Annotated in this window: 47 protein-coding genes and 1 tRNA gene (2 of these 48 running past the window's edge); 33 read left to right on the top strand and 15 right to left on the bottom strand. The window is 55.4% G+C overall.

What is annotated here, in order from left to right; translation table 11 throughout:
* Positions 1–509 carry the beginning of a hypothetical protein gene (locus ACUN9X_RS16895; protein ID WP_445473828.1) on the bottom strand. Its footprint begins 1,549 nt before the window's first position, so only the first 509 of its 2,058 coding nucleotides appear in the window; the start codon lies at positions 507–509; its stop codon lies off the left edge, out of view.
* 208 nt (positions 510–717) lie between these two features.
* A complete protein-coding gene (locus tag ACUN9X_RS16890) occupies positions 718–1,743 on the bottom strand; it encodes an NAD(P)/FAD-dependent oxidoreductase (RefSeq protein ID WP_445473827.1) in 1,026 nt (341 codons plus the stop codon).
* A gap of 129 nt (positions 1,744–1,872) precedes the next feature.
* Between ACUN9X_RS16890 and ACUN9X_RS16885 the strand changes: the two genes are divergently transcribed.
* Positions 1,873–2,841, top strand: coding sequence for a pirin family protein (locus ACUN9X_RS16885; RefSeq protein ID WP_445473826.1), 969 nt, complete (start codon positions 1,873–1,875; stop codon positions 2,839–2,841).
* 46 nt (positions 2,842–2,887) lie between these two features.
* On the opposite strand, the gene ACUN9X_RS16880 is transcribed toward ACUN9X_RS16885, so the two are convergent.
* The gene (locus tag ACUN9X_RS16880) at positions 2,888–3,943 is read right to left on the bottom strand and encodes an NAD(P)-dependent alcohol dehydrogenase (RefSeq protein WP_445473825.1); all 1,056 of its coding nucleotides are present in this window, start codon (positions 3,941–3,943) and stop codon (positions 2,888–2,890) included.
* A 228-nt stretch (positions 3,944–4,171) separates the two neighbouring features.
* Between ACUN9X_RS16880 and ACUN9X_RS16875 the strand changes: the two genes are divergently transcribed.
* Positions 4,172–5,065 carry an AraC family transcriptional regulator gene (locus ACUN9X_RS16875; RefSeq protein WP_260034679.1) on the top strand — a complete coding sequence of 298 codons (894 nt, stop codon included), beginning with the start codon at positions 4,172–4,174 and terminating at the stop codon, positions 5,063–5,065.
* Between the two features lie 2 nt (positions 5,066–5,067).
* Here the strand turns inward: ACUN9X_RS16875 and ACUN9X_RS16870 are convergent, their stop codons facing one another.
* The 3 genes from ACUN9X_RS16870 to ACUN9X_RS16860 form a co-directional block, all read right to left on the bottom strand.
* Complete coding sequence (locus tag ACUN9X_RS16870) at positions 5,068–5,922, bottom strand: hypothetical protein (RefSeq protein WP_445473824.1); 855 nt, start codon at positions 5,920–5,922, stop codon at positions 5,068–5,070.
* A gap of 99 nt (positions 5,923–6,021) precedes the next feature.
* Positions 6,022–6,837: a PhzF family phenazine biosynthesis protein gene (locus tag ACUN9X_RS16865; RefSeq protein ID WP_445473823.1), complete on the bottom strand. Its 816-nt coding sequence runs from the start codon at positions 6,835–6,837 to the stop codon at positions 6,022–6,024.
* The gene (locus ACUN9X_RS16860; protein ID WP_445473822.1) at positions 6,834–7,184 is read right to left on the bottom strand and encodes a hypothetical protein; all 351 of its coding nucleotides are present in this window, start codon (positions 7,182–7,184) and stop codon (positions 6,834–6,836) included. The genes ACUN9X_RS16865 and ACUN9X_RS16860 overlap by 4 nt, the downstream gene beginning before the upstream one ends.
* Positions 7,185–7,463: 279 nt before the next feature.
* Here ACUN9X_RS16860 and ACUN9X_RS16855 point away from each other — a divergent pair, with 279 nt between their 5' ends.
* On the top strand, positions 7,464–8,933 hold the full coding sequence (locus tag ACUN9X_RS16855) for an aminotransferase-like domain-containing protein (protein ID WP_445473821.1): 1,470 nt from the start codon (positions 7,464–7,466) through the stop codon (positions 8,931–8,933).
* Here ACUN9X_RS16855 and ACUN9X_RS16850 read toward each other — a convergent pair whose 3' ends face one another.
* The gene (locus ACUN9X_RS16850; RefSeq protein WP_445473820.1) at positions 8,934–9,659 is read right to left on the bottom strand and encodes an SGNH/GDSL hydrolase family protein; all 726 of its coding nucleotides are present in this window, start codon (positions 9,657–9,659) and stop codon (positions 8,934–8,936) included.
* Positions 9,660–9,968: 309 nt separating this feature from the next.
* Here ACUN9X_RS16850 and ACUN9X_RS16845 point away from each other — a divergent pair, with 309 nt between their 5' ends.
* From ACUN9X_RS16845 to ACUN9X_RS16830, 4 genes are all read left to right on the top strand, one after another.
* Positions 9,969–10,811: a metal-dependent hydrolase gene (locus ACUN9X_RS16845; RefSeq protein WP_260034686.1), complete on the top strand. Its 843-nt coding sequence runs from the start codon at positions 9,969–9,971 to the stop codon at positions 10,809–10,811.
* A 135-nt stretch (positions 10,812–10,946) separates the two neighbouring features.
* Positions 10,947–11,897, top strand: a complete 951-nt coding sequence (locus ACUN9X_RS16840) for a DegV family protein (RefSeq protein ID WP_445473819.1) — start codon at positions 10,947–10,949, stop codon at positions 11,895–11,897.
* A 201-nt stretch (positions 11,898–12,098) separates the two neighbouring features.
* Positions 12,099–13,127, top strand: a complete 1,029-nt coding sequence (locus tag ACUN9X_RS16835) for a hypothetical protein (protein ID WP_445473818.1) — start codon at positions 12,099–12,101, stop codon at positions 13,125–13,127.
* Between the two features lie 12 nt (positions 13,128–13,139).
* On the top strand, positions 13,140–13,796 hold the full coding sequence (locus ACUN9X_RS16830; protein ID WP_445473817.1) for a LysE family translocator: 657 nt from the start codon (positions 13,140–13,142) through the stop codon (positions 13,794–13,796).
* Positions 13,797–13,889: 93 nt separating this feature from the next.
* Here ACUN9X_RS16830 and fdxA read toward each other — a convergent pair whose 3' ends face one another.
* Together fdxA and mutS are read right to left on the bottom strand one after the other, a co-directional pair.
* A complete protein-coding gene (fdxA, locus tag ACUN9X_RS16825) occupies positions 13,890–14,213 on the bottom strand; it encodes a ferredoxin FdxA (RefSeq protein ID WP_260034692.1) in 324 nt (107 codons plus the stop codon).
* 255 nt (positions 14,214–14,468) lie between these two features.
* Positions 14,469–17,075 carry a DNA mismatch repair protein MutS gene (gene mutS, locus ACUN9X_RS16820; protein ID WP_445473816.1) on the bottom strand — a complete coding sequence of 869 codons (2,607 nt, stop codon included), beginning with the start codon at positions 17,073–17,075 and terminating at the stop codon, positions 14,469–14,471.
* A 424-nt stretch (positions 17,076–17,499) separates the two neighbouring features.
* On the opposite strand from mutS, the gene ACUN9X_RS16815 reads away from it, so the two are divergent.
* The 7 genes from ACUN9X_RS16815 (at position 17,500) to ACUN9X_RS16785 (ending at position 25,801) form a co-directional block, all read left to right on the top strand.
* Complete coding sequence (locus tag ACUN9X_RS16815) at positions 17,500–18,954, top strand: circularly permuted type 2 ATP-grasp protein (RefSeq protein ID WP_445473815.1); 1,455 nt, start codon at positions 17,500–17,502, stop codon at positions 18,952–18,954.
* Between the two features lie 2 nt (positions 18,955–18,956).
* Positions 18,957–19,889, top strand: a complete 933-nt coding sequence (locus tag ACUN9X_RS16810; RefSeq protein WP_260034697.1) for an alpha-E domain-containing protein — start codon at positions 18,957–18,959, stop codon at positions 19,887–19,889.
* 19 nt (positions 19,890–19,908) lie between these two features.
* Entirely contained in the window at positions 19,909–22,383 is a 2,475-nt protein-coding gene (locus tag ACUN9X_RS16805; protein ID WP_445473814.1) for a circularly permuted type 2 ATP-grasp protein, read from the top strand.
* 27 nt (positions 22,384–22,410) lie between these two features.
* Positions 22,411–23,310, top strand: coding sequence for a transglutaminase family protein (locus tag ACUN9X_RS16800; RefSeq protein WP_445473813.1), 900 nt, complete (start codon positions 22,411–22,413; stop codon positions 23,308–23,310).
* A gap of 66 nt (positions 23,311–23,376) precedes the next feature.
* Positions 23,377–23,868, top strand: a complete 492-nt coding sequence (locus ACUN9X_RS16795; RefSeq protein ID WP_445473812.1) for a CinA family protein — start codon at positions 23,377–23,379, stop codon at positions 23,866–23,868.
* Positions 23,869–24,043: 175 nt separating this feature from the next.
* Complete coding sequence (gene recA, locus ACUN9X_RS16790) at positions 24,044–25,096, top strand: recombinase RecA (RefSeq protein ID WP_260034702.1); 1,053 nt, start codon at positions 24,044–24,046, stop codon at positions 25,094–25,096.
* Positions 25,097–25,327: 231 nt separating this feature from the next.
* Complete coding sequence (locus tag ACUN9X_RS16785) at positions 25,328–25,801, top strand: flavodoxin family protein (RefSeq protein WP_260034704.1); 474 nt, start codon at positions 25,328–25,330, stop codon at positions 25,799–25,801.
* Between the two features lie 43 nt (positions 25,802–25,844).
* Here ACUN9X_RS16785 and ACUN9X_RS16780 read toward each other — a convergent pair whose 3' ends face one another.
* Together ACUN9X_RS16780 and ACUN9X_RS16775 are read right to left on the bottom strand one after the other, a co-directional pair.
* The gene (locus ACUN9X_RS16780) at positions 25,845–26,222 is read right to left on the bottom strand and encodes a PilZ domain-containing protein (RefSeq protein ID WP_445473811.1); all 378 of its coding nucleotides are present in this window, start codon (positions 26,220–26,222) and stop codon (positions 25,845–25,847) included.
* A gap of 158 nt (positions 26,223–26,380) precedes the next feature.
* Positions 26,381–26,665, bottom strand: coding sequence for a hypothetical protein (locus tag ACUN9X_RS16775; protein ID WP_260034707.1), 285 nt, complete (start codon positions 26,663–26,665; stop codon positions 26,381–26,383).
* Positions 26,666–27,038: 373 nt separating this feature from the next.
* On the opposite strand from ACUN9X_RS16775, the gene ACUN9X_RS16770 reads away from it, so the two are divergent.
* Positions 27,039–29,450 carry a Lon protease family protein gene (locus ACUN9X_RS16770; RefSeq protein WP_260034710.1) on the top strand — a complete coding sequence of 804 codons (2,412 nt, stop codon included), beginning with the start codon at positions 27,039–27,041 and terminating at the stop codon, positions 29,448–29,450.
* On the opposite strand, the gene ACUN9X_RS16765 is transcribed toward ACUN9X_RS16770, so the two are convergent.
* Positions 29,447–30,055, bottom strand: a complete 609-nt coding sequence (locus ACUN9X_RS16765) for an alpha-ketoglutarate-dependent dioxygenase AlkB family protein (RefSeq protein WP_445473810.1) — start codon at positions 30,053–30,055, stop codon at positions 29,447–29,449. The two genes, ACUN9X_RS16770 and ACUN9X_RS16765, sit on opposite strands and share 4 nt — an antisense overlap.
* An 80-nt stretch (positions 30,056–30,135) precedes the next feature.
* Between ACUN9X_RS16765 and ACUN9X_RS16760 the strand changes: the two genes are divergently transcribed.
* The 3 genes from ACUN9X_RS16760 (at position 30,136) to ACUN9X_RS16750 (ending at position 33,351) form a co-directional block, all read left to right on the top strand.
* Entirely contained in the window at positions 30,136–30,996 is an 861-nt protein-coding gene (locus ACUN9X_RS16760) for a M23 family metallopeptidase (RefSeq protein ID WP_445473809.1), read from the top strand.
* 84 nt (positions 30,997–31,080) lie between these two features.
* Positions 31,081–31,707 carry a response regulator FixJ gene (fixJ, locus tag ACUN9X_RS16755; protein ID WP_260034715.1) on the top strand — a complete coding sequence of 209 codons (627 nt, stop codon included), beginning with the start codon at positions 31,081–31,083 and terminating at the stop codon, positions 31,705–31,707.
* A 45-nt stretch (positions 31,708–31,752) separates the two neighbouring features.
* Positions 31,753–33,351, top strand: coding sequence for an ATP-binding response regulator (locus tag ACUN9X_RS16750; RefSeq protein WP_445473808.1), 1,599 nt, complete (start codon positions 31,753–31,755; stop codon positions 33,349–33,351).
* Between the two features lie 25 nt (positions 33,352–33,376).
* Here ACUN9X_RS16750 and ACUN9X_RS16745 read toward each other — a convergent pair whose 3' ends face one another.
* Entirely contained in the window at positions 33,377–34,258 is an 882-nt protein-coding gene (locus tag ACUN9X_RS16745) for a MaoC/PaaZ C-terminal domain-containing protein (RefSeq protein ID WP_445473807.1), read from the bottom strand.
* A 327-nt stretch (positions 34,259–34,585) separates the two neighbouring features.
* On the opposite strand from ACUN9X_RS16745, the gene ACUN9X_RS16740 reads away from it, so the two are divergent.
* Together ACUN9X_RS16740 and ACUN9X_RS16735 are read left to right on the top strand one after the other, a co-directional pair.
* Entirely contained in the window at positions 34,586–35,623 is a 1,038-nt protein-coding gene (locus ACUN9X_RS16740) for an AraC family transcriptional regulator (RefSeq protein WP_260034720.1), read from the top strand.
* Positions 35,624–35,720: 97 nt separating this feature from the next.
* Positions 35,721–35,797: transfer RNA gene (locus ACUN9X_RS16735), tRNA-Asp, on the top strand.
* Between the two features lie 208 nt (positions 35,798–36,005).
* On the opposite strand, the gene ACUN9X_RS16730 is transcribed toward ACUN9X_RS16735, so the two are convergent.
* Positions 36,006–37,058, bottom strand: a complete 1,053-nt coding sequence (locus tag ACUN9X_RS16730) for an AraC family transcriptional regulator (protein ID WP_445473806.1) — start codon at positions 37,056–37,058, stop codon at positions 36,006–36,008.
* Between the two features lie 132 nt (positions 37,059–37,190).
* Between ACUN9X_RS16730 and ACUN9X_RS16725 the strand changes: the two genes are divergently transcribed.
* Positions 37,191–39,263, top strand: coding sequence for an oxidoreductase (locus ACUN9X_RS16725; protein WP_445473805.1), 2,073 nt, complete (start codon positions 37,191–37,193; stop codon positions 39,261–39,263).
* 269 nt (positions 39,264–39,532) lie between these two features.
* Entirely contained in the window at positions 39,533–40,792 is a 1,260-nt protein-coding gene (locus tag ACUN9X_RS16720) for a DNA repair protein (RefSeq protein ID WP_445473804.1), read from the top strand.
* A 30-nt stretch (positions 40,793–40,822) separates the two neighbouring features.
* Here ACUN9X_RS16720 and ACUN9X_RS16715 read toward each other — a convergent pair whose 3' ends face one another.
* Positions 40,823–41,695 (bottom strand): DUF1853 family protein, encoded by an 873-nt coding sequence (locus ACUN9X_RS16715; RefSeq protein WP_445473858.1) that lies wholly within the window; start codon positions 41,693–41,695, stop codon positions 40,823–40,825.
* 178 nt (positions 41,696–41,873) lie between these two features.
* On the opposite strand from ACUN9X_RS16715, the gene ACUN9X_RS16710 reads away from it, so the two are divergent.
* The 11 genes from ACUN9X_RS16710 to ACUN9X_RS16660 form a co-directional block, all read left to right on the top strand.
* On the top strand, positions 41,874–42,758 hold the full coding sequence (locus ACUN9X_RS16710; protein ID WP_260034731.1) for an NAD(+) kinase: 885 nt from the start codon (positions 41,874–41,876) through the stop codon (positions 42,756–42,758).
* A 2-nt stretch (positions 42,759–42,760) separates the two neighbouring features.
* Entirely contained in the window at positions 42,761–43,771 is a 1,011-nt protein-coding gene (locus ACUN9X_RS16705) for a metallophosphoesterase (protein ID WP_260034733.1), read from the top strand.
* A 4-nt stretch (positions 43,772–43,775) separates the two neighbouring features.
* Complete coding sequence (locus ACUN9X_RS16700; RefSeq protein WP_445473803.1) at positions 43,776–44,639, top strand: rhomboid family intramembrane serine protease; 864 nt, start codon at positions 43,776–43,778, stop codon at positions 44,637–44,639.
* A 315-nt stretch (positions 44,640–44,954) separates the two neighbouring features.
* Complete coding sequence (locus tag ACUN9X_RS16695; RefSeq protein WP_445473857.1) at positions 44,955–45,206, top strand: YeaC family protein; 252 nt, start codon at positions 44,955–44,957, stop codon at positions 45,204–45,206.
* An 11-nt stretch (positions 45,207–45,217) separates the two neighbouring features.
* The gene (locus ACUN9X_RS16690; RefSeq protein ID WP_445473802.1) at positions 45,218–46,090 is read left to right on the top strand and encodes a DUF2797 domain-containing protein; all 873 of its coding nucleotides are present in this window, start codon (positions 45,218–45,220) and stop codon (positions 46,088–46,090) included.
* A 75-nt stretch (positions 46,091–46,165) separates the two neighbouring features.
* Positions 46,166–48,805: an aminopeptidase N gene (gene pepN, locus ACUN9X_RS16685; RefSeq protein ID WP_445473801.1), complete on the top strand. Its 2,640-nt coding sequence runs from the start codon at positions 46,166–46,168 to the stop codon at positions 48,803–48,805.
* A 335-nt stretch (positions 48,806–49,140) separates the two neighbouring features.
* The gene (locus ACUN9X_RS16680; RefSeq protein ID WP_445473800.1) at positions 49,141–50,529 is read left to right on the top strand and encodes a DUF1329 domain-containing protein; all 1,389 of its coding nucleotides are present in this window, start codon (positions 49,141–49,143) and stop codon (positions 50,527–50,529) included.
* Between the two features lie 203 nt (positions 50,530–50,732).
* The gene (locus ACUN9X_RS16675) at positions 50,733–51,875 is read left to right on the top strand and encodes a WD40/YVTN/BNR-like repeat-containing protein (RefSeq protein WP_445473799.1); all 1,143 of its coding nucleotides are present in this window, start codon (positions 50,733–50,735) and stop codon (positions 51,873–51,875) included.
* 46 nt (positions 51,876–51,921) lie between these two features.
* Positions 51,922–54,309, top strand: a complete 2,388-nt coding sequence (locus tag ACUN9X_RS16670; protein WP_260034744.1) for an efflux RND transporter permease subunit — start codon at positions 51,922–51,924, stop codon at positions 54,307–54,309.
* A gap of 190 nt (positions 54,310–54,499) precedes the next feature.
* Complete coding sequence (locus ACUN9X_RS16665; protein WP_260034746.1) at positions 54,500–55,483, top strand: TAXI family TRAP transporter solute-binding subunit; 984 nt, start codon at positions 54,500–54,502, stop codon at positions 55,481–55,483.
* 232 nt (positions 55,484–55,715) lie between these two features.
* Positions 55,716–57,671 carry the 5' portion of a TRAP transporter permease gene (locus ACUN9X_RS16660; RefSeq protein WP_445473856.1) on the top strand. 552 nt of this gene lie beyond the right edge of the window, so the window shows 1,956 of its 2,508 coding nt (coding positions 1–1,956); the start codon lies at positions 55,716–55,718; its stop codon lies beyond the right edge, outside the window.

The following is a 57,671-nucleotide window of genomic DNA, read 5'->3' as shown; positions in this document are numbered from 1 at the left end:
TCAAGTTGGTCTTTATTATTAACTTTGTATGCCGATTTTTCGCCAATTATGCTTACATTGAAGCTGGATTTTCTTTGGACTTGATTGACCTGCTTCATTGAGGGAATGAGAACTGAAATGGGTATCTGGTCTCGGTCTTGCAGGTACACCAAAAATGGGAGAAGATTTTTATTCCAAATAGCCACCCGTGTAGTAATGCTTGATTTAATTTCAGGCGTGATCAATGTCGTCAGGTATAGATTTTTGATTAGCGTCGACCAATCGTCGGCTTGCCTCGGAAAAGCTTTCATCTCAGAGTCAGTAATAGTAGGTCGCAACACGCTATTTAAGCGACTCCACCAGCTCTTTATTGTGATTGGTTTCTTCCCCGTGCAGTAATTAACTGCATGCTGTGCGAAAGTTTCCCAGCCTTTGACATGAGACAGATAGTGGATATTGATGTAGCTATAAGCCCCAGCTTCGGATTGTATTCTTAACTGATGCTCGCCATTTTTTAGGGTGACTTTCACTATATCTCTACTTCCGTTAACTGTCGTTCTCGTTTAAATCAATGGCGCCCGCATTTCAAGAACAGCATCTGCATGATCCGGCCTTAGCTCAGGTGAGATCTCTACCAAAAATTTGTCAAAAAATGTCTCTCAAAAATTGTAGCTGTCAGATCATGTAGGTCATTGCAGTGTAGGCGAAAAATGGGCGGGTTGGGCTTTTTTTGACAATTTAATGCGTTCGGAAAAGTGAAGTGCGGTAGCCTTCGGTGCCGGCCGGTTTGAGTGTCCAGCGGTTCAGGGCCGTGGCGGTCTGTTCGATATCAGTGTTTTTTAAGGCCTGTAGTGGGCCTTGCCACTGGTTCATGTCATTGAGGGCCTGGGCGAAGCGGCGGGGAAAGTGCTTGTTCAGGTACTGCAGCATCGTGGACTGGGGCTTTGTCTGTCGCAATGCGGTCAACGCGGCCTGGGCGTCTTGCCCGGGTAACAGATCAATCGTCAGTGCATCGCCGGGTTGCCAGAAGCTGGATATCTGCAGCATGGACGGGCCACTCAAGCCGCGATGGGTGATCAGCATCGGCTCGCGGAAGTGTTCGCCATTGCAGTGCACGTCTACGTCGCAGCTCACGCCGGATAAAGGCGCCAGTTGGTCTTTCAGTTCCGGATGCAGGGTAAAGGGGACCAGTCCGGCCCTTGTAGGTAACACATTAAGCCCGAACTGGCGGGCTATTTCGTAGCCAAGACCCGTCGCGCCCATGGTGGGAATCGACAAACCGCCGCACGCCACGACCAGTGCTTCACTGTTCAGAATGCCCCCGTTGGTTTTGACCTGAAAGCCGACGCTGGTCTCGCTTACGCCGGTGATCTCGGTTTTTAGCTGAATGGTGGCTCCCGACCATTCGCATTCTGTCAGCAGCATGTTGAGTATGTCCTTACTGCTGTCTTTGCAGAACAGTTGGCCGGCGGCTTTCTCTTCGTGCTCTATACCGTGACGTTCCACCAGATCGAGAAAATGCTGGGGGGTATAGCGTTTCAGCGCTGAAATACAGAAATGGGGATTGGACGACAGGAAGTTTGCAGGCGTACTGTTGAGGTTAGTGAAGTTGCAGCGACCGCCGCCTGACATCAGTATTTTCTTGCCCGGCTTGTTCGCATGATCTATTACCAGCACCTTGCGCCCACGGTATGCCGCGGTGGCTGCGCACATCAGTCCGGCGGCACCAGCGCCGATGATAATGACGTCGTAATCGTTGGCCATGAAGTTCCCGGGCAGATTGGGTTGCAGGTTGAATGTGGCCGGCAGTATACGTTTTCAGGCTGCTGACGTCTTTGTTCGGAAACGCTGTCTATAATTCAGGCAGATACCTCTACTGAGCGAGTGCCCGATATGACGAACACCGAGTACGATCCGGAATTATCGCCGTCCCGTGATGCCCCGGCAATTGATGGCAAGCAGGTTATTCACAGGCTCGTCGCCCGCATGGCGGATGTCGGGGGCATCCCTGTGGCCCGGTCTCTGCCATCCCGGCAACGCCGGACGATTGGTGCCTGGTGTTTTCTTGATCATGCCGGCCCGGCTGTTTTCAAAGGCGATTCACGGGGGCTTCATGTGGGGCCACATCCGCATATCGGCTTGCAGACATTTACCTGGATGCTGGAGGGTGAAGTGCTGCACCGGGACAGTCTCGGCAGCGAGCAGGTGATTCGTCCGGGCCAGGTCAATCTCATGACGGCAGGTTCTGGCATCAGTCACACTGAGGAATCCGTTGCAGGCGAAACCAGGCTTCACGCTGCGCAGCTGTGGATTGCCTTACCCTACAACGATCGCAAAACCGCACCTCGGTTTGATCATTACCCCTATTTGCCTCAGTGGGAGGAGCAGGGCGCAAAGATGACCCTGCTGGTGGGGCGCTTTCGAGACCATAATGCCCAGACCTTGGCGTTCTCGCCCCTGGTTGGGGTGGATCTGCAACTTGAAGCCGGTGGCAAAGTAACGCTTCCGCTTCGGGATGACTATGAATATGGCGTGCTACCTCTGGAGGGAGAGATTCGGTTCGATGACGAGGTGTTTGGCGTCGACGAGCTGGCGTACCTGGGGGCTGGCCGTGGGGAAGTGGCGTTTACTGCGCACCCCGGCTCACGGGCGTTACTGGTGGGCGGGGAGCCGCTTCGCGAAGATATTCTGATCTGGTGGAATTTTGTTGGCCACAACAAGAGTGAAATCGCCGAGGCTCAGGCGGATTGGGAATCCGGCGATGCCAGATTCGGGCGGATAACCGGGTTTGATGGTCCCAGTCTGGTTGCACCCCCGCTGCCCTGGAGCGTGTTGATGGGGGACGAACCGAAAACAGACTAGTCGCGCCCGTCACCGGGCACGACTCGTGTCACCAATCAGCAATTGATCAGGCGTTTTTAAGCGACGCCATATCAATCACAAAGCGGTATTTGACGTCACCTTTCTTCATGCGCTCGTATGCGTCGTTGATGTTCTGGATGTCCAGCATCTCGATATCGCAGGTAATGTCGTGCTCGGCGCAGAAATCCAGCACTTCCTGGGTTTCCGGCATACCGCCAATCAGTGAACCTGCCAGTACCCGACGTTTGCCGACCAAAGCACCAGCCTCTACCGGCGGCTCGATGGGCTGCAGCAAGCCGACCAGAATATGGGTGCCATCAAACTTCAAGGCATTCAGGTACGGGTTCAGGTCGTGAGGCACCGGTACGGTGTCGAGCATGAAATCGAAGCTTTGGGCGGCATCTTCCATCTGCTTTTCATCAGTGGAGATGATGACGTGATCCGCGCCTTGCTTCTTCGCTTCGCTGACCTTGCTTTCAGAACGGGTGAAGATGGTGACTTCCGCACCCAGCGCTTTGGCGAATTTAACGCCCATGTGGCCAAGACCACCCATACCGATAATGCCCACCTTGTCACCGGCTTTAACACCATAATGCCGCAGTGGTGAGTAGGTGGTGATACCTGCGCAGAGAATGGGGGCAGCCGCAGCGGGGTCCAGCTTTTCGGGTACTTTCACCACAAACCGTTCGCTGACCACCACCTTGTCTGAATAGCCGCCGAACGTCATGGAGTGGTCGTGACGATCTTCGCCGTTGTAGGTGCCGGTCATGCCTTCAAGGCAATACTGCTCCAGTCCTGATTCACATGCAGAGCAGGTGCGGCACGAGTCCACCATGCAGCCTACACCGACAACATCGCCGACCTTGTGGCGGGTGACGTCACTGCCAACGGCGGTGACACGACCGATTATTTCGTGACCGGGTACTACCGGAAATACCGAATTGCCCCAGTCGTTCTGGGTAAAGTGAATATCGGTGTGGCAGACACCGCAATAATCGATCTCGATTGAGACATCATCGGGACGGGGTTCGCGGCGATCGAAACTGAAGGGTGCCAGCTTCGATGTTTCCGACTGTGCTGCATAAGCTTTGGTGTTGCTCATAGCGTGTTGTCCTCATGATCTGGAGCGTTTGGGTTCTGACCCATGAATACCTCACCATTGTGCGATTTGCTGGTGCTTGCGGCTATCATCATTCCTGCAGCATTTTTGCCTGTTTCTCCGAAAAGGCAGAGCGGCCGGTCACTTTGGTCATCCGGAGTGGCATAATAATTCGTAAGAAAAGTTTAACCTTGAAGCCCTGTTTGCAAGGGCAAGCGAAGGGAGTGCGATATGGCGCATGCAATGCCGGCAATGACCGAACTAATCGAACCGCTGGTAAAATGTGACGGATTCTCCGACACGGCTTTACCGTTGGTGCGACTTGTTGCGTCAAAACATCGTATTGACCGGTCGCCTATCCTGTATGAACCGAGTCTGATGATCATCGCTCAGGGGCGAAAGATCGGTTATCTGGGGGACCGTGAAATTCACTACAACCCCGGTCACTACCTGGTTCAAACCCTGCCGTTGCCATTTGAGTGCGAGACGTTCGCCACCGACGACGAGCCTTTGTATGGGTTGTCTGTCCGGATTGACCCCGCTGTGTTGGGGGAGTTGGTGCTGGAGACCGGGGTTGATCATCAACTGGTTGCGCGGGAAACACCGCAGCCGATGGCATCGGTCGCCATGACACAAGGCATGCATGAAGCGGTTATCCGCTTGCTTCGGGCGCTGCATGATCCGCTGGACGCTCAAGTCATGGGAAATGCCCGTATTCGAGAAGTGGTATTTGAAGCCTTGAAGGGCGAGCAGGGGCCGGCGTTGCGGGCGCTGATTCTGAATCAGGGGCATTATGCGCGCATTGTGCAGGTGCTCACTCAGATGCACAGCAATCTGACCGGTGACATCTCGGTTGAGGCGCTGGCAAAACAGGTCAACATGAGCGTCTCGACGTTCCATCATCATTTCAGGCAGGTGACCCGCTCGTCGCCCTTGCAGTATCTGAAACGGTTGCGGTTGATCAAGGCCCGGTTGCTGTTAAGTCATGACGAGTTGAATGTGAACCAGACTGCCCACGCAGTGGGATACCAGAGCGTGCCGCAGTTCAGCCGCGACTATAAACGGTACTTTGGAGCCAGTCCGGTGAAAGACCGGAACCACGAATCCGTTCAGGTCGGGAGCTGACGCTAATCACCTGTCCTGTCTTTGGGGTCGAGACTGAAGTACCAGCTTTTGCCTGCGTAATGTTCAGGATCATCAATGTACAGCTCCTCTAAATGATAGTGCTTCATCAGAGCCTTCCACTGAGGAGATGACGCCAATGTTTCGGCCAAGGTGTCGATCAGTGGACTCAAGGTGGGTGAACTGGCCGGCCCCATAATGCTGCGGGTGAATCGGCTGTGAGGTGTGGCTGCGATGAATACGTTATCTTGAAGCTGGAGTTGGGTCCGGTAATAGCGCGCAGCCAGCATCGGTAGGATAGTGAAATCGACGTGGGGGCGATAAGCAACCATGAGCAGCAGACTGTCCCATCCCGGCGCATCCTCCTTGCTGATCATGCCGGACTCGATCATCTCGTCGATACCCTGATAGCTGTGTTCACGCAACCCCAGCATCTGCATCGAGTGCAGCGATAGCGGCCCGGAATAATCAAAATCCGGATCACGGGTTACCAATACATTGGCATCTTCAAAGATGGGGGCACTCCAGGCATAGGTGGTCATGTCCCTGTCTTTGAACCACGCCGGGTTGGCCCACAGCACCAGCCACTCCGGTTGCCGCCGCAACTCCCTGTTCAGCCGGGCGCGTGGGTGGATCGCCAGTGTGAAATCAATGCCGGGAATTTTCAGCTCGTTGAGAATGTCGACAATGTCGAAGCTCAGCCCCTGACGGGTTTTCTCATCGACGACAAAAGGTGGAAAGTTGTGATAGGTGAGCACCTGAACTGTTCGGGCATTTACCGCAGTACTGAGGATGGTCAGTAACACGGCCAGCAGGCAGCAGCCCCATAGACGGCGAAGGACGCGGGAGCCGGACGGCACTCTTTCATTCCGGCAGGGCAGGTGCGCCGTGTAAATTTCAAGTTGCATCACATAGGTTTAGCACAGCCTGATGGCTGCGCCAAACCCTGCGGCTGCCTTTTAACCGTCCGCCAGATGCAGAGTGCCTTCCATATAGAATGCTGCCTGCCCGGCGATATGCACCCGATCACCGTGCAGCTCACATTTAAGGGTGCCGCCTCTTGCCGATAACTGTCTGGCCTGCAGCTTCGACTTGCCCAGCCGTTCTCCCCAGTAGGGCGCCAGCACACTGTGAATCGAGCCTGTTACCGGGTCTTCGTCGATACCATCTCCCGGGGCAAAGTAGCGACTGACGAAATCACAGGTATCGCCTGGCGCGGTCACAATCAGGCCGCCGGGCCTGAGCGTCTTCAGCGGAGCCAGTTCGGGGGTGAGATTGCGAACAGCGGCTTCATTATCCAGCACAATCATGTAGTTGCTGTCGTTGTCGATGCGAAACGCCGACGCCGGTGCACCTTTGATGCCCTGTTGAACCGCCTCGGGGGTCGGCGTGGGTTTAAAAGGCAGGTTCGGGAAGTCCAGCTCCAGCCAGCCATCGTCAAGACGCCGCACACCGAGCGGGCCGCTTTTGGACTTGAGGCGGATGACCGGCTCTTGCCAGTCCAGCCGGTTAAACAGGACCCATGCTGACGCCAGAGTGGCATGCCCGCATAGCGGAACTTCAATTCCCGGCGTAAACCAGCGGATGTGGAAGTCGCAGTCGCTTCCTGCTGGCTCCCGTACGAAGAACGCGGTTTCCGAGAGGTTATTTTCCTGCGCGATCTGCTGCATCAGCTCGTCAGGCAGCCACTGCTCCAGCGGCACAATCGCGGCGGGGTTGCCGGAAAACGGTTTGTCGGCAAATGCATCAACCTGGTAAATCGGCAAGCGGATCATGTGGGTTCCTTTACGTTGCAGTGATTGTCCTTCAAGACTGAAGGTTTTGCTTGATGTTGACTCCGCTGCCACTGGCGGTGGCCCGTATACCGGGCGAGTTCCTGTTCGCCATACAGGTGAAGCAGGCTGCTACTGCCAGGCGGTGTCAGCACCCAGTGATCAGGCGCAACAGCATTGACTCGGAACCCCCAGTTTAGCAACTGATTCAGGTGCATCTGGCGTGTTGCCGGTGCAGGGGTATCATCAATGCCGCAGCGGTTGTAAAGGTCGAACAGGTCGTTTCTGGCCCTGGTGCTGGCCAATGCCTTGGGGTACTTCAAAGCGTGTCTGTGGGGTGTCGGTCGCATGGGGAATCTCCTTCTCCGTTAAGCGTTTGACTATTGTTCTCCGAAGCCCGCATCCGTCACAGAATCAGTCGGCTGGAAATTGAACCGGTACAGTGCCAAATTGAACTAGACTGTGATGGTCGGATTACGCTGTATCTGTGCTGCTCCAGTGAGCGGGTTTTCTGGGACGATGGGGTGTACCCCGGGCAGGCGCGGGCTTTGAGGCAACACTTTGATCCAGAAGGGAACACGACAGCCGGTCCGAAGGGGCTTAGGGCGAACAGGGTAAGGAGAGCAGAGATGACAATTCTGTATGCACAGTTGGCCGACCAGATCGAGCAGCTGATCAACGACGGGGTTTACCAGGAAGGTGAGCGCCTGCCCGGAGTACGTGTGCTGAGCCGCCAGTTTGGAGTCAGTATTTCTACGGTTTTGCAGGCGCACCAGACTCTCGAAAGCCGAGGCTATCTGGAGGCGCGCGAGCGCAGTGGCTATTTTGCCAGACTGCCACGCAAGGATACGCCGGTGCCGACGATGCAGAAGCCCCGTGTCCGCCCCGCTCCTGTGACCGCCCGTGATATGGCGCTGGATCTGTGCTCGGTTGAGCTGAAGCAGATGGTGGCTTTTGGTCCCGCAGTGCCCCATGCGGATTTCCTGCCGTTGCGACAGATTCAGCAGGCGACAATCTGGGCTGCCCGCCAGGGTATGGCGACCCTGGACTATGCCTTTCCCGGTAAAGAGGTGTTCCGGCGCCAGATCGCCCAGCGAATGACGTCTCTGGGCGTTGTCACAACACCTGAAGACATCGTCGCAACTAACGGTGCCCAGGAAGCGATAATTCTGGCGTTGCGGGCGGTGACCCAGCCCGGTGACATTGTGGCGGTCGAGTCGCCGTCTTTCCCCGGCATTCTTCAGGCGCTTGAAGTGGTGGGATTGAGAGCCCTTGAGATTCCTACTCATCCACTTGAAGGGCTCAGTCTGGAGGGGCTGGAGTTGGCACTGGCGCAGTGGCCCATCAAAGCGTGCGTGGTGGTGCCGAACCATAGCAACCCGCTAGGCGTGAGGATGCCGGATGATAAAAAGAAGCGATTGGTGACTTTGCTGGATGATGCCGGCGTGGTGCTGATCGAGGATGATATCTACGGCGACCTGCCACACGAAGGTGAGCGTCCCCGACCCGCGAAATCCTTTGATAGCAGTGGCAACGTGATTTACTGCAGCTCGTTCTCGAAAACCATTTCCCCTGGGCTGCGACTGGGCTGGATCGTACCCGGGAAGTATTTTAACGAGGTGTCCCAGCAAAAATATTTCAGCAATCTGGCGACTGCGAGTATCCCTCAATTGGCAGTGGCGCACTTTCTGGAGCAGGGCGGTTACGATCGTTACCTCCGTACAGCGCGACAGCGTTATCGCGAGGCAACCGAGCGCATGCGCGCAGTGATAGGCCGGGAGTTTCCCGAAGGTACGGCGGTCAGTCGCCCCATGGGTGGATTTGTGGTGTGGGTGCAATTACCTGATCGTGTATCCGGTACCCGTGTTTTTCACCGCGCCCGTGAAGTTGGCATCAACGTGGCGCCGGGTCGCATGTTCTCGACTACCAACAAGTACGAAGACTACGTCCGCATCAATTGCGCCAATCCATGGAGCGAGCGGATCGACAAAGCCATTCGGCAGCTGGGTATCCTCGTCTCTGAAGAGCAGGAAGTGCAAGGCGCCACTTCGGATTCACCGGATGGCGTGAATCATGATATGGCTGCGGCCGGTTCCTGATTATGCTGGCGGTCCGATATGGGCCGCCAGTGTTTCTGCCCACATCCGATAACCGCCAGGTCCCGGGTGGAAACCGTCAGTTGCCATGACGTCAGGACCGTTTTCAAACTGGACACCGATCAGATCGACATTCGGATACCCGCCGACACGTCGGGCCAGACCCATGTTGAATGCGCGTGCCCGCTCACCAAGATAACGCCGCAAGGGTTGTGGCAAAACCGGGAAACGCTCCATCGGAGGTACCGCAGTAAACAGTATCCTGTCCGGCGCATACTGCTGGTTGATACCGGCTATCAGCCGATCGACCTGCTTTAGCCAGCCCGAAACGGAGCATTTTGACGTCACATCGTTCACCCCCAGCGACACCACCACAATGTCGGCGTCGCATGATGGCAAGCGGCTGGCCGCTGTCTCCGTTGTGGCGTCAGGCGGGGGAAGATAGTCGGCCACCTTGCGACCGGTCAGCGCTTCGAGGGTCCAGTGAACCTGGTAATGCTGACTGAGCCTGTCGACCAACTGTCCGCTCAAGGCAATGGACTGATCTTTCGCCCCCACACCTGCCGCTGCGGAATCACCTAAAATTAAAAGATGGAGTGATGGGCCTTTGCCGGCCTGACCGGCACGAGGCCCGCTTGCCTCCGGAAGCCTGGGCGTTGTCGCTCGGACGCGCTTGCCTTGATAAAGCAGCGCAGGGGCAAGCGTCAGTAACATGATGTTGTGCAGCACGATGTTTCCCTCAGGGTATTCAGCTTCTATTCCCCGCAGCGTGAGGGCTGGCGCCTTCGCTGTACAGGGCGGGGAGCTCCTTAGATGTCTAGATTAGGACTTTCTACTGCAAAAAAGCAGCAAAATTGGCCCTTTTTGACAGGTTGTGGTGTCGCTCCCGATAGGAAACCCTGCGTGTCTCGGTTATGCTGGCTTTAATTGAAGCGTTTGCTTTAATTAAGGCATCAGCCCACAGTTTGCGATGACCAGTGACGGGTCAACGACAATAACAATAGAACCATTCACCACAGTGATGAAATGGAGGCAGTTATGTCCGTCAGCTCTACACCCGAAGGGGTCGAAATAGCGCCACGCCATGTCAGTTTCGAACTCGATGATGAACTGAAAACCCTTTGGCATAGCAACAATGTGTTCCGAACTGCATTCTTTAACGCCCTGTCGTTACAGTTTCCTGATGGCGAGCAGCAATTCATCAACGCGGTTCGCCTCTATCGGGACAAAATCAAAGACCCCAAGCTTGCGGCGGAAGTCCGTGGGTTTATTGGTCAGGAAGCCCTGCACGGACGGGAGCATCGGCGATACAACGAAGCCCTGAAGTCCAGAGGTTATGACGTGGATGCGATTGATGCGCGCTTTCGCAAGCATATGGACTGGGTCGAGAAACTGCCGCCCAACCGGCAGTTGGCGGGCACTTGCGGCGCGGAGCACTACACGGCGGTGCTGGCCAATGCGATTTTGTCTGATCCCGAGTGGATGCAGAGCGTGTCCCCCAAAATGCGTGAACTCTGGCGCTGGCATGCCATCGAAGAGACCGAGCATAAGGCGGTCGCCTTTGACGTGTATCGTCAGTGCGTGGGTAATGAGCGATTGCGGAAGATTGTATTCCTGTTCGTCACTTACAATTTCACCAAATATACCTTCCTCAACACCTGCAGCATGCTGCGTCACGAGGGTAAGTTGTGGAGCCTGCGCACCTGGCTCGACGGCATCAACTTCCTTTGGGGTAAGCCTGGCATTGTTCGTAAATGCCTGCCTGAATTCATGGCTTATCTTAAAACCGGCTTTCATCCCTGGGAGCAGGACAATCGTGCCCTGTTGGAGAAAAGTCTGGATGAGCTGAGCGAGCGCTATCCTGAAGCCAAAAGCGCCTGACAGGTATCCGTTAAATCGCGTGAAATTGCTGATAATGCCGGCAAACTGTGTTAAATCTGTCGCCACTTACAAAAATAAACATAATAGCGCCCGGTGCCTGATCATCCGGTACCGGAGTGGCGAACGGAGATAGCTATGCGAGTCGGTCTGATCATTGATTCAGCCTGTGACCTTCCCCACGAATTTTCCCGCAGGCACAACCTTTCCATCCTGCCGGTTACCGCTGTGATCGATGGCCAAACCTATATTGATGATCACGACCCGGTTAAAACCCAGGAATTCTATGAAAGCGGATTACTGCAGAAAGGCCATCATGCTGAAACTGAGGCCTTTTCAGCCCAGCAGATCCACGATCTTTTTCTGAGCGATATCGTCACCGAGTACGACGTTGCAATCTGTGAGACGGTGACACGCTCACGCAGTCTTATATACCAGAATGCCACCGAAGCGATGAACTCAGTGATGTCCCACTACCGGAAGGCTCGCGAAGCCGCAGGTGTATCGGGAAACTTCTCAATGCGCGTTGTCGACAGCAAACAGCTGTTTGCAGGGCAGGGATTGCTGGCAGCGCATACGCTGGATCTGATTGAAAAGAAGCTGTCCAAGAATGAACTGCGGCAGCAGATTGAATCCTTCACTGATCGCATCTACACCTGCGTCATTCCTCGGGATCTCCATTACATCCGCGAGCGCGCCCGTCGTCGTGGTGACAAAAGTGTATCCGCCGTCGCCGCGTTTTTGGGTAAGGCCCTGAGTATCACACCGGTTATCTTTGGCAAAGGTGCAGAAGGTGAGCCTGTCGCCAAAACCCGCAGCTTTGATGATGCGGTTTCGAAAGTCATGGCCTATGCTGCCGAGCGTGTTAAGTCCGGCTTGCTCACACCTTACGTGTGCATGTCATGCGGTTTGTCCTGGGAGGAGATTAACGCGCTGCCGGGGCTGGATAACCTGCGTGAGGTCTGTAAGGAAGAAGGTGTTGAATTGCTGCTTTCCCAGATGGGTATCACCAGTAGTATATACGTCGGACCCGGCAGTCTCTGTTTGGCGCTGGGAGCTGAGGATCACGCGTTTTCCGATTTCCAATAGCCTCCCGGTTTGCCCGAACCGCATTTCCCAACGGCCTGCATGGCGAATCCTGCAGGCCGTTTTGCGTGATAACCTGCCTTTGCTTTCGGTGGTCAGTGTGTTGCAACGGCACGCACTGCTCAGGTGTTATTGGTGCCGCTACTCTTTTGAGCGTATCAATACCTTTCAAAATGCATCGCACAGCCAGATGGATGAATAAGCATGGCAAAGGACTCAGTTGAACCCGCAGCACAGCTCCTGGAACTTCACATCAAACACGAACTGGCAGCGCTGAAGGGAGCCAAGTGCCGCAAGTTTCTCCACACGGAAGTGCAGGAACTCTATGGCCTGGCAAGCCGTGTCACCCTGCGCCAGGCGGTGACAGAAGAACAGATCATGGGCGTGATCCGGCGTCTGGTTGTCAATATGGAACTGGATGGCGGCATTCCTGAACTGGCCGGCGAGATGGCGGCAAAAGTGGCGGCAGCGCCTGTGCAGTCGACCACTCGCCTGGGTGATGTGCTGAGCCGTGAGCAACTGACGGGGTTTGTCGAAGAGATTCTGGTACTGCGCGAGCATCGCGAACGGCTGATAAGCGAGGTGATGGCACACCCGGTCTATCAGGAGCTGGTGTCGAATATCGTGTACCACGGCATCATCAATTACATCTACGAAGACAACCTGATTTCCCGCAGTGTGCCGGGTGTCGGTTCGATGATGAAATTCGGCAAGCGGATGGCGACCAAAGCGGTGCCGGGGATCGATGAAACCTTCGAACGCCGCATCAAAAGCTATTTGAGCGATAGTCTGCCGGGCCTGATTGGCCGCAGTGAGCAGTTCCTCAATAAGGCTCTCTCTGATAGCGAGCTTCATGACAGCATTATGGCCATCTGGAAGGGTGTGGAAGATCGCACTCTGGAAGAACTCCAGGTGGGGCTGGGCGAGATTGAGCTGCAGGAATTTGTAGTGCTGGGTTATGGCTTCTGGCTGGAATTCCGCCAGACCGCCTATTTTGACGGCTGCTGCGAGGCGGTTGTGAAGCATTTGTTTGATAAATATGGCGACCAGCCGTTGACCGAACTGTTGGGTGATGTAGGTGTGACAGAAGAGGTTATCCAGACTGAAGTGGATACCTTCGCACAACCCGTACTCGATCTGCTGCGGGAAGAGGGGTATCTTGAGGCTCTGTTGCGCCGCCGTCTGACGCCTTTTTACTCGTCTGCAGCGGTTAAAAAAATACTCGCTGACTGACGTGAGGTGGATGTGCCGAGTACCGAACTGTTCTGGACGTTCCTGATCGCTATATCGCTGCTGACGATAACCCCCGGGGTGGATACGCTGCTGGTGATGCGCAATACTGCCAGAGGCGGTCTTAAAGACGGCGTGATGAGCAGTTTCGGTATCTGCAGCGGTTTGTTCGTGCACGCGACCTTGTCAGCGGTCGGCATATCACTGATTCTGCTGCAGACCGCATGGGCGTTCGCACTTCTGAAATGGGTGGGCGCGGCGTATCTGGTGTGGCTGGGTATTGCCAGCTTGCGCCAGGCTTTTAGCAAGAAAGCCGATCACACACCTGTCCGTAATGAACCTGCAACCGCTTTGCCGGCAGCCGGCGACTACCGCCCATGGCGCTCGTTCCGTGAAGGGCTTCTGTCCAATGTACTGAATCCCAAAACCGCGCTTTTCTACATGGCGTTTCTGCCCCAGTTTATTGACCCGCAGGGCGCTGCTTTCAGCCAGTCGATTGCGTTGGCTGCGGTGCACTTTGTACTGGCAATGGTCTGGCAAACTGTGGTGGCTGGAATGGTTCTGCACTCCCGTCGCTGGGTGGCGCGGCCGGGCCTGAAACGGCTGATGCATGGGTTGACGGGTGGCGTCTTCGTAGCGCTGGGCGCCAGGCTGGCTGCAACGCAGCCGTAGTTTATCCCGTGCCGGGGGTTGAATTCCGGCCATAAAAAAACGGGAAGACACCTCAGGGTGCTTCCCGTTTTTTATACGGTCGCTGGTCGCGGCTTACCGTTCCAGATACTGGAGTTTGTCGGTCTTGCCGTCCCACTCAGCCGCGTCAGGCAGGGGATCTTTCTTTTCAGTGATGTTGGGCCACTTGCCAGCCAGATCCGCGTTGATTTCGACATAGGCTTCCTGGTCTGCGGGCAGCTCGTCTTCGGAGAAAATGGCCTCCGCAGGGCATTCTGGCTCGCAAAGCGCGCAATCGATGCACTCGTCCGGGTCGATGACCAGGAAGTTTGGACCTTCATAGAAACAGTCTACCGGGCAGACTTCCACACAGTCGGTGTATTTGCACTTGATGCAGTTATCTGTAACGACGAATGCCATGTTTGGGTTCCTGCTTTTCCGATCAATCTCATCAGTCAGCGTCAATTAAGTCTGCGGCAAAAATCCGGCATCCGGGATGCGTGGCCGCGCTTACTGCGCATTATTAATTTTCGAGCGGTATTGTAGGGAGCGGTCCACCAAGTAGCAAGCTTGGTGCCGCGCAACTTTAAGGCTCTTTTATTATAACGATATAGAAGCAGCGGTTTACGCCCCCTCTCGGGGGCCGAACTTGCAAACGACGCTGCAGGCGTTGAATTAAAGCTGGTTTTTAAGCTCGTAAAGCTGGTTTAGCGCCTCCCGCGGCGACAGGCTATCCAGATCAAGCGACGCCAGCGCCTTTTCGACAACGCTGGGGCCGGCACTGGCAAACATGTCGGCCTGATGGCTGGTGTCGCGGGCGCTGGCTTTTCGTGTGGCTGGTGCCGGGGTTACCGGCGTCGCACTGCCTTCCAACCGCTTGAGCTGTTGTTTGGCGTTGGTGATGACGCTCTGGGGAACACCGGCCAGCTTGGCAACCTGAAGCCCGTAGCTCTGGCTCGCCGGACCTTCATGGACATTGTGGAGAAAGACAATGCTGTCGTCATGCTCGGTCGCGGTCAGATGCACGTTAACCGCCAGCGGCAACTGGTCGGCCAGTTGGGTCAACTCAAAATAGTGAGTCGCAAACAGCGTATAGCAGCGCACGTCTTCGGCGAGCTGTTCGGCTGTGGCCCAGGCCAGGGACAGGCCATCAAAGGTGCTGGTGCCGCGGCCGACTTCGTCCATCAGAACAAGACTGTTTTCTGTGGCGTTGTGCAGGATGTTGGCGGTTTCGGTCATTTCCACCATGAATGTTGAGCGGCCACCGGCGATATCGTCAGAAGAGCCCATCCGGGTAAAGATGCGATCAACCGGTCCGACAATAGCCCTGTCCGCCGGGACAAAACTGCCGGTATAGGCAAGCAGCGCGATAAGGGCGACCTGGCGCATATAGGTCGACTTACCGCCCATGTTCGGGCCGGTAATCACCAGCATGCGGCGTTCGTTGTCGATCAGCAGATCGTTCGGCACGAACGGTTCATCGAGCAGCTGTTCGACAACCAGATGCCGGCCGGCTTCAATGTCCATGCCGGGCGCGTCGGAAAATTCAGGCGCGGCCAGTCGCAGGCTGGTGGCCCGTTCGGCAAAGTTGCTCAGTACGTCCAGCTCGGCCAATGCCTGGGCGGTTTCCTGGAGCGGGGCCAGTTCCGAGGCCAGCGTTTCGAGCACCTCTTCATAGAGTGCTTTCTCCCGGGCGAGGGCTCGGCTTTTGGCGCTGAGGGCCTTGTCTTCAAACGTCTTGAGTTCGGGCGTGATGAAGCGCTCGGCGTTTTTCAGGGTCTGACGCCGGATATAGTCGACCGGCGCCTGATCAGACTGGGCGCGGCTGATTTCGATGTAATAGCCATGAACGCGGTTGTAGCCGACTTTCAGTGAGCTGAGGCCCGTGCGCTCTTTTTCTCTGGTTTCGACATCAAGCAAGTACTGGCCCGCGTTCTCGCTGATGTTGCGAAGTTCGTCCAGCTCCTCGTCGAAGCCCTCGCTGATAACCCCGCCGTCCCGGATCACAACAGGCGGGTTTTCGATGATGGAGCGGGATAGCAGATCAGCCAGCTCCGGGTAGGTACTCGCGGCATCCCGCAAGGTGTGGACTCGCGGTGAATCGACGGCTGTCAGTGCGGTCTGCAGATCGGGTAGCAAAGCAAATGCGTCACGCAGTCGGGCAAGATCCCGTGGCCGTGCCGAGCGCAGTGCCACGCGAGACAGAATCCGCTCGATATCGCCGACGGATTTCAGCAAATCATGCACCGGTTCGTAATGAAAGCCATCAAGCAGAGCGCCAACTGCCTGCTGGCGTTCGAGCACGGTGGTTGTGTCGCGCAGCGGACGGTTAAGCCAGCGTCGAATCAGGCGGCCACCCATGGCGGTCGCGGTGCGATCCATCACCCAGGCCAGGGTGTACTGCTGGCCGCCGGTGAGGTTGGTGTCGATTTCGAGATTGCGTCGGCTGGCGGCATCCAGAATCACCGCATCTTCCCGGCGCTCGCGGGAGAGTTTACGGATATGCGGCAGTGCCGTGCGCTGGGTTTCGCGTGCGTACTGCAGCAGGCAACCGGCAGCTGACAGCGCCTGTGTCAGATCCTCGCAGCCAAAACCAGTCAGATCGCGAACCTGCAATTGTTGGGTGATCACCCGTTGGGCTGTGTCCCGCTCGAATAACCAGGGCCCTTGACGGCGTACACCGGTGAAACCTTCCAGAATGTCTGCGAACGGAAAATCTTCGCTGATCAGAATTTCAGCAGGGCGCAGGCGTTGCAATTCACCCTGCAAGGATTCGACGCCGCTGAATTCGGACACGCAGAACCGGCCACTGGAAATATCGAGCGATGCCAAACCAAAGTCTTCCCGATGACTGGCAATGGCAACCAGCAGATTGTCGCGGCGGTCTTCCAGAAAGGCCTCATCGCTCAGTGTGCCTGGCGTGACAATGCGTACAACCTGACGTTCGACCGGCCCCTTGCTGGTTGACGGGTCACCAATCTGCTCACAAATGGCGATGGACTGCCCCTGGCGCACCAGCCTTGCGATATAACCTTCCGCCGCATGATAAGGCACACCCGCCATAGGAATCGGCTGACCGCCGGATTGCCCGCGTGCGGTGAGCGTGATGTCCAGCAACTCTGCCGCCTTTTTGGCGTCGTCATAGAACAGCTCGTAAAAATCACCCATCCGGTAGAACACCATTTCATTGATGTGCTCGGTTTTGATTTTCAGATACTGCTTCATCATTGGCGTGTGCTGGGACAGGTCGGTGGGGGCTCTGTCCTTCAGGACTTCCGTCATTCTCGCTCCGGTTCTGGGGCTGGCTGGGTGTGCGTTGGTGCGGGGCATGGCACTGTCAGCATAGGTCTGTGCAGCCTGTGAAAGCTGGGATATGGCCCGCGTCAAATGCGCCCAATGTTAACACGGGCGATTGGGCTGCAACATGCAAAAAGAAACGGGTCTGTCGCGAGCGAACTCGCATAACAGCGGGTAGCAGCTACGCTTGATAATAAAGAGGCCGAGCGTTTCGAGGTGCGACCTGCGTTGGCGCAACGCAGGTGTTACCGGGAAAAACACCGTTTGCTTCGATTGTGATGATGCGCGAATGGCGGATGCTGTTATGGGGGGGATGGCATCCCCTTTGCTGGATGTCCAGAGACGACGCCCTTGCCGAACTCCTTCATGGAGCTAAAGCGCACATCAATCCCAATGCGGGGAATGCACTATGAACGAACCCATCGTACTCAATGCCTACCGTCCTTACCCCGGGTGTTATGACGAACTGGTGGATGACGGCTGCCAGGCACGATCACAAGCCACGGCCGTCGCGCGGTTCATCGCGCACAATGGCGCTGATGAACTGGTACGCCGGCAAGCACAGCTGGATTCGACGATAGCAGCTATGGGCATATCATTTACCGTCTATTCCGACAGCCAGAATATTGATCGAGCCTGGCCGCTGGATGTGGTGCCCCGGGTTATTTCCGCAGCGGACTGGGAGAAAACCAGCAATGGCCTGAAGCAGCGTCTGCAGGCACTGAATATGTTTATCAATGATTTATACAACGACCAGAAAGTCATCAAAGACAAGATTATTCCTGGCGAGCTGGTTCTGAAATCGAAGAATTTCCTTGCGCCCTGTCAGGGCATCAAACCGGCGCACGGCGTCTGGGCGCACATCTGCGGCACTGATCTGGTGCGCGATGAAATAGGGCGGTTTCTGGTGTTAGAGGATAACCTGCGGGTGCCTTCCGGTGTCTCCTACATGCTGGAGAACCGGACGGTCATGAAGCGGGTGTTCCCCGAACTGTTTGCCGAATCAACGATTGGTCCGGTCGACAACTACCCGTCACGGCTCTGGGAGATGCTGGCCTCATTATCGCCACGCCAGGACCTCACGCCGGTAGTGGTGGTACTGACGCCAGGCATTTACAACTCGGCCTATTTCGAACACAGCTTTCTGGCGCAGCAGATGGGCTGCCAGCTGGTGGAAAATGTCGACCTCTACGTCGATAACGACATCGTGTATATGCGCACACTGCAGGGGCCACAACGCGTCGATGTCATCTACCGGCGGGTAGACGATGTATTCATTGATCCGGAGGTTTTTCGCAAGGATTCGACGCTGGGGATTCCCGGCGTTATCCGTGCCTGGCGGGCCGGAAATGTGGCCATTGCCAATGCACCGGGTTCGGGTGTGGCGGATGACAAGGCGGTCTACGCATTTGTGCCGGATATCATTCGTTACTACCTGAGCGAAGAGCCGCTGATTGAGAACGTTCCGACCTATCTGTGTATGGATGAAAAACAGCGTGAGTATGTGCTCGCCAATCTCGACAAGCTGGTGGTCAAGCCGGCTAACGAGTCCGGCGGTTACGGTATTCTTATTGGCCCCCGGGCAAATGACGAAGAGCGAGCTCAGTTCGCCACTGCAATTCGTGAAAATCCCCGTAATTTTATTGCGCAACCGACACTTAATCTTTCGACTGCTCCCACCTTGTGTGACGAGATACTCGAGCCACGCCATCTGGATCTGCGGCCGTTTATCCTGCAGGGCGAAAGCGTTTATTGCACCACTGGAGGGTTGAGCCGGGTTGCATTGCGGCGTGGCTCGCTGGTGGTCAACTCCTCCCAGGGGGGCGGTAGTAAAGATACCTGGATCGTGGCGGGGGAGGGCTGATCATGCTGGCAAGAACCGCAGAAAACATGTATTGGATGGGCCGCTACCTTGAGCGAATGGAAGGCACAGCACGGCTGATTAATGCGACCACACACATGCTGATTGATTCGCATCAGGACGCCCGCATCAGCTGGCCGGTGCTGATCGACGTGCTGGGCGAAGATCCTCAGGGATTCATTCAGGAAGGCAGCTCAAGCGAGCTGGGGGTTATGCATTACCTGATTGAAGCAGAAGACAGTCCGGCATCCATTCGCAATTCGTGCAATCAGCTCAGAACCAACGCACGCTGCGTGCGCGAGGTGATTCCCCGGGATTTCTGGGAGGAAATCAACTCTCTCAACCTGTTTATGCAGACCGAATGCACACTGGCCTCCAGCCGGGTGCGCCGTTACAGCTTGATGGTGGAGGTCGTGAGGCGTTGCCAGATGGTCGTTGGGGTCATGGACGGTACCATGCTGCGGGATGATGCATTCTGCGTATTCAACATCGGTCGCCATCTCGAACGGGCTGACATGACGACGCGGATTATGGATACCCTGATTCTGCAACAGCTGACACCTACCGAAGGCCATTCTTCCCGGCGCCAGTTTCAATGGACATCATTACTCAATGCCCTCGGTGGAACAGAACCCTACCGGCGTTATTTTGCGCAGGAAGAGGGAGAAACTGACGTTATCGACTTCCTGATGAGCTATCCTGAGTTTCCAAGGTCGATTTGTTTCTGCCTGCAGAAAATTGAAAGTGCAGTGAAGCGCTTGCCCCGCTCGGACGGTGTGTTGGCCGCCATAGCCCGACTGCGTGGCGGCGTTGACTCAGAGCCGCTGGCATCGCTTTCGACAGAGCGGTTGCACCTGCTGATCGACCAGATACAGGCGCGGTTCATTGACCTTCACTCCGCCCTGACGGAAGAGTCGTTTAAAGCACCTGATACCTGATAAATCACAAGGTTCCTCGATGGACTCGAATGATCAGCCCCTGACACTGGATTCACTGGTTGAGGCGTACCAGCGACGAAGCAAGGGTGTCGACGAATGGATCGCAGCGGGGGCGGAAGGGTCTGACTGGTCCCGGATTATTGGCTGGCTTATGGGCCAGGGCCCTGAAGCGCTGGCGAGCCTGACATCGGATCTTCAGCATCAGTTGCGGGAGCACGGTGCTACCTTTGACCCCCAAAGGCAGCAAAACCGGACACTGGACATCATCCCATGGGTGATCGAAACGTCAGAGTGGGCTCAGGTAGAGGCCGGGCTTATCCAGCGCCGCAAGTTGCTGTCGGCAGTGCTGGACGATCTCTACGGCGATCAGTTGTTGCTCAAGGACGCGACGCTCCCGGCGGATCTGATTTACCGCAATGCCGAGTACCTGATCCCTTGTCATAACCTGTTACCTGAAGGCCGCGACTGGCTGATGTTGTTGGGGTGTGATCTGGGGCGCGATGAGAGTGGCCGCCTCACGGCTTATGGCGATTGCTCACAGGCGCCGGGTGGCATGGGCTACGTGCTGGAGAACAGGATAGCTCTGAACCAGGTATTGCCCGAGCTCAGCCAGCAGTTCCAGAAAAAGCAGCTATCGCAGTTTTTTCAGGAACTTCAGAAATCTCTTGTGCCGCACATCCCTTATAGCAGTGAGCCCTTGATCGGTTTGCTGACGCGCCATCACCGGGACGGCCAGTACTTTGAACATGCCTTTCTCGCGAATTATCTCAATCTCGCGCTGGTCCATGGTGAGGACCTGATGTTCAAGGATGGCCGAATGTGGCTGAAAACGCTCAGTGGGCTTCAGCCGTTGGACGCGCTGGTCCGGTATTTGCCGGACATGCTCAGCGATCCGCTGGAACTGGATTCGGGTATCACCGGCAGCCCCGGGTTACTTCAAAGCATTCGGCAGGACAACCTGCTGTGTTGCAATCCACCCGGGGCTGCACTGATCGACAGTGGTGCCTTGCTGCCTTACATGGAGCGGTTATGCCAGCGAGTGCTTGGTGAGTCGCTGAAACTGCCATCGGTGGACGCCTATTGGTGTGGAGACGACATTCAGCGACAGCAGGTGATGGCAGATCTTTCGGACATGATCATTCATGATCTTGAACAGCCCGGTCAGTGGCTGTCATTTGCCAATTCAAGTCGTCAGCAGCGGCAGGAGCTTTCGGCCCGTATAGATAGCGACCCGCAACGTTACCTGGCGCGCCAGGTACTGCCGTTAAGCACGGTGCCGGTATGGCGGAGTCGGGAACTGCAATCGCGCAGCGTGACTTTGCGCAGTTTTGTTTTGAAGCACGAGGAGGGCGATCGGCTGATGCCGGGCGGACTGGCCCGCTGTCACGAATATCCCCTGCAACTTCAGCTCGGGCTGAAAACAAGTTTTATGGCCAAGGATGTCTGGCTGAGTAGTGATGTGGGCGCGTCTATCAGTCTGTTGCATAGCGCATTGACCAGCGTGCGGTTATCCCGAAAAGCCGGTTTGCTGCCCAGTCGGGTAGCGGATCATCTGTTCTGGATGGGGCGTTACAGTGAGCGCCTGAATTTGGCATGTCGCGCGATGCGAGCGACTCTGCCTCTGGCCAGCACCGTCGAGAAAGAGGACGAGCTGGCCACCCTGACACCGTTGGTGGCCTTCGCGTGCAAAATAAACGGTGGTCGGTTCCACCCTACCAATTCTGCGGCTGAACTCACCGAACAACTGAGCAGCCTGTTTGTGCGCAACCGCAAGGACGGCCTGCTATCGGTGCTCCAGGCCTTGATCACCAACGCCCAATCCGTGCGGGAGTATTTCTCTGAAGATACCTGGTATGTGCTGGAGCGACTGCAAAACGCATTGAATCAATTCCCCACGCAAGGCTCGACCTCACGGATGGATCGGGCGCTGGATGAGATTATTCTTCTGCAATCCGCAATCTACGGTCTGAACAACGAGACCATGAGCCGCACACAGGCCCTGCGCTTCATGGATATTGGCAAACATATCGAGCGTGGCTTACAGACGACATCGCTGCTCACCAACGTCTTTGTGCAATCTACCAATCCGCCGGGCGTTCTCATGGAGGCGGTGCTGCGAATGGCGGACACGCTGATGACCTACCGTCGACGCTACCGTGCCGAGTTGCACCCGCTCGCGATTATTGATCTGTTGCTGCTTGACGAGAGCACGCCACGATCGGTGGGGTACCAGTGCCAGCGGCTGAAAAGACAGGTAAATCAATTGCCCGCCAGGGATTCAAAGCTACCGCGACTGAATGCAGAGCAGAGGCTGATGGTTGAACTGGTTACCTTGCTGCAATTGGTCGACCTCGAAGCCTTGATGAGCGAGAGCGGGGAGCCATCACCTCAGTTGGGGGAACTGCTGCATCATGTCCATATCATGCTGAACCAGTTGTCAGAGGCGATTACGCTGGCGTACTTCAATCACACCGATATTCCGCGGCCGATTTAGCGGTAAAGCAGGGCAGGGCCTGGTCATATGAAATATCAGATCACCCATAGAACGCAGTATCGCTATCAGCAGGATACGGCTAACTGCTACAACCTGGCCTGCATGCTGCCTCGGACAATGTCCTACCAGAAGGTGGAGTCGAGCAGGCTTCAGGTCAACCCGGCACCCTCCAGCCAGTATCAGCGCCGGGACTTTTTCGGCAATCAGCAGACCTTCTTCCATATCGGTGCGCTCCACAGCCAACTAGAGGTGACGGTAGTCAGCAAGGTTGAGGCCATGCGCCGTTATGTCGCGGGGCCATTGGAGTCGTCGATGCCCTGGGACGACCTGACCCGGCACCTGGCACAATCAACCTATGACGCCGCTCTCGATGCCCGCCTGTTTTCCCACGGCACGCGCATGACGCCCTGCGATCCTTTACTGGCAGAGTTTGCCCGCCAGGATTTCAAGCCCGGTGTACCGGTGCTTGAGGCAGCGCGACGACTCGCTCATCGCATATTTGAGGAGTTTACCTTCGAACCGGGCTTTACCACACTGGCAACACCGGTGCGTACCGTGCTTGAAACAAGACGCGGCGTTTGCCAGGACTTCGCGCAATTGGCGATCAGCGCCCTGCGCTCGCTCGGACTGCCGGTGCGTTACGTCAGCGGATATCTCGAAACCCTACCGCCGCCAGGGCAAGCGCGTCTTGTGGGAGCCGATGCGTCCCACGCCTGGTTCAGTGTATTTGATCCCGTGCTGGGTTGGATTGATTTTGATCCCACCAATGACATGATGCCGGATGAGCGCCATATCACAGTGGCTTTCGGTCGGGATTATGCCGATGTGGTGCCTCTAAAAGGCCTTATGAGCGGCGGCGGGGAGCATCAACTCAAAGTGGAAGTCGATGTTATGCCGCTGGGGCTGGATGGCGCCCCCCTTTCCTGAAGTCTCGCTGTTGCAAGATGTCAGCGCCTTTGATGCAATGTTGGACACAGAGATGAGAGGCGCAGCATGTCCTATTCCGATGACCGATTACTTGAAGCGGCTATAGCGCTGGGTGATACCTTGCGCAGTCAGCAATTGATGATCGCCACAGCCGAAAGCTGCACCGGCGGCTGGGTGGCCAAGGCTCTCACGGATCTGCCCGGAAGCTCGGACTACATAGGCTGCGGGATTGTCAGCTATTCCAACGAGGCCAAGCAGCAGTTGCTGGGCGTTAGCACTCAATCCCTGCGAGATCATGGCGCAGTCAGCGAACCGGTTGTACGTGAAATGGTCGCGGGTGCTCTGGCGGTGACCGGAGCGCAAGTGGCTGTGGCCATCAGCGGAGTGGCAGGTCCAGGGGGGGGAAGCGAGGACAAGCCGGTCGGAACCGTATGGTTTGCCTGGGGGCGAACACCCGCAGATACGCAGTGTGTATTTGAGCATTTCAACGGTGATCGGGACAGCGTGCGACGCCAGGCTGTGCTCTATGCCCTGGATGGCGTGCGTGCCTTTCTTTAGTCTGAACCGGAGCCGGCACGTTATTCAGACCATAAAAGTCCTGCCTGAAAAATCGACACTTGGCCCATCAGATCTGTTGTGTTTTAATACTGTTCAAATATACAGGGCATGACCAGTCGTCGGTCCGAAAAGATATCACCGCATTCCGGCAAATCAATACGAGGCTTTGGCAATAATGGAAGACAACCGCAAAAAAGCGTTGGGCGCAGCACTGAGCCAGATCGAACGCCAGTTTGGTAAAGGCGCCGTCATGAAAATGGGCGACCAGCCGCGGGAAGCCATGCCGGCTGTCTCCACCGGTTCACTCGGGCTGGATATTGCACTGGGTATTGGCGGCCTGCCTTACGGGCGGATCGTTGAAATCTACGGGCCAGAAAGCTCTGGTAAAACCACGCTCACGCTGCAGGTGATTGCCGAAGCTCAGAAAGCCGGTAAAACCTGTGCCTTCGTGGACGCCGAGCATGCGCTGGACCCGGTCTATGCTGAAAAGCTGGGTGTTGATGTTGACGAACTGCTGGTGTCTCAACCGGATACCGGCGAACAGGCGCTTGAAATTGCTGACATGCTGGTTCGCTCCAATGCGGTTGATGTCATCATCGTTGACTCGGTTGCAGCGTTGACGCCAAAGGCGGAAATTGAAGGCGAGATGGGCGACTCCCACGTTGGTCTGCAGGCACGTCTGATGTCACAGGCACTGCGTAAGCTGACCGGTAACGTCAAGCATGCTAATTGCCTGATGGTTTTCATTAACCAGATCCGTATGAAAATCGGCGTTATGTTCGGTTCGCCGGAAACCACCACCGGTGGTAACGCGTTGAAGTTCTATTCATCGGTGCGCCTTGATATTCGCCGCATCGGTGCAGTGAAAGAAGGCGACGAGGTCGTGGGCAATGAGACTCGCGTCAAAGTGGTTAAAAACAAGGTATCGCCGCCGTTCCGCCAAGCGGAGTTCCAGATCATGTACGGCAAGGGTATTTATCACATGGCCGAAGTGGTCGACCTGGGCGTCAAGGAAGGCTTTGTCGATAAGGCCGGCGCCTGGTACAGCTATAACGGCGACAAGATAGGGCAAGGCAAAGCCAATGCCTGCAAGTTCCTGGAAGAGCACATGGATATTGCCCAGGAAATCGAAACCAAGATTCGCGAAAAGGCGATGCCGAAGCCGGAAGCTAAAGATGCGAAGGAACCCGCAGCCGTTAGCGAAGAGGCGAATGGCGAGCTGATCTGACCGGTTACGGGTTCGGATTGAGAGACTTAGCGTAATAGCAGTGTGTAAAGCCGACATCGTCATGGTGTCGGCTTTTTTGTTTTGGCGCCGCCCGCGCTTTGAATGGCTGCCACAGGTACTAATTGCCAAAGTATTGGGTGGGCAGGCAATCCAGATCGCATCCGGCGAGTGGGTGGCGTTACACTGAGTGGGGCGGTAAACGAAAGTTGATGTCAGGCATGGAGGCAGCCAGTGGCTGAACAGCGAAAGAAATTACTGGTCGTGGCTCACGCGCCATCCCCCAATACGCGCACTCTCAGAGACGCCATTGCGCGTGGCGCGTCCAACAGCGAGATCGAAACTGTTGATGTCACTGTGCTCGCGCCGCTGGATGCAGGGCCGGACGATGTGCTTGCCTGCGATGCCATTATCCTGGGTACCACGGAAAATTTGGGCTACATGAGCGGGGCGCTGAAGGACTTTTTCGACCGCAGCTACTATCCGTGTCTCGAGAAAACCCAGGGCCTGCCCTTTGCCTTTTATATCCGTGCCGGCCATGACGGTACTGGCACGCAGCGGGCTATCGAGTCCATTACCACCGGATTGCGCTGGCGTTTGATGCACGAGCCCTTGCTCTGTCGTGGTGAATATCAGGAAAAATTCGAGACGCAGTGCGAGGAGTTGGGGCTATATCTGGCTGCCAGCCTCGATGCGGGCCTGATCTGACGAGAGGTGGGGTTTGCGGGCTTTTTCCTGATATGGGAAATTGTTATCCCGCCAGGCGGTTATAAAAACCCTCGATTCTGGAAAGCGCGTTGTCCACCGCACGCGAGTAACTGCTTCGGCTTTCGCAATAGCTGAACTGGATGCCTAGCCGATAACCTGTTTGATACGGATAACTGCTGACCACGCGAGCCGAAACCCGGGATTCGGAGATATATTTGCCGGCGAAGTCGAGCAGCAACCGACACCCGTTTTCGAGTGGGCGAGGGGACAGAACGGCGACGCCATAGCGATTGATGTCCAGGCACAAGACGTCAGCTTGTGATTTCTCTCGCCCGAGAAATCCTTTTTCTCTCAGCTGAACCTGCAAACACTGGGCTTCGTAACGCGTCTTTATTCTGCGGTCTCCAGAGCTTATTCCCATACACCGGTTTCCACTTCATTGTCATTGTTGTTTTCGAGCTGCCCGGAACACATTTGCGTGGCCCGGGTCTTCATTTTAGATGACCCGGGCTGGATAAAAAACGTTCAAGTCTGTGACTGTGACCCCGGTCTCAAATGGGGTGCAAGCATCGTTCGAGTTCAGGCTGACGTGTCCAGCAGCTTGCCACGCCTGTCTTCTGCTGCAACTGGCGTCGCACTGCGGTGGTGAAGCAGAGAGGGGCTGCGTCGGGAAGAACGCTTGCGGCGGTCTTCTCCCTTGAACTCGGCCTGCCGTTTTCGGCGATCAGGACGGAGTCTTCGGTCTGAGGACTGGCGTCTTGGCACTGGTGGTGCTTCCGGTGCCACCGGAATGCGTGGTCCGCCACTGGTTTTTTTCTGATCCAGTGTACTGAGGCTGTAAGGCGACGAGCGTGGAATATCCATGGTAATAAAACCCTCACGAATGATGGCCGGCCGCCGCCGGTTCATCATCAATTCACAAGTTATCGTTGCTGGTCTGCGTTCTTTTTATGGAGCTGATATTAACCAATAACGGCAGGGTTGAGCAAAACTTGAACACCGTTGCATTCTCGTGATCCATATCGGTATGGATTTGAGGGTGTGTCTAAACGAATGCGCGTGGACGAGCGGGGTTTCACAACGCTCGTTGCAGGTCTGACTTCTGTGGATGCCGCCGCCAATTGCAGAATAGAGAAGCCTTGGATGGCGACAGAGCAGCACACACCTTCTACAATGGCCCCTTATATTTTCTATGCTTTGTTATTCACTCTGAATTTTCCGATAACAGGACGGCGCCTTGAAGTCATTGCCACTGAATCAGCTTTACAAGAACTGCGTCATCAAGGATTTTCCTTTTAAATCGACCCGTCAGCTGGAGCCATTGGAAGAAATCGTTGGCCAGAACCGGGCCCAGGAAGCGGTAAGGTTCGCGCTTGCGATGCCTCATGGCGGTTACAACGTGTATGCAGTTGGTCGTGACGGGCTGGGTAAGCGCACCATGATGCTGCGCTATCTGGAACACCATGCCGACAGGGATACCGAAAGCTTTGACTGGTGCTACGTTGCAAATTTCGAAGATCCGCGCGTGCCCAGAGTGTTGCGTTTGCCGGCGGGTGAGGGGCAGACGTTAAAGCAGGACATGGAAAAGCTGATGACGCGCCTCACCAAGGTGATTCCGCAGACTTTCGAAGGCGACAATTTTTTGGAGCGCGCAGAGCAGCTCAAAACCGACTTCAGTAAAAAGCAGGATGACCAGCTAGAAAAGGTGGCGCTGCAGGCGAAGCGCAAAAAAGTCAGTTTGTCGGTGACCACTCCCGGCGGTTACCGGCTAGTGGCGATGAATGGGACCGAGCCGCATACCCAGGAAACCTTTGCCGAACTTACCGAAGCCCAGCGCGATAAGTTCGAAGATACGATCAACAAGCTCGAGAAAAAGCTGCGGGCAGCCTTGCGTGCTATCGCGGAGCTGGAGCAGGAATATACCGACAGTCAGCAGGCACTGAACGAGGAAACGCTTGAAGGCATTGCCGGTCATCAGTTGGAAGCCCTGATCGCTCGCTACAAAGGGTATGATGAGGTCGTGAGTTATCTGCAGGACGTGCGCAAGGATCTGTCCGATAATCTCGAAATTTTCCTCGAAGAGAGCGAAGAGCAGACAGCGATTGCCTATGCTTCGCTCGATCGTAAAATGCCGCGTCGCTACCAGATCAACTTGCTGGTCCATCACAAAGATCAGAGTGTTCCGGTCATCGTTGAGGATAATCCGACTTACCACAACATGTTCGGTTACGTTGAAAATGTCACCTTCAAAGGCACGGTGTTCACTGATTTCTCACTGATTCGCCCCGGTAGCCTGCACAAGGCCAATGGTGGCTATCTGCTGATGGATGCGAACAAGGTGCTGGAGCAGCCGTTCGTCTGGGATGGCCTGAAACGCGCGCTTCGGGCCCGCAGCCTGCACATCAATTCGCTCGAAAGAGAACTGACCCTGTCCGGCACAATATCGCTTGAGCCTCAGGAAATTCCGCTGAACGTCAAGATCGTGCTGTTCGGTGACCGTGAAACCTGGATGCTGCTGCAGGAGTACGATCCTGAGTTCTCGGAACTGTTCCGGATTACGGCGGATTTCGAGAACGAAATGCACCGCACGTCGGAAACCCAGCTTCAGTACGCGAAATTTATCGCCAGTGTGGTAGTGGACAAGAAGTTGTTGCATTGCGAGCGCAAAGCGGTGGCGCGGGTCATTGAGTACAGTTCGCGGATTGCCGAGCATCAGGATCGCCTGTCTCTGCATGCGGCTGATATAGCCAACCTGCTGCGTGAGTCTGATTACTGGGCGCGGCAGGCCGGCGCGCGGATGATTCAGGCCACTCACGTCGAGCAGGCGCTGGCCAGCGCCCGATATCGCAGTAGCCGTATCCGTGACCAGTACTTTGATTCGATTATCGACGGCTCCACGCTGGTGACGACCGAAGGCACCCGGGTCGGGCAGGTTAATGCACTATCCGTCCTGTCTGCCGGTGGATATGAGTTCGGGATGCCCAACCGGATTACAGCGACCTCCTATTACGGCGATGGCGATGTGATGGATATTGAGCGTGACGTCAAACTCGGCGGCAATATTCACTCCAAGGGCGTCATGATTCTGACGTCCTGGCTGTCATCCCGCTTTGCCACCACCGAGCCCATGCATTTGTCGGCCAGCCTGACGTTCGAACAGAACTACGGAGAGGTTGATGGTGACAGTGCATCACTTGCCGAGTTGTGCGCGCTGGTGTCGTCGTTGTCCGGTATTCCGGTAAGACAGGATCTGGCGATTACCGGCTCGGTAAACCAGTTTGGTGAAGTGCAGCCTGTTGGCGGGGTGAATGAGAAAATTGAAGGCTTTTTTGAAACCTGCAGAATAAAAGGTTTCACGGGTACGCAAGGCGTGATTCTGCCTGCGACTAACGTGCAGAACCTGATGCTGGACAGCGCAATTGTTGAAGCTGTGCGGGAAGGCAATTTTGCAGTCTACCCGGCCACAACCGCTGAAGAGGCGATCGCTCTGCTTCTGGATTATCCCGCTGGCAAGGCCAACGCGAAGGGACGGTACACGGTTCGAAGCGTATTCGGCGCGATCCAGAAGCGGCTTGATACCATCCGTGATAGTGATCGTCATGAAGGTGAAGCCGAAAAGCGTACACCTGCGGAAGAAACCAAGCATTAAGCTTTGTGGGGCGATGGTGTCGGGATTGAACGGAATGTCAGGTTGAACCGGTCGCCGATGACCTTACGGGTTTTCGGCAACTGGTGTTGATAGTGTGTTTGCAAGCCTGGAGGCATGATCAGCAGGCTATTGTGAGGCAGAGTGAACGAGGCGAACGTCCGCGTTTTACCGACCGGCCGGAAATGAAAGGTGCGGGGTTGGCCCAGCGAAAGCGAGGCGATCAGTGGCGCCGGCCCGAGCTCCGGTTCGTTGTCGCTGTGCCAGCCCATGCTGTCACTGCCGTTGCGATACCAGTTGCACAGAACAGAGTTAAAGTGAGTACTGCTGGCGGACTCGACCATGCGCTTGACGTCTGTCAGCCACTGCGGCCAAGGCTCCGGTTCAAGGTCAAGGCCTGAGTACCGATATCGCGCCGATGCATCGCCTATCCAGCACTGCAGGCGAGGCGACCAGACCCAGCGTCCATAAAGGTGCAGGCGAGCCTGATACCAGGGTAGTAGCGACAACTGTTGCGACGCCAGCCGGTCAGCCTGTGTCTCTGGCAGCAGGTCGTGTATGAGCTGGGCCTTGAAGGGCGGCAGGTCGATTAGCGATGCGTTGGACATGGCGGCTGGCCTCCGTGTTGGCTCAATACGTTCAGTCTTCAGAGGTTTGTGTTATCAGGACAATCGCAGCAGGACAGGCTATGGTTATACGATACAGCATCAAAATGCATCTGATAGCGCTACTGGCCGCTTTCGCTGCACTGGTTTCGGTGGCGGTCAGTGCCGAGACGACGCCGACGCTAACATTGAGCACCGGGCTTCAGCCCGGCACTTTGGCTTATGGCTCCACAGAGCCCGGCGCAAAGGTGTGGTTGAATGATGCGCCAGTGCGGGTGACGCCGGAGGGGCGGTTCGTGCTCGGGTTTGAGCGGGATGCAGAGCTGCATCAACAGATCCGGGTAAGGTTGCCCGGCGGCGAGGAGCTTGATCGAACAGTCGAACTTGCGCCCCGCGATTATGATATCCAGCGGGTGGAAGGCGTGCCTTCACGCACAGTAACGCCGTCACAGAAAAGTCTGGACCGGATTCGCGCTGAAGCGGCCAGAGTGAAAGAGGCCCGTACAGCTGATACCGATGAAATGGCTTTTCTCGGACCGTTCATCTGGCCGGCAAAAGGCCGGATTTCGGGCGTGTATGGCAGTCAGCGTGTTTATAACGGCGAGCCGCGTAGCCCCCATTATGGTGTTGATGTGGCCGCGCCTGAAGGGGCTCCAGTGTTGGCGCCTGCTGAGGGCAAGGTGACGCTGGCAGAGCCGGATCTGTTTTATTCCGGCGGCACCCTGATTATTGACCATGGTTATGGTGTCAGCTCTACCTTTTTGCATATGAGCAAGGTGGAGGTGAGTGTGGACCAGCAGGTTCGCCAGGGAGAGTTGATAGGCAAGGTCGGCAGTACCGGGCGTGCTACCGGGCCGCACCTTGACTGGCGGATGAACTGGTATGATGTGCGGGTTGACCCTGTGTCTGTCGCGCCGCCGCTGAAGGACGGGCATACTCCCTGAGCAGGCCTGCATGCTGCTTAATGGGATACAGAACTGAATAATCTCGAGCGAACGAACAAAGAAGCCAACGGAAAGGGACAGTACATGACTGAAAATAACGAAACAGTGTACGTAGTTGAAGATGACGAAGCTGTGCGCGATTCTCTCGAGCTGCTTCTGAAGTCGGCTGACCACGACGTCAGCACCTATCCCACGGCGAATGCATTCCTCGAGAAATACAGTGAAGAGATGGCCGGCTGTATTGTGCTGGATATTCGCATGCCGGGTATGGATGGGATGGAGCTTCAGCGTCGGCTGAATCAGAAGAACTCGATATTGCCGATCATCTTTGTGACGGGGCACGGTGATGTGCCAATGGCGGTTGATGCCATGAAACAGGGCGCGGTGGACTTCATCCAGAAGCCTTATCGCGAAGAAGACCTGCTGAAAAAAATTGAACAGGCGCTCGAGCAGGATCGCGACCAGCGCAAAACCCTGGGCCAGAAACAGGAAATTCAGCGTCGTATTGATATGCTCACGCCCCGCGAGAGCGAAATCATGGATCGCATGATTGCCGGTCAGGCAAACAAGGTGATCGCGATTGAGCTGGAGATCAGCCAACGCACGGTCGAGATCCACCGTTCGCGGGTCATGCACAAAATGGGTACGCACTCACTGGCACATCTGGTCCGCATGGTGATGTCCGTAAAGGACCGTATCGACGCGTCGTGAAGTGCGAGCCATTATGGTCCTCCATTCTGAGTCGGCACGGACTATATGACTGAACACGCCAGTGAACACGACGAAGCTACCATTCTGCTGGTCGACGATAACCCCCAGAACCTCAAAGTGCTCTACGAGACGCTGAAGGACCGGGGTTATCGTCTGTTGATCGCGAATGAAGGCGATAAGGCGCTGACACTGGCTGAGCGCCACCATCCGGAAGTTATCCTCCTCGATATCATGATGCCCGGCATGGATGGTTACGAAGTCTGTGAGCGGCTCAAGCATAATCCCGCCACTGCCGATGGCGCCGTTGTTTTTCTCTCTGCCCTTGATGATGTGGATGCCAAAGTAAAAGGCTTCTCCCTCGGGGGCGTCGACTTTATCTCCAAGCCATTCCAGGCTCAGGAGGTCATTGCCCGGGTTGCCACTCATGCCCGCGTTATCCAGCTTGAGCGTGCCCTGCAAGAGCGTAATCGGCAACTCAAGGGCGACCAGACCCGCATTCTGAATGCAATCAGCGAAGGCATATACGGCCTCAAGCCTGACGGCACCATCATCTTCGCCAATCCTGCTGCAGCCACGATGATTGGTGCACCGGTGGGTGAACTGGTAGGTAAAAACTTTTTTACCCTTCATTTCGGATCTGATGTGGCTGGTCAGGAAATTGTTCCGGCGATGCCTACCTGCCTCCGGGGGGTATCGGAGCATCGGCGCGATGTGATGCTCCGGCGTCCGGATGGCACACGTTTTCCGGTTGAATACCGTGCAACGCCCAAATTGGCTGGTGCCCCCGAAGACCCGGACGATGAGCGCGAAGTGCTGGGCGCGGTTGTTGTGTTTCGTGATATTTCGACTGAACTGGAGCAGGAAGTCGCGTTGGCCGAGGCGCACCAGTTGGTGCAGGAGCAGCGTGACCAGCTGGCGCATGCGTCCCGGCTTTCCACGATGGGTGAGATGGCTGCCGGCTTTGCCCACGAGGTGAATCAGCCGCTAACCGCCATCTCAAACTATGTGCGGGTGGCGTTGCGCATGCTGGCGGCAGAGTCGTTTGACCGCAGCGCCGTAGAGCAGACGCTACAGAAAATTGAAGCCCAGTCCCATCGCGCCAGCGAGGTTATCCGTCGTATCCGCAGTTTCGTCAAGAAGCCCGCTTCAGGCAAAGAGGCGATATCGATATACGACCTGCTCGAGGAGGCCCGGCAATTCGCTGAAGTCGATGCCAGGAACAATCAGGGCGGTATTGAATTGATTGTCGGTGACGCCATTCCCGACGTTGTAGCCGATCCAATCCAGGTGCAGCAGGTTGCACTTAACCTGATCCGCAATGCCCTGGAATCCACTCACGCGGCCGGCAGTGCGGCACCGGTTCGGGTTCGGGCAGTGCGGGATGGAGCACAAGGGGTGCGTGTTGAAGTGTCCGATCAGGGTGAAGGGCTACCCGACGATGCGGAAGAAAAGCTGTTTCACCCCTTTTTTACCACCAAAAGTGATGGAATGGGTATCGGCCTCGCCCTGTGCCGTAGCCTGATGCAGGCACAGGGCGGTGAGATCGGCTTTGAGCGTCCGGAGTCGGGCGGTGCCCGGTTCTACTTTACGTTGCCGCTGGCGCCATCTGAGGCGCGATCTGCTGAAGATGTGCCAGTAGCCTGAGCAGCCGATACAAGATGAGGGCCGGTTATTCCTTCACGATAGTGCCGGTCAGGTGAGGGGCGTCTCCCTTGCGATTGACCAGTTGAAAATCCAGTTGCTCTGTTCTGCTGGCAGATACCTCCCAATCGAGCCGGGCCTTGCCTGGCAGGAAAAGCGGCTTCTTGAAGTTTGCCGATACGGTCATCGCACCATCACCCCAGCCTTCGTTTTCCAGCAAGGCGATACAATGGGCCTTGCTCCACATTCCGTGTGCGATAGCACGCGGAAATCCGAAAAGCCGTGCCGAGAGCGCATGCATGTGGATTGGATTCAAATCCCCCGATACCTTTCCGTAATGCCGGCCCAGTGATTCGGGGGCGCTGACATCGAGCGTATGCGCCAGTCGCGCGAGCGCAGGCGGCCTGGATTTGGCGTTTGAGTTGCCACCGGATTTATCCGGTTGACGGTAAAGGTTGGTACTCAACGATTCCCATACCCGCTGACCGCCAATCGAGACCTCGGTAACGAGATCGAACTCGATGCCCCTGTCGGTACTCTCCTGATTGTCCAGTCTTACCTGAATATCCATGCATTCACCCACGGCAATGGGGCGTAACTGGGTAATCTTATTGCGCAGATGCACCAGTCCCAGTAATGGCAGCGGAAATGCTTTCTCAGTCAGAAGCTTCAGATGCAGTGGGAAAGCGAGAATATGCGGCCAGGTCACGGGTACCTTTGTGCCGGTACGGTATCCGCAAATGCTGGCGTATTGCCTCAGACGGGACGGATCGGTGGATACGCCGATCAACTCTGCGGACAGTTTTGGGATCACCGGACTTTTGTCTGCATTGAATCCGCTGGTGAGTGCCTTGCCATATAGAGTCCACAGGGCAGGGGGTGTGCTTTTATAAGAAATGACATTCTGCATGGTTCTTTGCGCCCTCCGCCGCCTAAACTGATGTTGAGTTGGATTGATTTAGCATTATTATAGTCATATTGGGCCATGTTCCGTTGGGCAGAAGACCTTCGGGAGTGAAGTGTGGGAGGCTTTCCCGCGCCGGTTGGCGTTTGGAATGACGCTACTGAAACCTCCCGGAATCTGGTACAAATGTTCCATGTCTTGCCGAGTCGGCCTGACAATGAGTATAAAAAGTGTCTCAGACTGGTGTCTGGCCGGCATTGACTTCCATGTCATTCCAGCAGGTCGGGCGGGTCAACGCATAGAGCTTTGCTCAAAACAAAAAAGCAGGATGTTATGCAGGAACTTCGTGACGCAGGTGTGATGTTGCGCTTGATCTATCAGGCAATGAAGGATCAGGGTGTTGATACAGACGAGATATTCAAGCGCCTCGGCGTCAATGAGGACTACCTCAACTCCGCCCAGCTCAGAACACCCCACAGTGCTCAACTCTATTTCTGGCAGGTTGTCGAAGATGTGACTGGCGATCCGGATATCGGCTTGCATCTGGGTCAGGCGCTGCCGACCTATAAGGGGCAGGTGCTCGAATATCTCTTCCTCAGCAGTCCCAATTTTGGCGAAGGTCTGCGGCGTGCCCTTAACTACCAGCGTTTGCTAAGCGATGCTGCCAACAATGAATTCTTCATCGATGGTGATGAAGCCTGCATTGTACTGGATGCGGCGTCGGACGAGGTGCGTCGTCTGAAGCATTTTACTGAATGCTTTGTTCAGGGCTTGATGACGTTCTTCCGTTCAATAACCGACGGCCGTTTTGAGTGTTCCCGGATCGAATTCGAACATGAGCGAAACGAACGCCAGGACCACGTGGCGGATGTGCTGGGATGCAATGTGGTTTTTGGAGCCGAAGAAAATCGCATGTATTTTCCGGCCAGATTCCTGAGCCACCCATCGCCCCATGCGGAGCCTGAGCTGTTGGCGCTTCATGAACGCCTGGCAAGCGAGCAGGTCGCCCGGCTGGAGAAGAAAGATATCGTCGGCCAGGTAGAACGGATAGTGGCCGAGTTACTGGATAGCGGTGAAGTCACACTTGACTCGGTTGCGGAGCGTTTGGATATCAAGCCTCGTACCTTGCGGACACGATTAACCGAGGCCGAAACCAGCTTCAATCAGGTGTTGGCGGATTTCCGCTATCGGCTGGCGCGTCAACTGCTGGCGACTACGGATGAGTCCATTGACGAGATCGTGTATCTGACCGGTTTTTCCGAGCCCAGCACCTTTTATCGCGCGTTCAAGCGATGGTCGGGTATGACGCCCATCGAATACCGTAAAGCGGCTAAGGGCCGTGACGTGCCTCTCGATGTGGCGATAAATTAAAAAAATTCTGATGTTAGTGATCAAAAGCGTTGACATGGTCAGGGGCGTCTTTATAATGCGCCCTCGTTGTCACATTGAACGGTGGCAACGATAGCGCGGAGCGGTAGTTCAGCTGGTTAGAATACCGGCCTGTCACGCCGGGGGTCGCGGGTTCGAGTCCCGTCCGCTCCGCCATTTTTTCCCTCCTTTTGTTTTTCTTTCCGTTTATGTAATCAAGTCGTCATCTACTGTTCATATGCTGCGTTGTATATTCTTTTAAAAGAAAATAACGGAGAAGAACAATGATTGATTACGAGGAAGAGTTGCTTGAATTCAATACGGACGATTTCGACGACGATGAAGATTTCGACGACGGCGTCGAGATGTAACCGGGTCCTTTCCCTTATCCGTTCACATTCCTGACAGCATACTGCGCTCGATAGTCTCCCGGACTCATGCCGAGCCAGCGTCTATATGCCTTGTAAAATGCCGGCGACCCTGAAAATCCCAGAATCCACGCTATTTCTGCAAAGTTGAGATTGGTCTCTTTGACGTAATCCAGGGCCAGGGCCTTTCGGGTATCGTCAAGCAGATCCTTGTATCTTGCTCCGTGAGCGGCCAGCTGGCGCTGGAGTGTCCATGGCCCCAATCCCAACTCTGCTGCCACAGTCTCCAGTGAGGGCGTTTGCCCTTGCAGTAGCGGCGTCAGTTTTTCCTTAACCTGATCAATAATATTCCAGCCCCCCCGAATGCGCTCCAATTGGGTATTGCATTGCTGTACCAGCGCGCGATGCATGGCCGGCTGAGCCTGCGCGGGTATTAGCGGCGCGATATCCCGATGGAGTTGTACGCTGTTTTCTTCTGCTCCGAATACCACCGGACATCCAAACCACTGCTCGAACACCTCGCTTTGGCCCAGGTCCGGATACTCGATCATCACTTTTCGCAGCACAGCCTGCTCACCGGTGACTCGCCGGAGAAATCGGGTCCAGCCTCCCAGTACAGAATCCACAACAAAGTAGTTGTAGCGGTTGTAAGGCCGAATTGAATAGAAACGCGCGGTCAGGCTGTCCCGGTCAAAGTGCGGATGGCCGCGACTGTTCCGACTGTTGAGCAGGGAGTAGGTCAGAATCTGTTCGAGGCCTTGGCTTGCAGTGGGTGCTGTCATGGCTGCCAGCCCCGCTAACCCGGCATCGACTGGGCGGGTTTCGGTTCCCATGGTCAGGCCCAGGTTGGGATTACCAGTAAGGCTGATAGCGGCACTGCCCAGCCGCATGAACCGTGGGATACTAATGCGTGCCTCCGGGGCATTCAGCAAAGTCTGACTGATACTGAACTGATCGAATAGCGGCTGTATCGAGTATCCTTCTCGTGCCACGGCGCGAGCCATAACATCGAGAAACAGTACGCTGATATCCCCGAGGGCGGGGTGCTTGCTGGTCGCTGACGGTGCCATAGAGAAAAGAGGTGTTGTCCAAGGATAATTAAATGTTATGTGAGGATATTGTTTGCCGCAAGCGAAGGGGCTAATTTGTCTGCAACTATAAAGGCAGTAAATGTTTGCCGACACACTGATGAGGAAGACCCTATGACCGTTGCTGAAAAGGCCGCCGGACACAGTAAGTACCCCACGTTGCTTGCGCCGCTTGATCTTGGATTTACCACCTTGCGCAATCGCACGCTGATGGGATCGATGCATACCGGCCTTGAAGAAATGGAAAATGGCTTTGAGCGCATGGCCGAGTTTTTTGCCGAGCGCGCCCGTGGTGGCGTTGGCCTTATCGTGACCGGCGGCATTGCGCCTAATCCCGAGGGCGGTGTTCGCCAGCACGCATCAAAAATGGATACCGTAGAGGAAGCCGAACAGCACAATGTGGTGACCACTGCGGTGCATGAAGCGGGCGGCAAGATCTGCATGCAGATTCTGCATGCCGGCCGCTATGCCTATCATCCCGAGCTTGTCGCGCCGTCTGCTATTCAGGCGCCGATCAACCCGTTCACGCCGAACGAACTGGATGAGGCCGGTATTGAGCGTCAGATTGAAGCCTATGCCCGCTGCGCGGAGCTGGCGCAACAGGCGGGCTATGACGGCGTTGAGGTAATGGGCTCCGAAGGCTACTTCATCAACGAATTTATCGTCGCCCACACCAATCAGCGTACCGATGGTTGGGGCGGCAGTTACGAAAATCGCATCCGTTTGCCGATAGAAATCGTGCGCCGCGTGCGCGAGCGGGTTGGCGAAAACTTCATCATTATCTACCGTCTGTCGATGCTGGATCTTGTGGAAGATGGCAGTACCTGGGAAGAGGTGGTGCAGCTGGCCAAGGCAGTCGAAGCCGCCGGCGCAACGATCATCAACACTGGCATCGGTTGGCACGAGGCGCGGGTGCCCACCATTGCGACATCGGTTCCTCGAGGTGCGTTCACCAAGGTGACCGCGCATCTGAAGGGTGAAGTCAGTATTCCGCTGGTAACTACCAACCGCATCAACATGCCGGATGTGGCTGAGAAGATTCTGGCCGAAGGCGATGCCGACATGGTCTCCATGGCCCGTCCTTTCCTGGCTGACTCTGATCTGGTACTGAAAGCCGAGCAGGATCGTGCCGATGAAATCAACACCTGCATCGGCTGCAATCAGGCTTGTCTGGACCATACCTTTGGCGGCAAATTGACGAGCTGTCTGGTTAACCCGCGTGCCTGCCATGAAACCGAACTGAACTACGTTAAAACAGCAACACCGAAGCGGATAGCCGTTGTCGGCGCGGGACCAGCCGGATTGGCCTTCTCTACGGTGGCGGCCCAGCGCGGCCATGCCGTGACATTATTTGATTCTGCCGGCGAGATTGGCGGGCAATTCAACGTCGCCAAACGCATTCCCGGCAAGGAAGAGTTTTACGAAACCCTGCGTTATTACGGTGTCATGCTCGACAAACACGGCGTTGAAGTGAACCTGAATACCCGTGTCACCGTCGAAGACCTGACCAAAGACGGATTTGACGAGATTGTTCTGGCCACAGGTGTTGCCCCTCGCACACCGGAAATCGAGGGGGTTGATCACCCGATGGTTATGGGCTACCTCGATGCGATTCTTCAGCGTCGTGAGGTTGGGCGTCGTGTTGCGGTCATCGGCGCTGGTGGTATTGGGTTCGACGTATCGGAATTCCTCGTGCAGCAGGGCGAGTCAGCATCCCTGAACACCGAGCACTTCATGAAAGAATGGGGTGTGGACCTGTCGGTGGCTCATCGCGGTGGGATCAAGGGTGTGGAGGCCGAACTGCCAACGCCGGCACGTGAAGTCTTCCTGCTCCAGCGCAAACAAACGAAAGTGGGCAAAGGCCTGGGTAAAACAACGGGCTGGATTCACCGCACGGCGCTGAAAATGAACAAGGTGCAGATGATCCCTGGTGTTACCTATCGCAAAATTGATGACGAAGGCCTGCACATCACCGTGACACCTAAAGGCGAAGAAAGTGGTCAGGACCACGTGTTGCCGGTAGATAACGTTATCATCTGCGCGGGACAGGACCCGCTGCGTGAGTTGCAGCAGGGATTGCTTGATGCAGGTCAGAACGTTCACCTGATCGGTGGTTCTGACGTGGCCGCAGAACTGGATGCGAAACGCGCTATCAATCAGGGAAGTCGTCTGGCTGCAGAGATCTAGGAACTGCAGGTCCGGTTTTCCTTGGAAGCATCCGAGCCAGCCACAAGGTATTGTGGCTGGCTTTTTTACTCTGGTTACTCCGCCCCTTCCTTTCTGCATATAGCGTGTCTTCTCGTTAGTTGTCTCGTCGAATACCATCGGTTTCAAAACGTTGCAGTTTTGTTCTCATGCCGTTGCATCGCAATGTCTACAATAGCCGTTACTACAGAACACAATAATCCGGTGCGAGTGGCGCTATTTCGTGCCGCTTGTTTTTCAGAGGGTCGGGCATGGCGACATCCGAAAAGGCTGATGACGGTTATTCAGCTGTTTTTTTTATGGAAGGGGCTCAGGTCGCCAGGCATATGCGTGGCTCGGAGTTTGGTGCCTTTCTGGATGGTTATGTCGGGTTGTCTGACCTTGCGGATACTGATGTACGGGCGGTTTACGCAGGCCTTGCGCCGGATCTGAAGATTCTGTCGCTGGTTTTCTTCCGAATCTATTTTGACGAGGAGGGGCGCGCCGATAGTTACTGGAACGTGCCGATTGAGCGGCTTTCGGAGATAGGTGCGAAAGGGCCGGATCTTGGTTCGGGGCCCATCAAGCTTGTGTGCCGCAGTCTTTGCCCGGAGCCCGAGTTTGTGAATGATCTCTGGGATCCGAATATGACTCCGGGCAGCAATACGTTTCAGGCGGTGAGACGGGCTGTAGAAGCAAATCAGCTTAAATTTCAGAAGCGTGAAGTTGAAGCAGACACCGATGATATCCCGGTATTGAATGCGTCAGTGAAGCGGCCGCAGGCCGTCGAGCCGGAGAATGCCGAGGGTGCGCAGCAACGTATGCGCCTGGCCCAGATGATTCGTGACCAGCGATTGCGAATCAAAACCTTGCAGAGCGTGCATCGGGATGCCCTGTCAGATTTGCAGCGCGAACACCGGCACGAGTTTCAAATCCAGCGCAATGAATTGTTGGACGCCCAGCAGTCGCTCGAACGTTTGCGCCTGACCAACGAACAGCTGAAGCGGCGGCTTGAAGAGCGCAACGAACAGTATCTTAGCCTGCAGCTGGAGCTTAATAGTGCCCGGGCAAGTAAAGAGGCCCAGCAGGAGGCGGTTAGCGCGGAGGTTGTGCTGCTCCGGGAACAGCTTGAACGGAAGCAGCGCGAACTTGAGTTACGCAATGACCAGATCGTGCTTTTGGAGCAGGAACGTTACGACGATGCGCAGCGGGAGCCGCTGGAAGATACGTTACTGTCGGAGTTACAGCAGCAGAATGTGTTCCTGGTGGCCTATCATCCGGGTATGGGGCATATCACGCTGCCTTTCGAAGAATTTGAGCACTATTTCGAGAATCCCGTCGGCTATATCGCCCGCAAGTGCGGCATGAACGAGCCGGCATATCGTCAGTGGCTGGCGCATCATGATGATCCGACCTGCCAGGCGGATGTAGAAGGCTCACCGTGTGGCCAGCCTTTGATCCGTGTCAGTCAGCCATCAGACTTCAGACCGGGCATTGATGACCTGTGTGAAGTGCATCAGGTTTCAGAGTAACCACGCCTCAATCAATGGCTGGCCGGTTTGTCAGGGCCAGCAATCCGGTACGACAAACCAGCGTTCGCTTTCCTGCCAGCCGCCGTCACTGTGCGGCTCCATTTCTGCAAATAATCGTGGAGGGCCACCGGCCTTCACCTTCGCTATCTGCGCTTGTGTATCGGTCTCATCGGTCTCATCGGGCTCTGAGCACTGTTGTGCCGGGCCAAGCCAATGGGGCTTGTTCAGCACAATCCAGTGTTTTGTGTCAGTTGGCTTCAGATCGTGTGCCCGACACCAGCGCCCCCTGGCATGATTTTTCGGTGCGCTGGCGGGTGATTCGATGGCGTTATCACCGGGATAAAACAGATAACCAGGCATAAAAACCCTGGGCTCCGGGGGTGATGTAATGCCGTGGCTTGCTAAAAGGGCCCGGGTTTCGGGACGTTCGGTCATCTTGCTTTGGTGATTGAGTAACCGATGTGTCTTCAGATCCAGCCGGTCCTTGGCATTCGGGCCATACCAGCGATTATCCGGGGCATAGCCGAGATAGAATTTGACGGCGATCTCGTGATGTTCCGGCAGGCCAGTGGCGGGGTTGAGAAATACGAAATCAAGCTCACCCAGTGTGCGTTGTTCGTCGCGCACCGGCTGATTGCAAAGCAGTGTGGGCCACCCCAATAAATCCGACATCAGAAAACCGTAGAGGCGTTCGAAGTAGATGCCAAGCCGAAGGTGGCCGTCCAACGCCAGCGCCGTCAGCAGCGGTTGCGGATTTCGGTCAAGTTCGATCAGTGTGTTTCGCAGGTTATCCGGCAGGTATTGCTGCAACGGCACCTGTTTTTGCGAAGCGGTCAGCGACGGGGCTTCACACAGCCAGGCGAGATGTCTGACGGAGGGTGTTAGCCAGCGGGTGTCGGTCAGAAATGATGAGCTAATGACGGATTTCCTTTCTGATAGAGCGGTGAACGAGGCTCCGAAGGATAAATCAGGGCAGGTTCTTTTTCAGAATTTGCCTGTTATTCGTTACTATGGCCGTAGACTAGGCATCACTATAACCCGATTATCGGGAACGTATCACCGGGCTGGCACGGGACGTCGAATGGAGCAATTCAGGAATATTGGCATCATCGGTCGGATGAACAGCGTCAAGGTTGTCGAGACGTTGCGTCATCTCCGCACCTATCTGATCAATGAAAACTACCAGGTTATTCTTGAGTCAGACACCGCCACCATGTTGCCGGGGCACGGGCTTCAGGTTTCCAGTAAAAAATTGCTGGGAGAAATCTGCGATCTTGTCATTGTTGTGGGAGGAGACGGCAGTCTGCTGGGCGCTGCGCGCGAACTGGCAAAATCGAAGATTCCCATATTGGGCGTTAACCGCGGGCGATTGGGCTTTCTCACCGATATCTCCCCGGATGATCTTGAAGACAGAGTCGGGCGCGTGCTTCAGGGTGAGTACATAGAGGAACACCGCTTCCTGCTTGATGCTCACGTTACCCGGGACGATAACCCGCTTGGGTTTGGTACCGCATTGAATGATGTGGTGCTTCATCCCGGCAAGTCCACACGGATGATCGGATTTGATCTATATATCGACGGGCACTTTGTGTATAGCCAGCGGTCTGACGGTTTAATCGTATCGACACCTACTGGCTCCACTGCGTATTCATTGTCTGCGGGTGGGCCCATTATGCATCCGAAACTGGATGCAGTGGTGCTGGTGCCGATGTTCCCCCATACCCTCAGTAGCCGGCCGATCGTGGTCGACGGTAAAAGCGAGATTAAACTGGTGATCGGCGAGAGCAACGAGACCTATCCCCAGGTCAGTTGTGATGGCCAGATGGATATTGCCTGCGCGCCTGGCGATGTCATTCGTATCACCAAAAAGCCTTTCAAGATCCGCCTTATACATCCAACGGATCATAATTTTTACGCAACCTGCCGTGAAAAGCTCGGGTGGGCCAGCAACATCGCAGCGAGTTGATTATGCCGGTTAAGCGTTCAGGCAGTCGGGGATACGACATCATTGGTGATGTTCACGGATGCGCCAATACCCTTAAAGCGTTGCTGGAACATATGGGGTACCGGAAGATTAACGGTATCTATCAGCACAAGCGCCGTCAGGTCATTTTCATCGGTGACATTATTGACCGTGGCCCCAGGATACGTGAGGCACTTCATCTGGTGCGGGATATGGTGGAGCACGGGTCTGCCCAGATCACCATGGGGAATCACGAATACAACGCGCTGGGGTATTGCACTCGTGCCCGTGCAGGCAGCGGTCGTAAGTTTCTGCGCGAGCATAACGCGCGCCATGACCGGCTGATTGGCGAGACGCTGAGCCAGTTCGATCAGTATCCGCGCGAGTGGAACGAGTTTCTGGAATGGTTCTACACGCTTCCGCTATTTCTGGAAGTTGAGCATTTCCGTGTCGTGCATGCCTGCTGGGATAATCGCCTGATCGAAAAATTCCGGGCCAGTCAGGGTGGAAACCGGATCGACGAGGACTTCCTGCATGCCTCATCAGCGCTGGACTCTTTCGCCGGGCAGGTCATGGATCGGCTGTTGCGAGGAACGGATCTCCGGCTTCCCGATGGCCTGGCGATCACCGGCAAGGACGGATTGACCCGACAGTTCTTCCGGACCAAATTCTGGGCGGAGAATCCCAAAACCTATGCCGACGTGGTCTTTCAGCCGGATCCGTTACCGGATGATATCGCTAACAGGCCGTTGAGTGAGGCCGAGCACAAAAAAATCCTGTCTTATCCGGAATCCGAACCGCCGGTTTTTGTGGGCCACTATTGGCGTGAAGGTGCACCGGCGCCGCTTAAATCCAATGTCGCCTGTATCGATTACAGTGCGGTCAAATACGGCCGCCTGGTGGCGTACCGCATGGACGATGAGCGCGTATTGTCGGCAGACAAGTTTGTGTCCATTAACGTGCCGCGTCCGGAATTGATCGACGACGGGCAAAAAGAAGACAGCCTCACGAGGTAACCGCTTGTATCGAGTAAAGCAGCTTCCGGCCGACACCGATCTCGGCACCTTCAGTCAATGGCTGAAGCACCAGGGCGTTAGCCACCGGATATCTGAAGAGGGCGACAGTCAGGTCTTGTGGCTTGAGGATCCTGCCCATAGTGAGCCGGTACTCGCCGCGCTGGAGCAGTATCTTAACCGTCCGGAACTACGTGACGCTGTGTCGGAATCTGTTCATTCACCGGTATTTGTAAATGGGCGCTGGCAACCGTCACCGCGTCATGCGCCGATGGTGCTGGCTCTGATCGCAGTTGCGGTTCTGGTGTCATGGTTTACAGGGCTGGGCCGGGAAACACTCTCAGCGACGCTGATGTATGTGGATCCGAGAGATTTTGACTGGCAGACCTTCCCGCAGCGGGTTGACGCCTTGTCCCATACATTGGCGCAGGGGCAGTTCTGGCGCTGGCTGACACCGGATTTTTTGCACTTCAGTTGGTCGCATGTGCTGTTTAACAGCGTCATGCTGTGGTTTCTGGGTAGCCAGGTTGAATGGTTCGATGGTCGGATGCGCCTTGGTATTCTCGTGGTGGGGATCAGTCTGGTATCGAACACCCTGCAGTATCTTGTTTCGGGGCCGCTATTCGGCGGTCTTTCAGGCGTGGTTTACGGCATCCTGGCTTACTGCTGGCTGAGTCAGCAGCGCAAGGCCCGCTTTCAGTTTCCTCCGGCCCTGGTGATTTTTTCTCTGGTATGGATGGTGATTGGCTTTACGCCATTGCCTGAGTGGCTTGGGATAGGCTCAATGGCAAACGAAGCCCATCTCGGAGGTTTTATTGCCGGGTTGGCGCTCGCGATTCTTCCGCCCCCAGCGAAAAACAAGCCTGCCTGACAGGTGCGTGGACCAGAATTCCGGTTTCGGGTTGACTTCATCACTGCAAATGGCAAAAAAAAGCCCCGCAAATGCGGGGCATAAATGAGCCGTAAAGCTCCTGATGAGAGAGACCAAATGAAACGACCGTGTCATCTGGTACGCTTTAATGATAATCATTATCATTATTGTTTGTCAAAGGGTTGGGCAATAATAATTCAATTTGCGCTGTTTCCCTGTGGTTTCCATAAACCTGAACAGGATGAAATGCGGCGTTAAGAGTTCCCGCTATGTGGGCTGTGATAAGCTGAGTACCTATTCAATGAGGGTAGTGTGATGACCTATGAAGAGCTGATTGAGCGGCTCGATCCGACCGTTTACAGGAGTCTCCGAAGGGCTGTGGAATTGGGTAAGTGGCCTGATGGGCGAGTCGTGTCCGAGGAGCAGCGCTCAATATGCATGGAGGCCGTAATATACTACGAGACCAACCATGGGATTCCCGAGCATGAGCGCGTAGGTTTCATTGATCGTGAGCGTAAAAAGCCCCGTTCAGACGATGGCGCGGCACCTATTCGTATTCTCAACTGACCGGAGTCGGCATGTCATCTGCTGTGATTGATGTTCAGGGCCCGCTCAGGAAAATGCCTGCCACGCCGGGCCCTTCAGTGGCTTACCAGCTGAAGCTGGGAGACACCCGGGTGCCGCTAAATGATTTGATTGGTCGGGAAATTCAGCTCGATTTCGATGGGGAAATCCGGTGCATCAACTGTGATCGCCGGACCAATAAGAGTTTCAGTCAGGGCTACTGCTATCCCTGCTTCAAAAAGCTGGCGGCATGCGATACTTGCATCATGAGTCCCGAGCGCTGTCATTACCACCTGGGGACCTGTCGGGAACCGGAGTGGGGTGAAACGTACTGCATGACGACTCATGTGGTATATCTCGCCAACTCGTCGGGCCTTAAAGTTGGCATAACCCGCCAGAACCAGGTGCCAACACGCTGGATAGATCAGGGCGCGGTTTCGGCCTTGCCGATGTTTGAGGTGGCCACGCGTCAAATAGCTGGCCTGGTTGAAGTGGCGTGCAAGGCACATGTCGCTGACAAGACAAACTGGCGGGCCATGCTTAAGGGCGACGTAAAGCCAGTTGATCTGGTAGCAGCACGGGATGAATTGCGGCGCCTGATCGCCGACGAGCTGCAGGCTTTGCGCAAAGAGCATGGTGCAGATGCCATCCGGGAAGTTGATGACAGTGGCCTTGATCTGGCCTATCCGGTGGATACCTGGCCGGTAAAGATCGCGACCCATAACCTCGACAAGACGCCACAGGTTTTCGGTCGGCTCGAAGGTATCAAGGGTCAGTACCTGATACTCGATACCGGTGTGATCAACATCCGCAAGTTTACGGCGTACAACGTGCGCCTGCAGGTGTTTGACGAAACACCCGCGACACAGGATTTGTTTTCAGCCTGACCTGGTGAGATGGCGTCGATCAAAGAATCCGTCATTCACCGGGCCATCAGTCCAGTATTTTTGTGGGAGAGAGTCATGCGAACCAGTCAGCCCCAGACCATTTATCTCAAGGATTATCGCCAGCCGCCGTTTCTAGTGGAGCGTGTAGATCTGCGTTTCGAGTTGTTCGAAGACGGTGCCCGAGTGCACAGCACGCTGGCGCTACGACGTAACCCGGATGGTGGGCAGGGTGCGCCGCTTGAGCTTGACGGTGACAGCCTGGTACTTGAAAAGCTGGAGCTGGACGGCGAGCCGCTGGCCGAGTCGGCTTATCAGGTGACGCTGTCGAGCCTGCGTATCGATCAGGTGCCAGATGAGTTCTCGCTTTATGTCGTCACCTGGATTCTGCCGCAGGACAATACGCGTCTCGAGGGACTGTACAAATCTTCCGGCATGTTCTGCACCCAGTGCGAAGCTGAAGGCTTCCGCTGTATTACCTATTTCCCTGACAGACCCGATGTCATGGCTCGGTTCAGCACTCGGGTAGAGGCCGACAAAGCGCGCTACCCCGTACTGCTCTCGAATGGGAATGATGTCGATCGCGGCGAGCTGGCAGATGGCCGACACTATGTGACCTGGGAGGATCCCTTCCCGAAACCCTGCTACCTCTTTGCACTTGTTGCCGGTGACCTGACTGAAAAGCGCGACACCTTCACCACTATGTCGGGCCGCAGCATTGATCTGCGGATGTATGTTGAACATCGCAACGCGGAAAAGTGCGATTACGCGCTGGACTCGCTCAAGCGGTCGATGCGCTGGGACGAGGAAGTCTATGGTCGTGAGTACGATCTCGATATCTTCATGATTGTCGCGGTAGACGATTTCAACATGGGCGCGATGGAGAACAAGGGGCTGAACATCTTCAACTCCTCATGCGTTCTCACCAGTGCAGATACGGCGACAGACGCCGCGTTCCAGCGTGTCGAGGCCATCGTCGCGCACGAGTATTTTCACAACTGGTCCGGTAACCGGGTTACGTGTCGTGACTGGTTTCAGCTGAGCCTGAAAGAAGGCTTCACGGTTTTCCGGGACTCACAATTCTCTGCTGATATGGGTTCACCTACCGCTCAGCGGATCGACAATGTGGCATTGCTCAGAACAGCCCAGTTCGCAGAAGACTCGGGGCCTATGGCGCATCCCGTTCGGCCGGACTCGTACATGGAGATCTCCAACTTTTACACCCTGACTATTTACGAAAAGGGTGCTGAAGTTGTGCGAATGCTGCACACCCTGATGGGAGCAGAAGGCTTCCGCGCAGGCAGCGATCTGTATTTCGAGCGTCATGATGGCCAGGCGGTCACCACTGACGAGTTTGTGAAGGCAATGGAAGATGCCAATGGGCGGGACCTCACACTCTTCCGTCGTTGGTATCAGCAGGCGGGCACCCCCGTGGTTGAGGTATCCGATAGCTTTGATGAGACAGCGGGTACCTATCAGCTGACGTTCCGGCAAAGCATACCGGCGACGCCGGGGCAGCCGGAAAAACTGCCTCAACACATCCCGTTTGCTATCGGTCTTATCGGTGAAAACGGTCAGTCGCTGCCGCTGCAACTCGTCGGCGATAGCGGCGATGCGCCTGAAGAGCGGGTGCTGGAGCTGACGGAACAGGAGCAAACCTTTACGTTTGAGGGGCTGAATGCACGCCCTGTACCGTCCCTGTTGCGGGGGTTCTCGGCGCCGGTCAAGGTGAAGTATCCGTGGACCCGTGATCAACTTCTTTTCCTGATGACCTACGACAGTGACGGTTTTAATCGCTGGGATGCAGGGCAGCGATTGACTGTCGATATCATCCAGTCACTGATGGATAGTCCACAGGAAACGGTAGTTGATCCGCGTTTGGTCACTGCATTCCGGCACCTGTTGTCGGATTCGCGTCTGGATCAGGCGCTGGTCACCAAAATGCTGCAGCTGCCAACGGAGGCCTACCTGATTGAATTGGCTGACGAGGCTGATGTGCAGTCGATTCACAAGGCCCGCACTCGCGTGCTTAATCAACTCGCGCTGCAGCTCAGGGATGAGTTGATCGCCTGTTATCGCCGTAATACTGACGACGGAGCCTATGCGCCGACACCGGACGCCATTGCCCGTCGCTCGCTCAAGAACACGGCGTTGAGCTGGCTACTGCACATCAACGATGAAGAGGGGCGCTCACTGGCGCTGCGCCAGTTCAGCAAGGCGACCAACATGACCGATCAGGCCGGCGCCCTGCGGGCATTGGTTAATTCCGATTTCGAAGAAGATCGGGCGTCATCGCTGAATGCCTTCTATGCGCAGTTCAGCGATGATCCGCAGGTCGTTGAACAGTGGTTCTCAATTCAGGCTGCCAGCCCCCGAGCGGGCACGCTGGACGCGGTGAGTGCCTTGCTCGAGCACAAGGCTTTTGACTGGAAGAATCCTAACAAGATCCGCTCTGTCATCGGGGCGTTCGCGGGTCAGAACCTGGTGAATTTCCACGCCGCTGATGGCTCAGGGTACCGCTTTCTGGCTCAGCACATTCTCGCGCTCGACAGCACGAACCCTCAGATCGCCGCGCGTCTGGTGTCACCGCTGACCCGCTGGAGACGCTATAGCGCCTCCCACCGGGAAGGCATGAAGGCAGCGCTTGAGCAAATCCAGGCCAAGCCCGATCTTTCCAAAGACGTATACGAAGTTGTAAGCAAGTCGCTCGCCGGCTAAACCTGCCTTAAGTCGTTATTTCGACTGCTGATTCCGACCGGTACCGTTTAAGCGATGCCGGTCGGATCCCCTCCGGTTACTGTGTCCTGTTACACATCGCTTCAAAATCGCACTTTAGGTTGATGGATTTTGGCCTTGTATAGGCTAACCTGCGAGCCTTAGTGGAAAAATCTTCGCATTGCATCCGAAAGCATTATCACGGACGCGCATCTGGCGGAATAATCAGGATAACGGGTTGATTTAAAAGCGGTGTTGCAGTTAAACATCGTAGTAAGCCTTCGAAAATACAAAAACAAAAGCCGTTACGGCTTTGAGAATCATGAAAGGTCCGAAAAATGATCCATAATAAAAAATGGCTTGTAGGTGGTGTGGCGGCGCTTTCTTTATTGTCGGCACAAGTCAGTGCCGCAGTCTCCGCAGGTGAAGCCGCGCGACTGGGAAACGATCTGACGCCTTTTGGCTCGGTCAAGGAAGGTAATGCGTCTGGTACGATCCCCGCATGGACCGGCGGTATCACCAAACCACCGGCAGGTTATGGCGGCAGTGGCGACTTCCACCCGAACCCCTACCCGGATGACAAGGTGCTGTTTACCATCGATGCCAAGAACGTCGATCTCTACGGCGACCACCTCACGGATGGCGTTAAATCGCTGATCTCGACTTACCCGACTACTTTCCGGGTGCCGGTCTACCAGACCCGGCGCTCCCACTCGGTACCTGATCGCGTTGCAAAGAACACAAAAGAGAATGCAACCAGTGCCACCGTCGTTGGCGAAGGTGCAGGTATCGCCGGTGCTTTCGGTGGTTATCCGTTCCCGATCCTGAGTGGCGATGACAAACAAAAAGCCTATCAGGTGATCTGGAACCATCTGGTGCGCTGGCGGGGTGTCAGCATCACGCGGCGCTCAAGTGAAGTGGCTGTGCAGCAAAATGGCGACTACACACTGGTGACGTCCCAGCAGGAAGCTTTCTTTAACTACTACAACCCGGAAGGTGATGAGTCGTCGCTGGACAACATTATCTTCTACTATCTGTCGTTCACGCTTTCACCGCCCCGGCTCGCGGGTGGAGCGATTCTGGTTCACGAAACCCTGAACCAGATCAAGAATCCGCGTTACGGCTGGGGATATAACGCCGGTCAGCGTCGTGTCCGCCGGGCCCCGAACCTGGGCTACGATTCGCCGATTGCGGCAGCAGACAATCTGCGTACAGCAGACGATACCGATATCTTTAACGGTGCGCTTGACCGCTACAACTGGACCTATGAGGGAATGCGAGAAATCTATATCCCTTATAACAACTACGCGATTGCCCAGAAAGGCCTGCCGTACTCCGAAATTCTGGGCGTTTCGCACGTTAATCCGGACCTGATGCGTTGGGAATTGCATCGCGTTCACGTTGTAGAGGCTACGCTGAAAGACGGGGCTCGCCATATCTATGCAAAACGTCGTTTCTATGTCGACGAAGACAGCTGGAATACCGTTCTGCTAGATCAATATGATGGCCGTGGTGAGCTCTGGCGTGTGTCTATGGGGGTTCTGAAGAACTTCTATGAATTGCCGGGTGTGTGGACAACGCTTGAGGTTTTCCACGACCTTCAGGCCCGCCGCTATCACGTGCAAGGGCTGGATACGGAAGAACCGACCACGCGCGTCTTTACCGACGATGTACCGAACAAGCGATACTTCTCACCTGCCTCGCTTCGTCGCCGGAGTGTTCGCTGAGTCAGGGCGGTACGGCTCTGAGATTATTGAATAACAACGCTGTCTCGCGAACGAGTGCGAGACAGCGGTTAAATATTGAACCGGCCCTGAGCCGGTTTCAGTACAGAATGGATGCAGACGCGCTGTAACACAGGCGCTCATATATTGAAGGTTCCTCGAGGCCTTCGCTGGAAATCGAACAACTCAAAATAAAGGCAATCTGAATGGCTACACCTTTGACGCGCAGAACGCTAGCCGTGCTCCTTGGACTGTCTCTTGCCGCATCAAGCCCATTGGCGCTTGCGGTCAGTGACGTATTGGAAACGCCGGCCAGGAAAACTGCCCTGGCTGATGACAATTTGCTGACAGACAGCGCAATGGCGGGTGAACGCATCGTTGCTGTTGGCGAGCGCGGACATATCATCTATTCCGATGATCAGGGGAATAGCTGGAAGCAGGGCAGTGTACCGGTTTCAACGACCCTGACCGGCGTTTACTTCCCGACTGCAAAGCACGGTTGGGCCGTGGGCCATGGCGCCGTCATTCTGCACACTTCTGATGGTGGCAAGACCTGGGAGAAGCAGCTGGATGGCACGAGTGCTGCCGATCTGGTCATTGCGACGCTGGAGAAGCAGGTCGAGAAGCTGGAGCAGGAAGTAGCAGACGCTCCGGACGACAAGAAAGCGGATCTCGAGTGGGCACTCGACGGTATGGGGTTTGCCTTGGAAGACGCTCAGGCTGATAAGGAAGTGGGTCCCTGGAAACCACTGCTTGATGTCTGGTTCGCTGATGAAAACACGGGTTTCGCCGTGGGTGCATACGGATTCATGTTCCGCACTGACGACGGCGGCAAGACCTGGGTCGACTGGTCCTCGCATGTGCCAAACCCGGACCGGTTTCACCTCAATGGTATTACTCGTATCACTGGCGGCGCACTGGTTGCCGTAGGTGAGGCGGGTACGGTTTTTCTCTCGACGGATAGCGGTGATAGCTGGGAAAAGGTTGAAAGCCCTTATACCGGCTCATTTTTCGGGGTGCTGGGAACAGGCGATGTAAACGAACTTATCGCGTTCGGTTTGCGTGGGCACGTCTTTATGTCGACGGATCTGGGGAAAACCTGGACAACCGTGCCGAACGATTCGGGCAACACGCTGAATGGCGGTGCGGCGACGCGCGATGGCCGGATAACGTTGGTTGGCAATGGGGGCGTTGTTCTGGTCAGCGGCAATGGTGGCGAGAGTTTTCGCACCTTTTTCCGTGACGACAGGCAAGGCGTGATGTCAATTCAGCCTGTCTCGGACTCTGCGCTTGTGTTGTTCGGTGAAAGTGGTGTTTATCACTCCGATATCAACGGCAAGAGCCAATAACAAACAGCCGCAGCGGCACGAAAAGAATTCTGACGAGGGTCATTGAATGTCCAACCCCAAGCACGACAAAGGCGAGCACTATTTCACATCGCCCAAAGCCGAGCCATTTCTGGAACGCCTGATTTTTAATAATCGGGCGGTTATCCTGATTTTATTTTTGCTACTGACGGTTTTTCTTGGCTACAACGCAGTCAAAATCGAACCGGATGCCAGCTTTGAACGGATGATCCCGCTGGAGCATCCGTACATTATCAACATGCTTGATCACCGCGAAGACCTCGAAAATCTGGGTAACTTCGTGCGTATCGCTGTTGAAGTGGAAGATGGAGACATCTTTACCGACGAATACATGCAAACCCTGAAGGAAATCACCGACGAGGTGTTCTTCCTGAATGGCGTTGACCGTTCCGGGCTTAAATCGGTCTGGACTCCTAACGTGCGTTGGGTGGAAGTAACTGAGCAGGGCTTCCAGGGTGGCTCGGTTATCCCGGATGATTACGATGGCTCCCGCGCCAGCCTGGAGCAGTTGCGCCAGAACATCCTGCGTTCCAACGAAGTCGGGCGTCTGGTTTCAGACAACTTCAAATCGACAATCGTTTACGCGCCGCTGTACGAAAACAATCCAGAAACCGGCGCGCCACTGGATTATCAGGCGTTCTCAAAACTGCTTGAGCAGAAGGTGCGTGAGAAGTACCAGGACGAAAACCCCAACATCAAGATCCACATTGTCGGCTTCGCCAAAAAAGTCGGTGATTTGATTGAGGGTATCGGTTCCATCGCCTGGTTTGCGGGCATTACCATTATTCTGACGACGCTGTTGCTGTTCTGGTACTCGCGCTGCATTGCCGGCACGCTCGTGCCTGTTCTGTCCTCTATTGTGGCGGTGTTCTGGCAACTGGGTATTTTGCGTCTGTTGGGTTATGGGCTGGATCCGTACTCGGTTCTGGTGCCGTTCCTGGTTTTCGCGATCGGTATCAGTCATGGGGTGCAGGTTGTGAATGCCATGGCATCCGAGGCCGCCAAGGGCTTTGATCCGATGACGTCTGCGCGCCTGGCATTCCGGTCGCTTTATATTCCGGGCATGCTGGCGCTGGTTTCAGATGCGTTTGGCTTCCTGACGCTGCTGTTCATCGAGATTGATGTCATTCGTGATCTGGCCGTAGCGGCCGGTGTTGGTGTTGCGATCATTATCATAACCAACCTGGTTCTGCATCCGCTGATCATGTCCTACGTTGGGATCACCAAAGGTGGCGTTAAGCACGTCCAGAATCGTGGTGAAAAGCAGGATCGCAAGTGGCGGATCATGTCCTATTTTGCGCACCCCGGTGTGGCACCGATTTCGCTGTTGATTGCACTTCTTGGCCTCGGTCTCGGTTTGTATTACAAGCAGGACCTTAAAGTCGGTGACCTGGATCAGGGTGCTCCGGAGCTGCGGGCAGACTCCCGTTACAATCTGGACAACAAGTACATCATTGAAAACTACTCCACCAGTGCTGATGTTCTGGTTGTTATGGTTGAAACGCAGAAAGAGCAGTGCACCCAATACGAGGTGCTCAATGCAATGGACCGTCTGCAGTGGGAGTTGCAGAACACGCCAGGCGTTCAGTCAACTGCCTCGCTTGCCGACGTTTCCCGTATCGTCACCAAAGCACTTAACGAGGGTAACTGGAAGTGGTTCGAGATTTCTCGCAACCAGACCATTATCAACGCGTCGATTCGTGAGGCACCAAGCGGCCTTATCAATACCGACTGCAGCCTGACACCGGTGCTGGTGTTCCTTGAAGATCACAAGGCTGAAACCTTGCGTACAGCTGTTGAGGCCGTTGAAACGTTCGCGGCGGATAACAGCAACGAAGTGCATAACTTCAAACTCGCAGCAGGTAATGCGGGTGTCGAGGCTGCGACAAACGAGGTTATCTCCAAAGCGAAGAACCTGATGCTGATGTTCGTTTACGGCGTTGTCAGTATTCTGTGTTTCCTGACATTCCGCTCGCTGCGAGCTGTGCTGTGTATCGTGGTGCCACTGGGCCTGACGTCTGTGTTGTGTGAGGCGATCATGACGGTGAGCGGCATTGGTGTGAAGGTGGCAACGCTGCCGGTTATCGCATTGGGTGTGGGTATTGGTGTCGACTACGGAATTTACATCTATACCAAGCTTGAGAAATACCTGCTCGAAGGCAAAGCCTTGCAGGAAGCCTACTTCGAAACCCTGCGTTCTACCGGCAAGGCGGTTATCTTTACCGGTGTGACATTGGGTCTGGGTGTGGTGACCTGGATATTCTCGCCGATCAAGTTTCAGGCTGACATGGGGCTACTGCTGTTCTTCATGTTCATCTGGAATATGGTGGGTTCGATCTGGTTGCTGCCGGCTCTGGCCCGCTTCCTGCTGAGGCCGGATCAGATGGTCGCCAAGGCGCGAGCCGCGAGCAAATAAGCTCCGGTTAATATTTAAAAGCCCGCTATGCGGGCTTTTTTTGTTTTCGCTCATGTAGTTAGCGAATTAACCGAACTTTATTTTCTGGCGCATTTGGTCTATGTTGGGGTGTGATAGTAATCATGAGGGGCAGTGGGTGTCCCAACGGGCTCATGCTCCGGAATAAGTGACTAATAAGGGAAGAATTATAATGGGACTTCGACACAAGTTATCCACTTTCGCGTTGGCAACCGCCGTAGGTCTTGGCGCAGCGTCTGCTCAGGTATCGGCTGCTGAACAGCGTTTTGTGACTATTGGCACCGGTGGCGTTACCGGCGTTTACTACCCGGCGGGTGGTGCTGTTTGCCGTCTGGTCAACAAAGACCGCAAAGAACATGGCATTCGTTGTTCGGTTGAAAGTACCGGTGGCTCGATCTACAACCTGAACGCGATTCGTCAGGGCGAGCTTGATCTGGCAGTAGCTCAGTCTGACTGGCAGTACCATGCGTACAATGGTAGCAGTGAGTTTGAAAAGGATGGCCCGAACAAGAAACTGCGTTCAGTGTTCTCTCTGCACCCGGAGCCGTTCACCGTTGTTGCTCGTAAAGATTCCGGAATCAAGAATTTCGAAGATCTGAAAGGCAAGCGTGTCAGTGTTGGTAATCCGGGCTCGGGCCAGCGTGCAACGGCTGAAGTCCTGATGAAAGAAATGGGTTGGGACATGAGCGCCTACTCACTGGCGGCAGAATTGAAAGCTGCCGAGCAGTCTCAGGCACTGTGCGACAACAAGATTGATGCTTATTTTTACACGGTCGGGCATCCGTCAGGCGCAATCAAGGAAGCCACAACGTCTTGCGACAGCGTGCTGGTCAATGTTGATAACGCTGCTACCAAGAAACTTGTAGCTGACAACCCGTACTATCGTGTGGCGACCATTCCCGGTGGAATGTATCGCGGCAACGACAATGACGTCACGACTTTCGGTGTGGCTGCGACGGTTGTGACATCGGCGGACGTTCCTGAAGATGTTGTCTACGAAGTTGTGAAAGCCGTCTTCGAGAACTTCGACAGCTTCAAGCGCCTTCACCCGGCATTTGAAAACCTGAAGAAAGAAGAAATGGCGACTGACGCCCTGAGTGCGCCATTGCATCCAGGTGCCGTTAAGTACTTCAAGGAAATCGGCCTGTTAAAGTAAGACCGGTGAAACGGGCCGCCTGAGTGTGGCCCGTTATCCGTTTTACTTTCAGTTGGAAGGCGGCTGCCCGTGTGCGAGGCAGCCGTTTTTGATATCACCCTCCTGACAGGTCTTTTCAATGGCAGATCAGCAAACTCAATCGTCACATGGTGACGACAGCGTCAACGGCAAGGCCGTGCCCGATGTTGATAGCGTGCTCCAGACCGAAACCGGTGGACGCGTAGCTACAGGGATGTCCGGCAAGATTCTGTTCATTGTGCCGGTCGTCTGGTCTTTGTTTCAGCTCTGGATTGCCTCTCCGCTGCCTTTCATCTTTGATATCGGCATTTTCAATTCCACGGAAGCGCGATCTATTCACCTCGCGTTTGCGATCTTTTTGGCGTTTTCTGCTTTCCCCATGATCAAGGGGAAGTCACTGGATCATGTCCCTGTTTTCGACTGGATCCTCGCCCTGTTGGCGGCATTTTGCGCCTCTTATATCTATGTCTTTTATAACGAACTTGCTTCTCGTCCTGGCGCGCCGACGACAATAGATATGGTTGTCGCGATCGGTGGCCTGGTGTTGCTGCTTGAAGCGACCCGCCGTTCGCTGGGGCTTCCGCTGGCGGTGGTCGCCGCTGTGTTTATCGTCTATTCGGTGGGCGGCCCTTACATGCCGGATGTGATTGCCCATAAAGGGGCAAGTATAGGGAAGCTCGCGTCGCACCAGTGGTTGGGTACTGAAGGGGTGTTCGGCGTCGCATTGGGTGTGTCGACGAGCTTTGTTTTCCTGTTTGTTTTGTTTGGCGCTTTGTTGGAAAAAGCAGGGGCCGGTAATTACTTCATTCAGGTGTCCTACGCATTGCTTGGCCACATGCGAGGGGGGCCAGCAAAGGCCGCCGTGGTTTCAAGTGGTTTGAGTGGTGTTATTTCCGGCTCTTCTATCGCCAACGTCGTGACCACCGGTACCTTTACGATTCCGCTAATGAAGCGGGTCGGCTTCCCGGCTGAAAAAGCCGGTGCAATTGAAGTGGCTGCATCGACCAATGGCCAGCTGACGCCTCCCGTAATGGGGGCAGCGGCATTTCTGATGGTCGAGTATGTGGGGATTTCTTATCTCGAGGTCATCAAGCACGCGATTCTCCCTGCATTGATTTCCTATGTTGCGCTCATCTACATCGTTCACCTTGAAGCCTGCAAGATGAAAATGTATGGCGTTGAACGCGTCAACAAGCCGACAGTAGCTCAGCGCATGCTGAACTGGACGGTACTGTTGATTGGCCTTTGCGCCCTGACCCTGGCTGTGTATTACGGTGTCGGATGGACTAAAGAGGCAATGGGCAGCTATGCGCCCTGGGTATTGACGGTCGCGCTTGTTGTTGCCTATGTCGGGCTTGTGGCCTATGCCGCCAAGTTCCCGCCCCTGGAGGCTGATGATCCGGACAAGGTGATGGATACCTTGCCTCCGGTGGGGGATACGGTCAAAACCGGACTTTATTTCCTGCTACCGGTCGTCGTGCTGGTCTGGTGTCTGACCGTTGAACGACTGTCGCCCCAGTTGTCTGCTTTCTGGGCAACTGTATTCATGGTGTTCATTGTCGTCACTCAGCGACCGCTGCTCAAATTCTTCCGTAAGCAGACCGGAGCATGGTTTTCCACATTGAAAGAGGGCGGCTGTGACTTGATTGGGTCGCTGGCGACCGGTGGTCGCAATATGGTGGGAATTGGTGTTGCGACTGCAACGGCAGGCATTGTCGTGGGAACCGTGACGCTCACCGGCATCGGTCTGGTGATGACCGAGTTCGTCGAGTTCATATCCGGCGGTAACCTGATGTTGATGCTGATATTTACAGCGATCATCAGCCTGTTGCTGGGGATGGGGTTGCCGACGACTGCAAACTACATTGTTGTCTCTACCCTGATGGCGCCGGTTATCGTAACTCTGGGGGCCCAGAACGGGCTCATTGTGCCACTCATAGCTGTACACCTTTTCGTGTTCTACTTCGGCATTCTGGCGGACGATACGCCGCCCGTGGGGCTCGCCGCCTACGCGGCGGCGGCGATCTCGGGAGCTGATCCGATAAAAACCGGTATCCAGGGTTTTACCTACGATATACGGACCGCCATCCTGCCGTTCATGTTCATCTTCAACACTCAGCTGCTGCTGATTGGTCTGACCGGGTGGTTTGATTTGCTGGTGACGATTGCC

Source organism: Marinobacter sp. V032 (assembly GCF_052645435.1).
The sequence above is the reverse complement of the archived record's forward strand: the minus strand, read 5'-3'. Positions and strand labels throughout refer to the sequence as shown.

Coding starts and splice junctions, on each gene's coding strand:
- ACUN9X_RS16780 (WP_445473811.1), bottom strand. CDS start 26,222: ATGGGAATAAGCTCTGGAGACCGCAGAATAAAGACGCGTTACGAAGCC.
- ACUN9X_RS16810 (WP_260034697.1), top strand. CDS start 18,957: ATGCTGGCAAGAACCGCAGAAAACATGTATTGGATGGGCCGCTACCTT.
- ACUN9X_RS16775 (WP_260034707.1), bottom strand. CDS start 26,665: ATGGATATTCCACGCTCGTCGCCTTACAGCCTCAGTACACTGGATCAG.
- ACUN9X_RS16815 (WP_445473815.1), top strand. CDS start 17,500: ATGAACGAACCCATCGTACTCAATGCCTACCGTCCTTACCCCGGGTGT.
- ACUN9X_RS16670 (WP_260034744.1), top strand. CDS start 51,922: ATGTCCAACCCCAAGCACGACAAAGGCGAGCACTATTTCACATCGCCC.
- ACUN9X_RS16880 (WP_445473825.1), bottom strand. CDS start 3,943: ATGAGCAACACCAAAGCTTATGCAGCACAGTCGGAAACATCGAAGCTG.
- recA (WP_260034702.1), top strand. CDS start 24,044: ATGGAAGACAACCGCAAAAAAGCGTTGGGCGCAGCACTGAGCCAGATC.
- ACUN9X_RS16675 (WP_445473799.1), top strand. CDS start 50,733: ATGGCTACACCTTTGACGCGCAGAACGCTAGCCGTGCTCCTTGGACTG.
- fdxA (WP_260034692.1), bottom strand. CDS start 14,213: ATGGCATTCGTCGTTACAGATAACTGCATCAAGTGCAAATACACCGAC.
- ACUN9X_RS16705 (WP_260034733.1), top strand. CDS start 42,761: ATGCCGGTTAAGCGTTCAGGCAGTCGGGGATACGACATCATTGGTGAT.
- ACUN9X_RS16730 (WP_445473806.1), bottom strand. CDS start 37,058: ATGGCACCGTCAGCGACCAGCAAGCACCCCGCCCTCGGGGATATCAGC.
- ACUN9X_RS16795 (WP_445473812.1), top strand. CDS start 23,377: ATGTCCTATTCCGATGACCGATTACTTGAAGCGGCTATAGCGCTGGGT.
- ACUN9X_RS16680 (WP_445473800.1), top strand. CDS start 49,141: ATGATCCATAATAAAAAATGGCTTGTAGGTGGTGTGGCGGCGCTTTCT.
- ACUN9X_RS16750 (WP_445473808.1), top strand. CDS start 31,753: ATGACTGAACACGCCAGTGAACACGACGAAGCTACCATTCTGCTGGTC.
- ACUN9X_RS16665 (WP_260034746.1), top strand. CDS start 54,500: ATGGGACTTCGACACAAGTTATCCACTTTCGCGTTGGCAACCGCCGTA.
- ACUN9X_RS16695 (WP_445473857.1), top strand. CDS start 44,955: ATGACCTATGAAGAGCTGATTGAGCGGCTCGATCCGACCGTTTACAGG.
- ACUN9X_RS16835 (WP_445473818.1), top strand. CDS start 12,099: ATGGCAAAGGACTCAGTTGAACCCGCAGCACAGCTCCTGGAACTTCAC.
- ACUN9X_RS16800 (WP_445473813.1), top strand. CDS start 22,411: ATGAAATATCAGATCACCCATAGAACGCAGTATCGCTATCAGCAGGAT.
- ACUN9X_RS16875 (WP_260034679.1), top strand. CDS start 4,172: ATGGCGCATGCAATGCCGGCAATGACCGAACTAATCGAACCGCTGGTA.
- mutS (WP_445473816.1), bottom strand. CDS start 17,075: ATGACGGAAGTCCTGAAGGACAGAGCCCCCACCGACCTGTCCCAGCAC.
- ACUN9X_RS16760 (WP_445473809.1), top strand. CDS start 30,136: ATGGTTATACGATACAGCATCAAAATGCATCTGATAGCGCTACTGGCC.
- pepN (WP_445473801.1), top strand. CDS start 46,166: ATGCGAACCAGTCAGCCCCAGACCATTTATCTCAAGGATTATCGCCAG.
- ACUN9X_RS16805 (WP_445473814.1), top strand. CDS start 19,909: ATGGACTCGAATGATCAGCCCCTGACACTGGATTCACTGGTTGAGGCG.
- ACUN9X_RS16840 (WP_445473819.1), top strand. CDS start 10,947: ATGCGAGTCGGTCTGATCATTGATTCAGCCTGTGACCTTCCCCACGAA.
- fixJ (WP_260034715.1), top strand. CDS start 31,081: ATGACTGAAAATAACGAAACAGTGTACGTAGTTGAAGATGACGAAGCT.
- ACUN9X_RS16845 (WP_260034686.1), top strand. CDS start 9,969: ATGTCCGTCAGCTCTACACCCGAAGGGGTCGAAATAGCGCCACGCCAT.
- ACUN9X_RS16765 (WP_445473810.1), bottom strand. CDS start 30,055: ATGTCCAACGCATCGCTAATCGACCTGCCGCCCTTCAAGGCCCAGCTC.
- ACUN9X_RS16740 (WP_260034720.1), top strand. CDS start 34,586: ATGCAGGAACTTCGTGACGCAGGTGTGATGTTGCGCTTGATCTATCAG.
- ACUN9X_RS16725 (WP_445473805.1), top strand. CDS start 37,191: ATGACCGTTGCTGAAAAGGCCGCCGGACACAGTAAGTACCCCACGTTG.
- ACUN9X_RS16710 (WP_260034731.1), top strand. CDS start 41,874: ATGGAGCAATTCAGGAATATTGGCATCATCGGTCGGATGAACAGCGTC.
- ACUN9X_RS16865 (WP_445473823.1), bottom strand. CDS start 6,837: ATGATCCGCTTGCCGATTTACCAGGTTGATGCATTTGCCGACAAACCG.
- ACUN9X_RS16720 (WP_445473804.1), top strand. CDS start 39,533: ATGGCGACATCCGAAAAGGCTGATGACGGTTATTCAGCTGTTTTTTTT.
- ACUN9X_RS16890 (WP_445473827.1), bottom strand. CDS start 1,743: ATGGCCAACGATTACGACGTCATTATCATCGGCGCTGGTGCCGCCGGA.
- ACUN9X_RS16860 (WP_445473822.1), bottom strand. CDS start 7,184: ATGCGACCGACACCCCACAGACACGCTTTGAAGTACCCCAAGGCATTG.
- ACUN9X_RS16690 (WP_445473802.1), top strand. CDS start 45,218: ATGTCATCTGCTGTGATTGATGTTCAGGGCCCGCTCAGGAAAATGCCT.
- ACUN9X_RS16885 (WP_445473826.1), top strand. CDS start 1,873: ATGACGAACACCGAGTACGATCCGGAATTATCGCCGTCCCGTGATGCC.
- ACUN9X_RS16855 (WP_445473821.1), top strand. CDS start 7,464: ATGACAATTCTGTATGCACAGTTGGCCGACCAGATCGAGCAGCTGATC.
- ACUN9X_RS16745 (WP_445473807.1), bottom strand. CDS start 34,258: ATGCAGAATGTCATTTCTTATAAAAGCACACCCCCTGCCCTGTGGACT.